General features: G+C 69.1%; 50 protein-coding genes and 1 pseudogene (1 of these 51 only partly in view). 15 read left to right on the top strand and 36 right to left on the bottom strand.

Going from position 1 to position 57,671, the window contains the following annotated elements:
• The 4 genes from DMP23_RS41550 to DMP23_RS41535 all read right to left on the bottom strand — a co-directional run.
• Positions 1-185: the start of an acetyl/propionyl/methylcrotonyl-CoA carboxylase subunit alpha gene (locus DMP23_RS41550; protein WP_337824214.1), read on the bottom strand. 1,801 nt of this gene lie to the left of the window's left edge; the window shows 185 of its 1,986 coding nt (coding positions 1-185); it begins with the start codon at positions 183-185; its stop codon lies off the left edge, out of view.
• Positions 186-190: 5 nt separating this feature from the next.
• Positions 191-1,804: a carboxyl transferase domain-containing protein gene (locus tag DMP23_RS41545; RefSeq protein ID WP_037817151.1), complete on the bottom strand. Its 1,614-nt coding sequence runs from the start codon at positions 1,802-1,804 to the stop codon at positions 191-193.
• A 689-nt stretch (positions 1,805-2,493) separates the two neighbouring features.
• Positions 2,494-2,991: a hypothetical protein gene (locus tag DMP23_RS41540; RefSeq protein WP_106961326.1), complete on the bottom strand. Its 498-nt coding sequence runs from the start codon at positions 2,989-2,991 to the stop codon at positions 2,494-2,496.
• 52 nt (positions 2,992-3,043) lie between these two features.
• Positions 3,044-3,634: an SACE_7040 family transcriptional regulator gene (locus DMP23_RS41535; protein ID WP_037817267.1), complete on the bottom strand. Its 591-nt coding sequence runs from the start codon at positions 3,632-3,634 to the stop codon at positions 3,044-3,046.
• A gap of 195 nt (positions 3,635-3,829) precedes the next feature.
• On the opposite strand from DMP23_RS41535, the pseudogene DMP23_RS41530 reads away from it, so the two are divergent.
• Positions 3,830-4,592 (top strand): annotated as a pseudogene (locus tag DMP23_RS41530) (SGNH/GDSL hydrolase family protein).
• A 60-nt stretch (positions 4,593-4,652) separates the two neighbouring features.
• Here the strand turns inward: DMP23_RS41530 and metX are convergent.
• Entirely contained in the window at positions 4,653-5,780 is a 1,128-nt protein-coding gene (metX, locus tag DMP23_RS41525; RefSeq protein WP_337824213.1) for a homoserine O-acetyltransferase MetX, read from the bottom strand.
• Positions 5,777-7,084: a bifunctional o-acetylhomoserine/o-acetylserine sulfhydrylase gene (locus tag DMP23_RS41520; protein WP_182890060.1), complete on the bottom strand. Its 1,308-nt coding sequence runs from the start codon at positions 7,082-7,084 to the stop codon at positions 5,777-5,779. Before DMP23_RS41520 ends, metX begins: the two co-directional genes overlap by 4 nt.
• A 169-nt stretch (positions 7,085-7,253) precedes the next feature.
• On the opposite strand from DMP23_RS41520, the gene DMP23_RS41515 reads away from it, so the two are divergent.
• Positions 7,254-7,742, top strand: a complete 489-nt coding sequence (locus tag DMP23_RS41515) for a hypothetical protein (RefSeq protein ID WP_238604365.1) — start codon at positions 7,254-7,256, stop codon at positions 7,740-7,742.
• A gap of 71 nt (positions 7,743-7,813) precedes the next feature.
• Positions 7,814-9,382: a PucR family transcriptional regulator gene (locus DMP23_RS41510; RefSeq protein WP_134668685.1), complete on the top strand. Its 1,569-nt coding sequence runs from the start codon at positions 7,814-7,816 to the stop codon at positions 9,380-9,382.
• Here DMP23_RS41510 and DMP23_RS41505 read toward each other — a convergent pair.
• Entirely contained in the window at positions 9,351-9,803 is a 453-nt protein-coding gene (locus tag DMP23_RS41505; protein ID WP_067576137.1) for a pyridoxamine 5'-phosphate oxidase family protein, read from the bottom strand. The genes DMP23_RS41510 and DMP23_RS41505 overlap by 32 nt on opposite strands.
• Entirely contained in the window at positions 9,800-10,741 is a 942-nt protein-coding gene (locus tag DMP23_RS41500) for a zinc-binding dehydrogenase (protein ID WP_337824212.1), read from the bottom strand. Before DMP23_RS41500 ends, DMP23_RS41505 begins: the two co-directional genes overlap by 4 nt.
• 191 nt (positions 10,742-10,932) lie before the next feature.
• Here DMP23_RS41500 and ald point away from each other — a divergent pair, with 191 nt between their 5' ends.
• Both ald and DMP23_RS41490 read left to right on the top strand, forming a co-directional pair.
• A complete protein-coding gene (gene ald / locus DMP23_RS41495) occupies positions 10,933-12,048 on the top strand; it encodes an alanine dehydrogenase (RefSeq protein WP_337824211.1) in 1,116 nt (371 codons plus the stop codon).
• A 550-nt stretch (positions 12,049-12,598) separates the two neighbouring features.
• Positions 12,599-16,315 (top strand): ABC transporter ATP-binding protein, encoded by a 3,717-nt coding sequence (locus tag DMP23_RS41490; protein WP_337824506.1) that lies wholly within the window; start codon positions 12,599-12,601, stop codon positions 16,313-16,315.
• Positions 16,316-16,528: 213 nt separating this feature from the next.
• Here the strand turns inward: DMP23_RS41490 and DMP23_RS41485 are convergent, their stop codons facing one another.
• From DMP23_RS41485 to DMP23_RS41455, 7 genes are all read right to left on the bottom strand, one after another.
• Positions 16,529-17,290, bottom strand: coding sequence for an ABC transporter permease (locus DMP23_RS41485; RefSeq protein WP_037817167.1), 762 nt, complete (start codon positions 17,288-17,290; stop codon positions 16,529-16,531).
• Positions 17,287-18,057, bottom strand: a complete 771-nt coding sequence (locus DMP23_RS41480; protein WP_337824210.1) for an ABC transporter ATP-binding protein — start codon at positions 18,055-18,057, stop codon at positions 17,287-17,289. The genes DMP23_RS41485 and DMP23_RS41480 overlap by 4 nt, the downstream gene beginning before the upstream one ends.
• The gene (locus tag DMP23_RS41475) at positions 18,054-18,437 is read right to left on the bottom strand and encodes a DUF1048 domain-containing protein (protein ID WP_037817170.1); all 384 of its coding nucleotides are present in this window, start codon (positions 18,435-18,437) and stop codon (positions 18,054-18,056) included. Before DMP23_RS41475 ends, DMP23_RS41480 begins: the two co-directional genes overlap by 4 nt.
• The gene (locus DMP23_RS41470) at positions 18,427-18,768 is read right to left on the bottom strand and encodes a PadR family transcriptional regulator (RefSeq protein ID WP_037817171.1); all 342 of its coding nucleotides are present in this window, start codon (positions 18,766-18,768) and stop codon (positions 18,427-18,429) included. The genes DMP23_RS41475 and DMP23_RS41470 overlap by 11 nt, the downstream gene beginning before the upstream one ends.
• Positions 18,769-18,843: 75 nt before the next feature.
• Complete coding sequence (locus tag DMP23_RS41465) at positions 18,844-19,434, bottom strand: hypothetical protein (protein ID WP_337824209.1); 591 nt, start codon at positions 19,432-19,434, stop codon at positions 18,844-18,846.
• 162 nt (positions 19,435-19,596) lie between these two features.
• Positions 19,597-19,869 (bottom strand): hypothetical protein, encoded by a 273-nt coding sequence (locus tag DMP23_RS41460; RefSeq protein ID WP_037817176.1) that lies wholly within the window; start codon positions 19,867-19,869, stop codon positions 19,597-19,599.
• Between the two features lie 329 nt (positions 19,870-20,198).
• The gene (locus tag DMP23_RS41455; protein ID WP_337824208.1) at positions 20,199-21,194 is read right to left on the bottom strand and encodes an acyltransferase domain-containing protein; all 996 of its coding nucleotides are present in this window, start codon (positions 21,192-21,194) and stop codon (positions 20,199-20,201) included.
• Positions 21,195-21,345: 151 nt separating this feature from the next.
• Here DMP23_RS41455 and DMP23_RS41450 point away from each other — a divergent pair, with 151 nt between their 5' ends.
• Positions 21,346-22,380, top strand: a complete 1,035-nt coding sequence (locus tag DMP23_RS41450; RefSeq protein ID WP_337824207.1) for a ketoacyl-ACP synthase III family protein — start codon at positions 21,346-21,348, stop codon at positions 22,378-22,380.
• Positions 22,381-22,437: 57 nt separating this feature from the next.
• Here DMP23_RS41450 and DMP23_RS41445 read toward each other — a convergent pair whose 3' ends face one another.
• Genes DMP23_RS41445 through DMP23_RS41420 form a run of 6 tightly spaced genes read right to left on the bottom strand, consistent with a single transcriptional unit; the run spans position 22,438 to position 28,810 of the window.
• Positions 22,438-23,211: a cyclase family protein gene (locus DMP23_RS41445; RefSeq protein ID WP_337824206.1), complete on the bottom strand. Its 774-nt coding sequence runs from the start codon at positions 23,209-23,211 to the stop codon at positions 22,438-22,440.
• A 16-nt stretch (positions 23,212-23,227) separates the two neighbouring features.
• On the bottom strand, positions 23,228-23,977 hold the full coding sequence (locus tag DMP23_RS41440; RefSeq protein ID WP_037817185.1) for an SDR family oxidoreductase: 750 nt from the start codon (positions 23,975-23,977) through the stop codon (positions 23,228-23,230).
• Positions 23,974-25,827 (bottom strand): AMP-binding protein, encoded by a 1,854-nt coding sequence (locus tag DMP23_RS41435; protein WP_337824205.1) that lies wholly within the window; start codon positions 25,825-25,827, stop codon positions 23,974-23,976. Before DMP23_RS41435 ends, DMP23_RS41440 begins: the two co-directional genes overlap by 4 nt.
• Positions 25,820-26,779, bottom strand: a complete 960-nt coding sequence (locus DMP23_RS41430; RefSeq protein WP_037817187.1) for an aromatase/cyclase — start codon at positions 26,777-26,779, stop codon at positions 25,820-25,822. Before DMP23_RS41430 ends, DMP23_RS41435 begins: the two co-directional genes overlap by 8 nt.
• A gap of 13 nt (positions 26,780-26,792) precedes the next feature.
• Positions 26,793-27,578, bottom strand: a complete 786-nt coding sequence (fabG, locus tag DMP23_RS41425; protein WP_043832838.1) for a 3-oxoacyl-ACP reductase FabG — start codon at positions 27,576-27,578, stop codon at positions 26,793-26,795.
• Entirely contained in the window at positions 27,575-28,810 is a 1,236-nt protein-coding gene (locus DMP23_RS41420) for an FAD-dependent monooxygenase (protein ID WP_337824204.1), read from the bottom strand. Before DMP23_RS41420 ends, fabG begins: the two co-directional genes overlap by 4 nt.
• A 159-nt stretch (positions 28,811-28,969) precedes the next feature.
• Between DMP23_RS41420 and DMP23_RS41415 the strand changes: the two genes are divergently transcribed.
• A complete protein-coding gene (locus DMP23_RS41415) occupies positions 28,970-29,431 on the top strand; it encodes a nuclear transport factor 2 family protein (RefSeq protein WP_037817196.1) in 462 nt (153 codons plus the stop codon).
• On the top strand, positions 29,428-29,850 hold the full coding sequence (locus tag DMP23_RS41410; protein ID WP_336157422.1) for a nuclear transport factor 2 family protein: 423 nt from the start codon (positions 29,428-29,430) through the stop codon (positions 29,848-29,850). Before DMP23_RS41415 ends, DMP23_RS41410 begins: the two co-directional genes overlap by 4 nt.
• Before the next feature lie 416 nt (positions 29,851-30,266).
• On the opposite strand, the gene DMP23_RS41405 is transcribed toward DMP23_RS41410, so the two are convergent.
• The gene (locus DMP23_RS41405) at positions 30,267-31,025 is read right to left on the bottom strand and encodes an SDR family oxidoreductase (RefSeq protein WP_043832846.1); all 759 of its coding nucleotides are present in this window, start codon (positions 31,023-31,025) and stop codon (positions 30,267-30,269) included.
• A 167-nt stretch (positions 31,026-31,192) separates the two neighbouring features.
• Here DMP23_RS41405 and DMP23_RS41400 point away from each other — a divergent pair, with 167 nt between their 5' ends.
• A complete protein-coding gene (locus DMP23_RS41400) occupies positions 31,193-32,215 on the top strand; it encodes a methyltransferase (RefSeq protein ID WP_337824203.1) in 1,023 nt (340 codons plus the stop codon).
• A 21-nt stretch (positions 32,216-32,236) separates the two neighbouring features.
• Here the strand turns inward: DMP23_RS41400 and DMP23_RS41395 are convergent, their stop codons facing one another.
• The 8 genes from DMP23_RS41395 to DMP23_RS41360 form a co-directional block, all read right to left on the bottom strand.
• Positions 32,237-33,766, bottom strand: a complete 1,530-nt coding sequence (locus DMP23_RS41395; RefSeq protein WP_051729292.1) for a DHA2 family efflux MFS transporter permease subunit — start codon at positions 33,764-33,766, stop codon at positions 32,237-32,239.
• Positions 33,767-33,801: 35 nt separating this feature from the next.
• On the bottom strand, positions 33,802-34,059 hold the full coding sequence (locus DMP23_RS41390) for an acyl carrier protein (protein WP_037817205.1): 258 nt from the start codon (positions 34,057-34,059) through the stop codon (positions 33,802-33,804).
• A 100-nt stretch (positions 34,060-34,159) separates the two neighbouring features.
• Positions 34,160-35,365, bottom strand: coding sequence for a ketosynthase chain-length factor (locus tag DMP23_RS41385; protein WP_337824202.1), 1,206 nt, complete (start codon positions 35,363-35,365; stop codon positions 34,160-34,162).
• On the bottom strand, positions 35,362-36,615 hold the full coding sequence (locus DMP23_RS41380) for a beta-ketoacyl-[acyl-carrier-protein] synthase family protein (protein WP_337824505.1): 1,254 nt from the start codon (positions 36,613-36,615) through the stop codon (positions 35,362-35,364). The genes DMP23_RS41385 and DMP23_RS41380 overlap by 4 nt, the downstream gene beginning before the upstream one ends.
• A gap of 203 nt (positions 36,616-36,818) precedes the next feature.
• Positions 36,819-38,882 (bottom strand): AfsR/SARP family transcriptional regulator, encoded by a 2,064-nt coding sequence (locus DMP23_RS41375; RefSeq protein ID WP_337824201.1) that lies wholly within the window; start codon positions 38,880-38,882, stop codon positions 36,819-36,821.
• Positions 38,883-39,028: 146 nt separating this feature from the next.
• Complete coding sequence (locus DMP23_RS41370) at positions 39,029-39,790, bottom strand: SDR family NAD(P)-dependent oxidoreductase (RefSeq protein WP_337824200.1); 762 nt, start codon at positions 39,788-39,790, stop codon at positions 39,029-39,031.
• Positions 39,791-39,869: 79 nt separating this feature from the next.
• Positions 39,870-41,420 (bottom strand): FAD-dependent oxidoreductase, encoded by a 1,551-nt coding sequence (locus DMP23_RS41365; RefSeq protein ID WP_337824199.1) that lies wholly within the window; start codon positions 41,418-41,420, stop codon positions 39,870-39,872.
• A complete protein-coding gene (locus tag DMP23_RS41360) occupies positions 41,417-42,439 on the bottom strand; it encodes a methyltransferase (protein ID WP_134728114.1) in 1,023 nt (340 codons plus the stop codon). The genes DMP23_RS41365 and DMP23_RS41360 overlap by 4 nt, the downstream gene beginning before the upstream one ends.
• Before the next feature lie 280 nt (positions 42,440-42,719).
• Here DMP23_RS41360 and DMP23_RS41355 point away from each other — a divergent pair, with 280 nt between their 5' ends.
• The gene (locus DMP23_RS41355; protein WP_337824198.1) at positions 42,720-44,219 is read left to right on the top strand and encodes an FAD-dependent monooxygenase; all 1,500 of its coding nucleotides are present in this window, start codon (positions 42,720-42,722) and stop codon (positions 44,217-44,219) included.
• A 241-nt stretch (positions 44,220-44,460) separates the two neighbouring features.
• Complete coding sequence (locus DMP23_RS41350; protein ID WP_078870629.1) at positions 44,461-48,144, top strand: multifunctional oxoglutarate decarboxylase/oxoglutarate dehydrogenase thiamine pyrophosphate-binding subunit/dihydrolipoyllysine-residue succinyltransferase subunit; 3,684 nt, start codon at positions 44,461-44,463, stop codon at positions 48,142-48,144.
• 139 nt (positions 48,145-48,283) lie between these two features.
• Here the strand turns inward: DMP23_RS41350 and DMP23_RS41345 are convergent, their stop codons facing one another.
• Positions 48,284-48,733, bottom strand: coding sequence for a nitroreductase family deazaflavin-dependent oxidoreductase (locus tag DMP23_RS41345; RefSeq protein ID WP_134728112.1), 450 nt, complete (start codon positions 48,731-48,733; stop codon positions 48,284-48,286).
• A gap of 149 nt (positions 48,734-48,882) precedes the next feature.
• On the opposite strand from DMP23_RS41345, the gene DMP23_RS41340 reads away from it, so the two are divergent.
• Positions 48,883-50,121, top strand: a complete 1,239-nt coding sequence (locus DMP23_RS41340) for an FAD-dependent oxidoreductase (protein ID WP_337824197.1) — start codon at positions 48,883-48,885, stop codon at positions 50,119-50,121.
• A 59-nt stretch (positions 50,122-50,180) separates the two neighbouring features.
• Positions 50,181-51,380, top strand: a complete 1,200-nt coding sequence (locus DMP23_RS41335) for an MFS transporter (protein WP_337824196.1) — start codon at positions 50,181-50,183, stop codon at positions 51,378-51,380.
• Here the strand turns inward: DMP23_RS41335 and DMP23_RS41330 are convergent.
• Positions 51,273-51,800, bottom strand: coding sequence for a WapI family immunity protein (locus tag DMP23_RS41330; protein ID WP_337824195.1), 528 nt, complete (start codon positions 51,798-51,800; stop codon positions 51,273-51,275). The two genes, DMP23_RS41335 and DMP23_RS41330, sit on opposite strands and share 108 nt — an antisense overlap.
• Positions 51,801-51,870: 70 nt before the next feature.
• Between DMP23_RS41330 and DMP23_RS41325 the strand changes: the two genes are divergently transcribed.
• Positions 51,871-52,398 carry a GNAT family N-acetyltransferase gene (locus DMP23_RS41325; protein ID WP_037817220.1) on the top strand — a complete coding sequence of 176 codons (528 nt, stop codon included), beginning with the start codon at positions 51,871-51,873 and terminating at the stop codon, positions 52,396-52,398.
• Positions 52,399-52,447: 49 nt separating this feature from the next.
• Here DMP23_RS41325 and DMP23_RS41320 read toward each other — a convergent pair whose 3' ends face one another.
• From DMP23_RS41320 to DMP23_RS41305, 4 genes are read right to left on the bottom strand one after another with little or no spacing between them, the layout of a single operon-like run.
• A complete protein-coding gene (locus DMP23_RS41320; protein ID WP_037817221.1) occupies positions 52,448-53,341 on the bottom strand; it encodes an ABC transporter substrate-binding protein in 894 nt (297 codons plus the stop codon).
• Positions 53,338-54,042, bottom strand: a complete 705-nt coding sequence (locus DMP23_RS41315) for an ABC transporter permease (protein WP_037817223.1) — start codon at positions 54,040-54,042, stop codon at positions 53,338-53,340. Before DMP23_RS41315 ends, DMP23_RS41320 begins: the two co-directional genes overlap by 4 nt.
• Entirely contained in the window at positions 54,039-54,731 is a 693-nt protein-coding gene (locus DMP23_RS41310) for an ABC transporter permease (RefSeq protein ID WP_134728109.1), read from the bottom strand. The genes DMP23_RS41315 and DMP23_RS41310 overlap by 4 nt, the downstream gene beginning before the upstream one ends.
• The gene (locus DMP23_RS41305) at positions 54,731-55,819 is read right to left on the bottom strand and encodes an ABC transporter ATP-binding protein (protein WP_037817227.1); all 1,089 of its coding nucleotides are present in this window, start codon (positions 55,817-55,819) and stop codon (positions 54,731-54,733) included. Before DMP23_RS41305 ends, DMP23_RS41310 begins: the two co-directional genes overlap by 1 nt.
• 97 nt (positions 55,820-55,916) lie before the next feature.
• Here DMP23_RS41305 and DMP23_RS41300 point away from each other — a divergent pair, with 97 nt between their 5' ends.
• On the top strand, positions 55,917-57,341 hold the full coding sequence (locus DMP23_RS41300) for a bis-aminopropyl spermidine synthase family protein (protein ID WP_337824194.1): 1,425 nt from the start codon (positions 55,917-55,919) through the stop codon (positions 57,339-57,341).
• Positions 57,342-57,671: the final 330 nt, after the last annotated feature.

Below are 57,671 nucleotides of genomic sequence, written 5' to 3'. Positions count from 1 at the left end.
GACAGGTAGCTCTTCGCCGCTTCGGCCGGGCCGAGGCGCACCGCGGTGTCGGCCTCGCGGACGTGCCGGGCGTCGGCGTCCGCGTCGCTGTACACCGCGACCGAACGGATCCCGAGCGCACGCAGCGACCGGATTACGCGAACCGCGATCTCTCCGCGGTTGGCGACCAGAACAGTCTCGAACACGCTCATCACATCCGGAAGACGCCGTAGTTGACCTCGGGCAAGGGAGCGTTGGCCGCGGCCGAAAGCGCGAGGCCGAGCACCGTGCGGGTGTCCGCCGGGTCGATCACGCCGTCGTCCCACAGCCGCGCAGTGGAGTAGTACGGGCTGCCCTGTTCCTCGTACTGTTCGCGGATCGGGTCCTTGAAGGTTTCTTCGTCCTCTGTGGACCATTCGCCGCCGCGGCCCTCGATGGCGTCGCGGCGCACCGTCGACAGCACCGAGGCCGCCTGCTCGCCGCCCATCACGGAAATCCGCGCGTTCGGCCACATCCACAGGAACCGCGGCGAATACGCCCGGCCGCACATGGAGTAGTTGCCCGCGCCGAAGGAGCCGCCGATGATCACGGTGAACTTCGGCACCCGCGCGCACGCCACCGCGGTGACCATTTTCGCGCCGTGCTTGGCGATGCCGCCCGCCTCGTACGCGCGGCCGACCATGAAGCCGGTGATGTTCTGCAGGAACACCAACGGGATCGAGCGCCGGTCGCACAGTTCGATGAAGTGCGCGCCCTTCATCGCGGACTCGGCGAACAGCACGCCGTTGTTCGCGATGATGCCGACCGGGTGGCCATGGATGTGCGCGAAGCCGGTGACGAGCGTCGAGCCGTATTCCTTCTTGAACTCCGCGAACCGGCTGCCGTCGACGACGCGGGCGATGACCTCGCGCACGTCGTACGGGGTGCGCGAATCGGTCGGCACCACGCCGTACAGTTCGCGTTCGTCCGCGGCGGGCGGCTCGATCGCCTTGACGTCCCACGGCCGCGGCGTGCGCGGGCCGAGCGTGGAAACGATGTCGCGGACGATGCGCAGCGCGTGCGCGTCGTCGTCCGCGAGGTGGTCGGTGACGCCGGACTGCCGCGAGTGCACGTCGCCGCCGCCCAGTTCCTCGGCTGTGACGACCTCGCCGGTCGCGGCCTTCACCAGCGGCGGGCCGCCGAGGAAAATGGTGCCCTGGTTGCGCACGATGACCGCTTCGTCGCTCATCGCCGGGACGTACGCGCCGCCGGCGGTGCACGAGCCGAGCACGGCGGCGATCTGCGGGATGCCGCGCGCGGACATGGTGGCCTGGTTGTAGAAGATCCGGCCGAAGTGCTCGCGGTCCGGGAAGACCTCGTCCTGGCGCGGGAGGAACGCGCCGCCCGAATCGACCAGGTAAATGCACGGCAAGTTGTTGTGCAGGGCGACTTCCTGCGCCCGCAGGTGCTTCTTCACCGTCATCGGGTAGTACGTGCCGCCCTTGACCGTGGCGTCGTTGGCGACGATCACGCATTCGCGGCCGGACACCCGCCCGATCCCGGTGATGATGCCCGCCGACGGGGCCTCGTCGTCGTACAGCCCGGTGGCCGCGAGCGGGGACAGCTCGAGGAACGGGGATCCCGGGTCCAGCAGCGCGTCCACCCGGTCGCGGGGCAGCAGCTTGCCGCGTTCCACATGGCGGGCGCGCGACTTCTCCGGCCCGCCGAGACGAGCGGCGGCGAGCCGCTTGTGCAGATCCTCGACCAATTCTCCGTGCGAAGTGACGCTGCGGGTGAAGGTGTCGCTGTTCGGATCCGCGGAACTGCGCAGTACCGGCGTGTCCATGGCTCTCCGTCGAGACGTTAGCGGTCGTTAACTCCGCCGGAGATGTTAGTGCTCGTTAACCGCCCTGTCCAGCCCAGCCCTCAGCACCCCGGTGTGACATTGGGTGCAGGTGGGGTACCCATTGAGGCTTTCTCGGTAGCGCGGTGTGCGGCGGGTTCGGGGTAGCGGTGCTTGCGAGGGTGCTGCGGCGCGCTGGGCGACTCCTCCCTCCGAGGTCCGTGAAGGGCTCCTTGAGGGAATCTGATTCCCTCAAGGAGCCCTTCACGGACCTCGCCACCACGCCCACCCGCTGCCGAAGGAACAAAACCCTCCACGAACGCGGTGCGCGAAGCCGCCCTCGGTCGATGAGCGCGGTTGTGCTGGCGTGGATGCCGCGAGGGGAACCCTCACGGCATTTGATTCAGTTGCCAGGGACTTATTACAAGCCGCGTGGCCTCAGTCGCGGACCGTCCACAAGAGACACCACCGCCACCGGAATGCCCGATTCGTCCCGGCATGACCGCGTCTTGAGGTCCGTGAGGGCCACCCTGAGGGAATCAGATTCCCTCAGGGTTCCCCTCACGGCCAGCACACCCGCGACCCAGGCCAGGCGGCACCGTCGACCTGAGCCTGCGCAGCGCCGTAACGACGCCGCACTCGGGAAACCCACTGTGGCGTTGCAGCGGACACGGACGGGCGAGACGAGACAGTCAGCCCGCGACGGCGTCCGAGATCCAGCCTGCCACCGGCAGATCCCGTTCGAGGCATTCGACCGACAGCCGGATCGTCCAGCGCAGTGCCTGCAGCAGGAGGCTGTCCACCTCGTTCGGCGCGGCGCTCGCCAGCGCGATCTCGACCTGTTCGCGCGCGGCGGCGGTGTTGCCGTGCACCTCGGCCAGCAGCGTGCGGACGGCGGTGCGGACCGGCGGGTCGGCCTGGTCGATCGAAACCTCTTCGCCCGCCTCGTCGAACACCTGCACCTTGACCGGGGCGGTGCCGCCGTCGCCGAGGGTCGACACCATGGCGCTGCACTCGCCGAAGAGCAGCAGCATCAGCTCTTTGGTTTCCTCGTCGCGTTCGCCCGGCTCCTGCGACGTGGGCGTGACCTCTTCCAGCGCCTCCGTGTCCTCGCCAAGGCTGATGGCGACGAGCGCGCGCTGCGCCTTCTCGACGAGCCGCTGCTCGCCTTCGCTCCGGTCCGCGGTCACGTGCCTATCAAACACCAGACCGGCGGTCGGCGGGATACCCCGGATCGCGGGCTCAGCCCGCCGCGGAAAGGGCGCCCAGCGCGAGCCGGCACAGCAGATCGGCGAGCGCCCCGTCACCGAGATGGCGGTTGTAGGGCGTCGAGTTGATCAAGCCGAACACGGCGTGTGCCGCCGAGCGCGCCTGGCGTTCGCCGAGGCCGGGCACAGCTTCGCGAATCGCCCGCACCCACACCTCGACGTACTGCCGCTGGAGCGCGCGCACCTGTTTCCGGTCACCGTCGGTGAGATTCGCGAGATTGCGCTCCTGCACGGTGATGAGCGCCGGATGGTCGAGCGCGAAGTCGACGTGGAACCGCACGAGCGCGGCCAGCAGCTCGTCCGGCGTGCCGCCCGCCGCGGCGCGCGCGGTGCCGCCTTCGAGCAGGAAGTGGCTGATCGAGTTCAGCATTTCCCCGAGGATCGCGTCCTTGCTGCGGAAATGCCGGTACAGCGCGGGACCGGAGATGCCGACGGCCGCGCCGATGTCGTCGATGCCGACGCCGTGGAAACCGTGGTGGGCGAACAGCTCGGCGGCGGCGGAGAGGATCTGTTCCCGTCTGTTCGGCTTCGCGCCGTTCACCAGTGGGAGGGAATTCGCCGGCATCCGCACATAGTAGGTCCCGTGGTTAGCGAGCGCTAACTTCCGGTCCTACTTCCTGCTTGAGCCAAGTGGACGCACCCGGATTTCAGGGGTGTCTCGTGGGGATTGCACCTGGTAAAGCTTTACCGCGTCAAGCTGTCACGACAGGAGTGACCTATGGCTGCAAACACCCGTCAACCATCACGACGCATCCTTCGGATGTGCGCGGCCCTGGGGGTCGCTCTCGCTGCCTCGCTCGGCTTCGCCACCGGTGCGAGCGCTGCGTCGCAAAACTACGTCGCGCTCGGCGACTCCTACTCCTCCGGAGTGGGCGCCGGGAGCTACGGAGATTCCGGCAGCTGCAAACGCAGTGCCAACGCGTACGGCCAGTTGTGGGCCAACGCCCACTCCGGCACCAATTTCACCTTCCTCGCCTGCTCGGGCGCGAAGACCGGCGACGTGCTGAACCAGATCAGCTCGATGCCGTCCAACGCCACCTTGATCACGCTCACCGTGGGCGGCAACGACGCCGGGTTCACCGACGTGATCAAGACGTGCACGCTCGGCAGCGACCAGACCTGCGTGGACCGGGTCAACACCGCCAAGACCTACGTCCAGAACACCCTTCCCGGGCTGCTGGACAAGGTGTACTCGGCGGCCAAGAGCAAGGCCCCTGGGGCGAAGCTGGTCGTGCTCTCGTATCCGCGCTTCTACACCGTGCCGGGTTCGTGCAACGTCGGGCTGAGCGACACGAAGCGGTCGGCGATCAACTCCGGGGCGGACACGCTGGCCTCGGTGCTGTCGTCGCGGGTTTCCGCCGCGGGCGGGAAGTTCGTGGACGTCCGGTCGGCGTTCGTCGGGCACAACATCTGCTCGGCGGCCAGCGACTACCTGCACAGCTTGACGTGGCCGGTGGACGAGTCGTACCACCCGACTGCCGCTGGGCAGCTACTACTCGCCGCTGACCTCGGCGATCGGCTGACGGTTCGCAAGACTGCGTGAAGGCCGCCTCGAGTTCGCTCGAGGCGGCCTTCACCGCGCCTCAGCCCAGCAGAGTCTTGACCAGCGCGGCGATCTGCTCGGTCTCGATCAGGAACGAATCGTGGCCGTACGGCGAGGTCAGCACCGTGGCCTCGCTGCCGACTCCCGCCGCGATCTCGTGCGACTGGTACGGCGGGTAAAGCCGGTCGCTGTCCACCGCCGCGACCACGGTGCGCGCGGTGACCCGGCCCAGCGCAGCGGCCACCCCGCCTCGGTCCCGACCGACGTCGTGGGTGTTCATCGATTCGGTGAGCACCACGTAGGAGCCCGCATCGAACCGGTGGGCGAGCTTGTCCGCGTGGTGGTCCAGATAGGACTCGACCGCGAACCGGCCGCCGGCCAGCGGATCCTCGCCCTGCTGCGGACGGTTTTCGAAACGTGTCTCCAGTTCGGGTTCGCAGCGGTAGGTGACGTGCGCGATCCGCCGGGCCACGCCCAGTCCGCGGTACGGGCCTTCGGCCGCGGTGTAGTAGTCGCCGCCGTGCCACGCGCGGTCGGCGCGGATCGCGTGCAGCTGAGGGGCGGCCCAGGCGATTTGCTCGGCGGACGCGCGAGCGGTCGAGGCGAGAACGAGCGCGGAGGCGACCCGATCGGGTTGACTTACGGCCCATTCGAGTGCGCGCATCCCGCCCATCGAACCGCCCGCGACGGCGGCCCAGCGGTCAATGCCGAGCGCGTCCGAGAGTTCCGCTTCGGCCTTGACCTGGTCCCGGACGGTCAAGACCGGGAATCGGCTGCCCCACGCCTTGCCGTCCGGAGCGGGCGAGGACGGACCTGTCGACCCCTGGCAGCCGCCGAGCACGTTGGGCGCGACGACGAACAGTTCGTCGGTGTCGAAAGCCTTGCCGGGACCGATCAGTCCGTCCCACCATCCGGGACTCGGATGTCCGGGTTCGGCAGGCCCGGCGACATGGCTGTCGCCGGTGAGAGCGTGCTCGACGAGGACCGCGTTGGACGCGTCGGAGTTGAGCGTTCCCCACGTTTCGTACGCGAGGGTGTAGCCGGGCAGGGTCGCACCGGCCTCCAGCGCGAGCGCGCCGGGACCGGTGAACCACTGCCGCCTGCCGGGTGGGTCGCCCGCCCGCCACGCGCCGGTGACGGGCGGAAGACTCGCGCCGGGATCCGTCACAGCGCCGCCTTGGCGGCCCGGAAGCCAGCCTCGAGATCGGCCTTCAGGTCCTCGATTCCTTCCAGCCCGACGGCGAGCCGCACGAGACCCGGCGTGACGCCCGCAGCGACCTGCTCCTCGGGGCCGAGCTGGCTGTGCGTGGTCGAAGCCGGGTGCACGATCAGGCTGCGCACGTCGCCGAGGTTCACCAGCTGGCTGTGCAGTTCGGTGCCGTCGACGAACTTCCGGCCCGCCTCGACCCCGCCGCGCAGCTCGAACGACAGCACCGCGCCGACGCCGCGCGGCAGGTACTTCTGCGCCGCCGCGTGGTACGGGCTCGACGGCAGCCCGGCGTAGTAGACCTTCTCGACCTCGTCGCGTTCTTCCAGCCATTCGGCGAGTGCCTGCGCGTTCGCGGAATGCCGCTCGACGCGCAGCGACAGCGTCTCGATGCCCTGCAGGATGAGGAAGCTGTTCAGCGGGGCGATCGCCGCGCCGGTGTCGCGCAGGATCTGCACGCGCGCCTTGGCCGCGAACGCGCCCGGGCCGAGCGCCTCCCAGTACTTGAGGCCGTGGTAGCTCGGGTCGGGCTCGTTGAAGCCGGGGAAGCGGGACGGATCCTTGCCGAAGTCGAACGTGCCGCCGTCGACCAGCACGCCGGCGACGGTCGTGCCGTGGCCGCCGAGGTACTTCGTCGCCGAGTGCACGACGATGTCGGCGCCGTGCTCGATCGGGCGGACCAGGTACGGCGTCGGCACGGTGTTGTCCACGACCAGCGGGACCCCGGCCTCGTGCGCGACGTCGGCGACCTTGCGGATGTCGAGGACGGCGCTGCTCGGGTTGGCCAGCGTCTCGGCGAAGAACAGCTTGGTGTTCGGCCGGACCGCGGCCCGCCACTGCTCGGCGTCGTCCTGGTCGTCGATGAAGGTGACCTCGATGCCGAGCTTCGGCAGCGTGTAGTGGAACAGGTTGTAGGTGCCGCCGTACAGCGACGGGCTGGTGACGAAGTGGTCGCCCGCGTTGGCCAGGGTCAGGATCGCCGCGGTGACCGCCGCCGAACCGGAAGCGAACGCGAGACCGGCGACGCCGCCTTCGAGGGTGGCGACGCGCTGCTCCAGGACGTCTTGGGTCGGGTTGTTGATGCGCGTGTAGATGTGGCCGGGCTCGGCGAGGCTGAACAGATCCGCCCCGTGCTGCGTGTCGCGGAAGACGTACGACGTGGTCTGGTAGATCGGCGTCGCGCGGGCTCCGGTGGCCGGATCGGGCGCCGCCCCCGCGTGGATCTGCTTGGTCTCGAAGGACCAGCTCGTGGTGTCTTCCGGCATCTGCTCGCTCCTAGCGGTCGGGATCGGGTCGGCTGGCGCGACGCTAACCAGGCCGGACGAAACGCCCAACAGCTCTCACGGGATGAGAGTCCTACGCACCCGGACGTAGGAACAAGTGCCGAGCGCTGACGGACGACGCGACGATGCGGTAACGCGCACGCTCAGGAGCATGGACTGGAGAATGCGGCCGTCGACCCGGAAGTGGTTCCTGTTCGGCCACGTCGTCACGTCGGTCGGCTGGATCGGAGCCGAGCTCGCGGTGCTGATCTGCAGCGTTCTCGCGATCGCCGGCTTCGATCCGGTGACCACGCGCAGCGCCAACGTCATCGCCGGGATCCTCGCCGGCGCGCTCTACTTCCCGGCCAGCCTGCTCGCACTGGCCACCGGTGTGGTGCTCGGCCTCGGCACGAAGTGGAAGCTGGTGCGCTACCACTGGGTGCTGTGGAAACTGGTGGCGACGCTGGCCCTCTTCGCCGGCGGCAACCTGCTGGTGGTCCCGTCTTTTGTCGAGCACGGCGAGCAGGCTTCGCGCGGGGAGATCGTCGGGGCGAGCGCGGTGTCGGGCACCGGGGCGATGAGCGTCGGGCTGACGTTGCTGCTGGGCGCGACACTGGTGTCGTACTTCAAGCCGTGGCCGAAGGTGTTTCGCGCTAACTAGTGCCGCGGGTGGCGAAACCGGTGCAGTCTTCTACCGTTCCAGCAAGAACGTCAGGAGCGCTGGAGGTAGCTGTGGTTTCGGTGCGCAGCGTCGTGGACCGGGTCGGTCCCACGCTGCTCCACGCGCTTCTCGTGCCCGAAGGCTGTCCGGCGGTCGGCGACGTGGTGATCGCCGAACCGGGCGCGGAGTCCGCCATCGCCGCCGGCGACCTGGTGCTGGGCGTCGCCACGATCGAGCAGGCGGACGCCGCGGCACTCGTCCGGGTGAGCGCCGGACGGGGTGCGGCAGCGGTGCTGCTGAAACCGCCTCTGGCGGCAAAACAGTCGGTGCGGCGCGCGGCGAAGTCGGCCGGGATCGCGTTGATCCAGGTGCACGCGGCGACGTCCTGGGCTCAGCTGGTCTGGCTGTTGCGCACGGTGCTGGACGCGCTCGCCGACGAATCCGAAGCGCTCGAAGAAGGCGGTGACCCCGGTTCCGGCGACCTCTTCCGGCTCGCCGACGCGGTGGCCGCGGTGGTCGACGCGTCGGTGACGATCGAGGACACCAACTCGCGCGTCCTCGCGTACTCCGCGCGGCAGGACCTCACCGACCCGGCGCGCGTCGCGACGATCATGGGCCGCCGCATCCCGGACGACGTACTGGCCCGGTTCCGCTCGCGCGGCGTGTTCCGCGAGCTTTCCCGCGGCAGGCAGACGATCTTCGTCCCGGCCCAGCGCGACGGCACCCTGCCGCGGCTGATCGTGCCGATCCGGATGGGCGGCGAACTGCTGGGCTCGATGTGGGCGGTCGTCCCCGGCCCGGTTTCCGAGGAACGCGCGGCGGCTTTCGCGGACGCGGCCCCGGTGGTCGCGCTGCACCTGCTGCGGCGACGCGCGCATACGGACGCCCAACGCCGCGCTTCCGCCGAATTGCTGCGCGCGGTCTTGGAAGGACAGGTCCCGCCGCGTCGAGTGGTCGCCGAACTGGACCTGTCCGACGAGCCGCACCGGGTCGTCGTCGTGGACGTCAGCGGTGGCGACAGCCGGGACGCCGAAGGACTGTTGCTGGCATTGCTGGAACGGATCTCGCAGGGTTTCGGACGCCGTCCGGTCGCGGCTGAACTCGGTGGGTTGCTGTACGTCGTGGTTCCAGACCGCCCCGGCGAGGGCGGCTGGCCGGAACTGCGGGAGGCGCTGCTCGCCCAACCCGCGTCCCGCCGAGGCGGCCTACCGCGCGCGGCTGCGGGCGCACCCGGCGATCCGACCGCGCTGGCCGCGTCGCGCGCCCAGGCGGACGAGGCGCTGGGTCTGCTGCGAGCCGGGCTGGTCGAGGGCCGCGTCGTGGCTTACGACGAGGCGTGGACCGCCCTGGTTCTGCACCGCGCCGCCGCCGGAGCAGCGGCGGCGCAGGTGTCGGAACTCGGCCCGCTCGGCGTGCTGCGCGCACACGACGACGCGAGTAATGCCGGGTACGTCGACACTCTTTACGAATGGCTCCGACACCCCGGCGACCCCCGCGCTGCTGCGGAACGGTTGCGCATTCACCCGAATACGTTGCGGTACCGGATGAAGCGGCTGCTGGAGCTTGTTCCGTTGAATCTTGATGATCCTGACGTACGGCTCGCGCTGCTTACCCAGCTGATCGCACTCCGCTGGAGCTGACCTGGTAGCTGAGGTCGTTGGCGCGCAACGATTCCGGCTCCATCCGGACCCACACCGTGCCGCGTTCCGCCGGATCGTCCAGCAGGTACGCGCGGAACCGCGGATCCCACGCGGACTCGTCCGGGCCCAGGTAGCGCACCAGTTTCCGGCGTCCGCGCGGCACGTCGAACGGTTCGAGGGCGGCTGACCCGCTCGCGATCACCTGACGCACCAAGCCGGTCGCGAGGTCGCAGACGTCCACCGTCACCGCGATCCGCGGCTCCTCGCGCACCCGAGCGGGCAGCCGCGACCACGGGCCGCTGAGGATCCAGAACGCCCTGTCCTCCCAGAGATACCAGGTGGGCCGGACGGTCGGACCAGCGGTGGCGACCCGTGCGGTCAGCGGCTGCGCGAGGAAACTGTCGACGTCGAAACCGGTCACGCGACCAGCAGCGTCTTCCCGATCGTGCCCCGAGATTCGATCGCCGCGTGCGCGTCAGCCGCCCGCTCCAGCGGGAACCGCTGCCCGATCACCGGCGTGAGCTGTCCGGACGCGGCGGCCGCCAGTGCCGATTCGGTGTAGCCGCGCATCTCCGCCGCGTCGCCGATCGACCGGATCAGTTTCACGCCGCGCGCGGCAGCGTCCTCTTCGGACACTTCGGTCCAGGAACCGCTTGCCAGACCGTAGATCGCCATCCGCCCGCCGGGCCGCACCAGTCCGAACGCCGCGGTGCCGACCGCGCCTCCCACGCCGTCGAACACCACGTCCACCTCCCCGGCCGCCGCGGTCCACTGCGGATCGGTGTAGTCGACCGCAAGGTCCGCGCCCAATTCCCGGGCGCGGGCAAGCTTTTCCGCCCCGCGCGCCGCCGCCACGACCTCCGCGCCCGCGGCCTTCGCCAGCTGCACCAAGAGACTGCCGACCCCTCCGGCGGCAGCCTCGACGAGCACCCGTTCCCCCGGTGCCACCGCGGTCGCGTGCACCAGTCCGGTCGCCGTGCGGCCGTCGGCCAGCAGCGCGACGGCCGCGTCGAGGCTCAGCGCGTGCGGCACTGGGAACACCAACGCCGCGTCCACGACCACGCGCTGCGCGTAACCGCCGCTGCCGCCGGTCGACGTCACCACGCGTTTTCCGACCAGAGCCGGGTCGACGCCCTCCCCGGCCCGGCTGATCACACCCCCGACGCCGTTGCCGGGCACCATCGGAAGCGTGCTGCCGAACGGCCCCGTCCCCGTCGCCCGGAACTGCGTTTCCACGAAGGTGACGTTGGCGAACGCCACCTCGATCAGCACCTGTCCCGGCCCGGGAGCCGGATCGGGGGCCTCCCCCGCCTGCAGCACCGCCGGCCCGCCGAACTCCCGCAGCCACACCGCTCGCATGTAAGCCCTTCCTCGAGGTCTCCGCCGGGTGCCAGCCAACTACCTCGAGTGCGGTCGAGGTCAAGTGCGTTGTCCTGGGAGCACTATTGGCCCGGCGCAAGACTGTGGCGGCGGGATGATGACACCGCCGTCCGGGTAGATCACCGTGAGTGGCAACACCTTCGACAGAACCGCCGCCAGGAGGCAAGACAGTGCGCATCGCCGTTCCCCGTGAGATCAAGAAGCACGAGTACCGGGTCGCGTTGACCCCGGCAGGCGTGCACGAACTGGTCGGTCGCGGGCACGACGTCTTCGTCGAGACGGGTGCCGGGACCGGGTCGTCCATCACGGACGAGGAGTACGTCGCCGCGGGCGCGAAGGTGCTCGCCACCGCGGACGAGACGTGGGCCGAGGGCGAGCTCGTGCTGAAGGTCAAGGAGCCGATCGCCGAGGAGTACCCGCGCCTGCGCAAGGATCTGGTGCTGTTCACCTACCTGCACATCGCCGCGGACCGTCCGCTGACCGACGCGCTGCTGGCCGCGGGCACCACCGCGATCGCTTACGAGACGGTGCAGAAGCCGAACGGCGCGCTGCCGCTGCTGGCCCCGATGTCCGAGGTCGCGGGCCGGCTGGCCCCGCAGGTCGGCGCCTACGCCCTGATGAAGCCGAGCGGCGGCCGCGGCGTCCTGCCCGGCGGCATCCCCGGCGTGCACCCGGCGCGCGTGGTCGTCATCGGCGGCGGCGTGGCGGGTCTGAACGCCGCTCGGGTCGCCCTTGGCCTCGGTTCCGACGTGGAGATCCTGGACACGAACGTCGACCGTCTCCGCCAGATCGACAACGACTTCGGCGGCCGCATCCGCACCGTCACCTCGAACCGCCTGTCGGTGGAAGAGTCGGTCCTGGAAGCGGACATGGTCATCGGCGCGGTCCTGGTCCCGGGCGCGAAGGCCCCGAAGCTGGTCTCCAACGACCTGGTCTCCCGCATGAAGCCGGGCAGCGTTCTGGTGGACATCGCCATCGACCAGGGCGGCTGCTTCGCCGACTCGCGCCCGACCACGCACGACGACCCGACCTACACGGTCCACAACTCGGTCTTCTACTGCGTGGCGAACATGCCAGGCGCGGTCCCGCGCACGAGCACCTACGGCCTGACCAACGTCACCCTGCCCTACGCCGTGCAACTGGCAGACAAGGGCTGGAAAGCCGCCCTCTCCGCCGACCCGGCCCTGGCCCTGGGCCTCAACACCAACGCCGGCGCCCTGACGAACGCCCCAGTAGCCACCGCCCACGGCCTCCCCCACACCCCCGTGGAAACCGCCCTGGCGTAACCAGCCACCACAAAGCGGCGAGGGCCAAAGGCCCTCGCCGCTTCCGTTATGCCCCAACGCCTTTATGTTCCACCCAACCCCCCACCCAACCGCCGCCGAACGCACCGTGGGGGTCCGGGGGGCTCGGCCCCCCGGGTAATACGACGCCCCTTCCCGGCGAAGCGCCGCCAGGCGCGAGCAGGGAAGGGGAAGAAGGGGCGACCCGCTCAACCAGCCTGGGGGTCACTGGGAGCGGGTCGCCGGGTACTAGCTTAAAGAACATTGGGCGGGAGCGCTCGTTCGGGGGTGGATTTGGCCGGGGTTCTTCCCCGTGACCAGGTGAACGTTCAACCTTTCACCTGTGCCGCCCGGACCAGGGTTTCCCTGCTCCGCAGGGCTTCCAGGGTCCGGCGGAACCCGCTGGCGTGCCGTTCGTCACCTCTGTCCGGCGGAGCGTCGGTTGTGCCCGTTTGGTCCGGGCCGGCGGCTTGCTCGGGAATAAATTGTCGGTGCCGCTCCCTAACCTTGTGATGTGACCACCACTGCGACGCCTGCGCGTCAAGACCGTCCGATCGTTGAGACGGCGCCCCGACCGGTCGGCTGGGTGCGCCGGTTGTCCACTGCCTGCTGGGAGCACCGCGGCGTTGTCGTGCTCGCGATGACGGCGGCGGTGCTGAGCGTCGGGGTGCAGGCGGCGAGTCCGTTGCTGGTGCGGTCGGCGGTGGACGACGCGGTGGCCGGGCATACGGCGCAGCTGGCCGGGCTCGCGGTGGGGCTGGTGGCGTTGCAGGTCGTCGCGTTCGGGTCGGCGTTCCTGCGCCGGTACGTGGGCGGGCGGCTGGCGCTGGACGTGCAGCACGATCTGCGGAACCGGGTGTTCGGCGCGGTCTCGCGGCTGGACGGCGGGAAGCAGGACGCGTTGCGCACCGGGCAGGTGGTGTCGCGCGCGATTTCGGATCTGCAGCTGGTCACCGGGTTGCTGATGCAGGTTCCGCTGTCGGCGGGGTCGGTGATTTTCGCGGTGCTGTCGCTGGGCGCGATGTTGTGGATGTCGCCGCTGCTCACGCTCATCGCGCTGGTGGTCGCGCCCGCGGTCGGGATCGTCGTGGCGTTGAGCAGGCGGCGGTTGTTCCCGGCGACCTGGTCGGCGCAGCAGCGCGCGGCGGATGTCGCGCAGCATGTCGAGGAAACCGTCACCGGCGTGCGTGTGGTGAAGGGGTTCGGGCAGGAGGCACGCGAGGTCGCTCGGCTGGAGCGCACGGCACGGAAGCTGTTCGCGGAGCGGTTGCGCGCGGCGAAGCTGTCCGCGTTGCCGACGGCGACCACGTCGGCACTGCCTGCCGCGGGTCAGGTCGCGGTGCTGGCGATCGGCGGCGTGCTGGCGTTGAACGGGCAGATCAGTCTCGGCACGTTCCTCGCGTTCGCCACGTATCTCGCGGCGTTGATCGGCCCGGCGCGGTTCCTGTCCGGGCTGGTCGTGCAGGCGCAGCTCACGCGGGCGGGCGCGGAGCGGGTGTACGAGCTGATCGACGCGCAGCCGGAGGTCGCCGACAGCCCCGACGCGCGGCCGTTGCCGCCCGGCACGCTGGGCGTCGAGCTGAACGACGTGAAGTTCGGCTACACGCGCAGCGACCCGGTGCTCGACGGGCTCACGCTCGAAGCCCGCCCCGGCGAAACGCTCGCGCTGGTGGGCACGGCGGGGTCCGGCAAGTCCACGATTTCCATGCTGCTGCCCCGGTTTTACGACGTGCACTCGGGTTCGGTGCGGGTCGGCGGGCTGGATGTGCGCGACGTGCCGTTGAAGGACCTGCGGCAGGCGATCGGCGTGGTCTTCGAGGAAGCGTTCCTGTTCTCCACCTCGGTGCGGGACAACATCGCGTACGGCCGCCCGGACGCGAGCGACGAGGAGGTCTTCGCGGCCGCCCGCGCGGCGGAGGCGGACGAGTTCATCCGCGCGCTGCCGGACGGCTACGCCACCGAGGTGGGCGAGCGCGGCCTCACGCTGTCCGGCGGGCAGCGGCAACGGCTCGGGCTGGCGCGCGCTCTGCTCACTGACCCGCGAGTGCTGATCCTGGACGACGCGACGTCGGCGATCGACACCGTCACCGAAGCCGCGATCCACGACACGCTGCGCGCGGTCACCGCCGAACGCACCACGTTGCTCATCGCGCACCGCCGGTCGACGCTGCAGTTGGCGGACCGGATCGCGGTGATGGATCAGGGCCGGGTGGTCGACGTCGGCACCGAGGAGGAGCTGCTGGCGCGGTGCGCGCTGTTCCGCGAACTGGTCGCCGGGCCGGGCGACGACGTTGAAAAACCGCACCGCTGCGACAACCTCGAGCCAGGCTCGGACGGCACCACGGCAGTGCTGTGGCCGGAGGACGAGCGCGACGAGGTCGATGCTCTCGCCGAGGCCGCGCAGTCCCGCGGCGGCGTGCCCGGCGGCGGCACCGGATTCGCGGGCAGCGGCGGCGCCGACGTACCGCCGACCCCCGAGCTGCTGGAAGGCGTCCGCAGGCTGCCTCCGGCCACCGACCGGCCGCGACTGTCCGATGTGGACGTCACGGCCCCGGATCCCGGCTTCAAGCTGTCCCGGATCCTGCGTCCGGTGCGGTGGCCGCTCATCGGCGTGATCGGGCTGGTCGCGGCCGACGCGCTGGCCTCGCTCGCACTGCCCGCGCTGTATCAGCGCGGGGTCGACCACGGCGTCCTGCCCGGCGTGGCGAGCGTTGTGTGGCTGCTGGCCGGGATCGGCGCGCTCGTGGTGGCAGCCGACTGGTTCGTGGTGCGCTGGCAAACCCGGCTCACCGCCCGCGTCGGCGAGACGGTGCTCTACTCGCTGCGCGTGCGGAGCTACGCACACCTGCAACGGCTCGGGCTGGACTACTACGAGCGCGAGCTGTCCGGGAAGATCATGACCCGGATGACCACGGACGTCGACGCGTTGTCGACGTTCCTGCAAACCGGCCTCGCCACCGCGGTCGTCAGCGCGCTCACCTTGGTGGGCATCACAGTCGCGCTGCTGGTCACCGATGCCGCGCTCGCCGTCTATGCGCTGGCCATGCTGCCGATCCTGCTCGTAGCCACGCTGATCTTCCGGCGGGTCGCCTCGCGTGCGTACAGCGAGGCGCGCGAGAAGGTGAGCGTCGTCAACGCGGACATGCAGGAGAACGTCAGCGGTCTGCGCGTCGCCCAGGCGTACACGCGCGAAGAGCGTTCGGCGGAGGTGTTCGCATCGCGCAGTGACGACTACCGCCGGTCGCGGCTGCGGGCGCAGCGGTACATCGCGACGTACTTCCCGCTCGTTTCGCTGATGTCGGATCTGGCAACCACCACGGTGCTGGTCGTCGGCGCCCACCGCGTCGCAGGCGGCACGCTCGAAGCCGGTGTGCTGCTCGGATTCTTGCTGTACCTGCAGCAATTCTTCTCGCCGATCCAGCAACTGTCGTCGGTGTTCGACGGCTACCAGCAGGCCCGCGTCGGCCTGAGCCGCATCGGCGACCTGCTGCGCACCCCCACGTCGGTGCCGCCTGCCGAGAACCCGGTCGAACTGCCCGCACACCTGTCCGGCGAAGTACGGTTCAAGGACGTCGATTTCTCGTACACCGGCGCGGAAAAGCCCGCGCTGGAGAACCTGACACTGGACGTCGCGGCAGGCGAAACCGTCGCACTGGTCGGCGCGACCGGCGCGGGCAAGTCCACCGCGGTGAAGCTCGTCGCGCGCTACTACGACGCCACCGGCGGCGCGGTGTTGATCGACGGCGTCGACGTCCGCGAGTACGACCTGCCCGCACTGCGCGCCCGGATGGGCGTGGTGCCGCAGGAAGCACACCTGTTCTCCGGCACCGTCTCGGACAACGTGCGGTACGGCCGTCCCGAAGCCACCGACGCGGAAGTCGAGGCCGCCGTGCGCGCGGTCGGCGCCTTGGACGGAGTAGCCGCACTCCCCGCCGGTTTCCGGCAACCAGTAGGCGAACGCGGCCGCTCCCTGTCCGCCGGACAGCGGCAACTCGTCGCACTGGCCCGAGCCGAACTGGTCAACCCGGACGTGCTTCTGCTGGACGAAGCCACCGCCGCCCTGGACCCAGCCACCGAAGCCACGGTCCTCCGCGCCACCGAACACCTGGCCCGTCGCCGCACCACCTTCGTGGTCGCGCACCGCCTGGCAACCGCCGCGAAGGCCGACCGGATCGTGGTGCTCGACCACGGCCGCATCGTCGAACAGGGCACCCACCCCGAACTGGTCGCCGCAGGAGGCCACTACGCACGACTGTGGGCTTTGGGGTGAGCAGGAAGATCTTGCAGCGATAGAGCACTGAGGCTCGGCCGGGTGGCCGGTGCTGCGCGTCGCCACAGCGAGCCGCCCGCAACGACGGACCTCCGCAGCGCCGCGCACCCGCCACTTACCGAAAACCCTCGCGACCCGGCCACCGTCCGGCACCAGGCAATGCGCGCCGAACCGTCCACGCCCGGGCGGTGGCAACCACCCGCGCCAGCGTGATCAAGAAATCTTGCGCCGATAAATCACGTTGGCAACGAAATACGCCACCACCAAAATCCCCACACACCACGCCAGCGCGATCCAGATCCCGCCGCCCACCGGGCGCTCCGCGAACAGGTCGCGGATCGTGTTGACGATCGACGTCACCGGCTGGTGTTCGGCGAACGCGCGCACCGGGCCGGGCATGGTGGCGGTTGGTACGAAGGCCGAGCTGACGAACGGCAGGAAGATGAGCGGGTACGAGAAGGCGCTCGCGCCGTCCGCGGATTTAGCGGTCAGGCCGGGGATCACCGCGATCCAGGTCAGGGCCAGGGTGAACAGCACCAGAATCCCGAGCACCGCGAGCCACGCCAGTGGTCCCGCGCTGGTGCGGAATCCCATCGCGAACGCCACGAGCACCACGACGGCGACCGAGATCAGGTTCGCGATCACCGAGGTGAGCACGTGTGCCCACAGCACCGCCGAGCGCGCGATCGGCATGGACTGGAAGCGTTCGAAGATGCCGCCCTTCAGGTCCAGGAAAAGCCGGAACGCGGTGTAGGCGATCCCCGAGGCGATGGTGATCAGGAGGATGCCGGGCAGCAGGTAGGTCACGTACGACTCCGAGCCGGCGTTGATCGCGCCGCCGAGGACGTAGGTGAAGAGCAGCAGCATCGCGATCGGCGTGATCGTCGTCGTGATGATCGTGTCCAGGCTGCGGGTGATGTGCCGCAGCGACCGTCCTAACAGGACCGAACTGTCCGCGATGAAGTGGCCGCTCATTGCCCGTCCCCCTTGTTTCCGGTGCCGACCAGGGAAAAGAAGACGTCTTCCAGCGTCGGCTGCTTCTCGACGTACTCGACCTTCGCCGGCGGAAGCAGCCGCTTGAGCTCTTCCAGCGTGCCGTTCACGAGCACCCGCCCCTCGTGCAGGATCGCGATCCGGTCGGCGAGGTGTTCGGCCTCTTCCAGGTATTGCGTGGTGAGCAGCACCGTCGCGCCCTGCTCCGCGAGTTCTTCGACCGCGCGCCAGACGTCGTTGCGCGCCTGCGGATCGAGGCCCGTCGTCGGCTCGTCCAAAAAGATGACCTGCGGGTCCCCGATCAGGCTCATCGCGATGTCAAGGCGACGGCGCATGCCACCGGAGTACGTCGACACCTTGCGCGAACCGGCCTCAGTCAACGCGAATCTCCGCAACAACACGTCCGCGATCTCGCCCGCGTTCTTGAGGTGCCGCAGCTTCGCCACCAGGACCAGATTCTCGCGCCCAGTAAGGATTTCATCGACGGCCGCGAACTGCCCGGTGAGACTGATCGACTCGCGGACATCCTCACCCTGGCTCGCCACCGCGAACCCGTTGACCTCCGCCTCCCCCGCGTCCGCCTCGAGCAAGGTCGACAGAATCCGCACGACCGTCGTCTTGCCCGCGCCGTTCGACCCGAGCAACGCGAAAATACTGCCGCGCGCCACCTCGAAATCGACGCCGCGCAACACTTCCAGCTTGCCGTACGACTTCCGCAACCCCCGCACTCGTATCGCCGGCGCCGTCATACCGCACCGCCGACCGCGCGGTCGATGGATTCGGTCAGCCGCGTCCGTTCGCGGGAAATCCAGTTCCCCTCGGGATAACTCCGGAGAAACTCCTCCGCGAACTCGACCGGCTCGTCACCGACAATGCCCCGGACCGTCGTCCCGTTCGCCGCACTCTGCTCGAACAGGTCGATGAGATCGTCCAGCATCCGGAGATGACTCTCCGCCGTCCCCGGCCCGAAGTACTGCAGATACCGGTGCAACGCCTTGATCGCCGCCCGGTAATCCGGCGGCAGCTCCTCGACGCGCGCCTTGTACCGCCGGTACCGCTTCTTGTCCTCCAGCGGACCGGTGACCACTTCCAGATAATGCAGATACCTGCTTTTTCCGTCATTCCCCATGATCGATCCCCTCCTTGCGCAGCTGTTCGAGCCGGTCCGAGAGAAACCGCCAGTTCCGCCAGAACTCGTCGAGGCTCGCCCGCCCCGGAGCGTTCAGCGTGTAAACCTTGCGCGGCGGTCCCTTCTCGGACGGCACTTTCTCGACGTCGACGAGCCCGCGCTGCTCGATCCGCACGAGCAGCGCGTAAACGGTGCCCTCGGCGATATCGGTGAATCCCCGCTCGCGCAGCCACGAGGTGATCTCGTACCCGTAAGCGGGCCGCCCGGCAAGAATCGCGAGGACGATGCCCTCCAAGGTCCCCTTGAGCATCTCCGTCGCCTGCTTGCCCATCGAACGCCCTTCAGCTAGTCAGTGTTGCTGAGTACCGGTAGATAGTAACACTGACTAGCGGCGGCGGGGAGGGGCTCAACCGCTTGGCTCCGCCTCCTTGATCCGTTCGACCAGCTCGTCGCGGTACTCCCGCACCGCCTCGAACTCCGGTTCGTCGCCGGTCGCCCGCTTCAACGCGCCTTCCAGGATCTTCAGGCCCTGACGCGCGTCGCCGCGCGCATCCGCCTGCCGCGCGGCGTTTTCCAAGGCTTTCGCAAGCGTGGTCCGCGCTTCGGGTTCTTTGCCGACCTTGTGGATCCGGATCCAATTGCCGCCCGGATCGACGACGGTGAACCCGGTGTACCGGTCGTTGCGCAGCCGCGGCCGGGTCATCCGCGGGATGCCGGAGACGAGCAGTTTTCCGTGCACGGAACGCATTCCCGCCGCGAAAGACTCGAACAGCTCGCCGATGTCCGGCACGATGACCAGGCACGTGCTGTACGACTGGGCCGGGTCGTAGCCGTCCATGCCGAAGAAGTGCAGATTGATGTCTTCCCGCCGCAGCGCGACATGCGGGTTCGGCCGCGTCTGCCGATAGGTGATCTCGAAGCCGAGCATGTCGTAGAACGACGCGATCTCGTCGATGGACGGACAGGGCAGGAGCGGAATGGTCAATTCGTTCGCCACTGCCCGAACCTAAGGCCGGATCCGCCGAAACGACACGGAGCTATTTGCTCATGCGAACAGCGGGCGTGTCCGGCCGAGTCGCGCTGTCGGCGGCGAGCGATCCGCACCTGTCGCGGTCTCGGTAGCGTGCGCGCCGGGGGAAATCCGTGCAGCTGCCCAGGTTCAGGGCAGTTCGCGCCAGCGGAGGTCGCCCCAGCCGGCTGAGGTGACGTCGGCCAGTTCGGCCCAGCGGGTCGTTCCGGGGCGGACGTGCGTGTCCGAGCCGATGGACCACTCCGGCGCTTCCGGTTCGACGTGCTCGAACTCTTCAATGCCGGACGGGGTTCGCCACACCGCGGTGCAGGAATCGCACATGAGCACGACCTTGCCGTGTTCGGTGACAAGCGGGCGGATCAAACCCTGGTCCCAGAACGACGGACATTCGACCAGCCACATCGCGTCACCACCGCCTCGCGCCTCGGAAATCGCTGCGGCCGGGTGAGGCCGCAGCCTTTCGACAGCACAACACCGGTCAATGAACGAGTCGCTACGCAGATCTCAACTCAGCCGTAACACGGGCGGACGTCCTTGCACCGTATCGCCCAGGTGAGTGGTGCAGCCGTGCGAGACCGACTGCCCAGCCGCCCGCAAACCCGCCGCGGCTCATCCGGCGAACTGTGGCCGGAGCCGACGAAGGGGCTGGCCCCGCCGAGGGCAATCACGGGCGGGAGCGGAGCGGCACCGTCACGCGATCCGCAGCCGTCCGCCTCGCTAGACGGCCACCATCACCCGCAGTTCCCCGCCACCTCCAGCGCCTCTCGGCAAGCCGCCACCGCAGCAAGGTCCGCGTCCGGGCCGCCAGCTCGCGCGGGCAGCATCGCCAGCACCGAAGCCTCCTTCGCCCGCACCAACGGATGGAGGCGCGCCGCCTTGGCCAGCAACTGCGACGGTCCCGTCTCCACCAGCACCCGTCGTCCCTCAACAGGGAGCGGCGACTCCGGCCCCAGCAGCGTGCCGACGGCGGGCCAGAACCGCACCGGTTCTACGGGGTGGGAGGCCCAGTAAGCAGGGTCCGTCGCCTCCGCATCGGTGAGCACGCGGCCGGTATAGCCCGACACCATCGGGATCTTCGGCGGCGAGGGCTGCGCGGCCTCGACCGACGGGAGGCATCGGGCAGCGGCTTCGGCCAACGAGGGGCTGTGGAAGGCGGACGTCGCGGGGACCGGCAGGCACATCCGCCCATCGGCGCGCAGCTTCTCCGCCGCCTCCGCCAACGGTGCTTCCGGGCCGGAGAGGATCAGCTGGCGGGGCGCGTTGATCGCGCCGATCACGACGTCATCGGTCAGGACCGGGGCGACGTCCTCGACGGTCGCGGCTACGGCGAGCATTCCGCCCGCGGGAGCGGACGCCAGTTCCTGCACCCGCTGCCACATCAACTCGGCGGCGGCGGGGACTTCGAAGACACCGGCAAGGGTCGCGGCGGCTACCTCGCCGACGCTGTGACCCAGCAAGGCGGCCGGTTGCACGCCCCAGGAAAGGATCATCCGGCCCAGGGCATGGCCGACGGTGAACAGCAGGATTTGCGAGCGGGTGACGTGGTCGAGGGGAACAGCAGGCGCGTCGGTCAGCCAGTCGGCGCGGATGGCGGGGCCGTCGGGGCCCAGCGCGGCGAAGACTTCGTCCACCGCGTCGGTGAAGACGTCGTCGTGCCCGTACAGGCCGGCGGCCATCCGGACGTGCTGCGAGCCTTGGCCCGGGAACAGCAGTGCGACCTCGGTCATCACCCGAAACTCCTTCCGCCCGAAACCCCGGTGGCACCGGAAACAAACCGGATCGTGCGGCACGGCGGTCGACGGCGGCTCGACCCCTGCTGGACCGCCAGGTCGAGTCCGTTCCCACAGGCTGTCGAGAGCCCGCGGGAAGGGTGGCGGCATGAGATTCGACGGGCTGTACCTCGCCGGGCTCGGAAGCTGGCTGCCACCGGCGACGACGACCGCCGAAGCGGTGCGGAGCGGGCAATGCTCGGCCGAGACGGCGCGCAAAAGCGAGATGGAATCGGTCCTCGTCGCGCCTGACGGGATCGCGCCGCCGGAGATGGCGGCCCGGGCCGCGCGAGTCGCCTTGGCGCGATCGGGGGTGGCGCGCGGCGACATCGCGGTGTTGCTGCACGCGACGTTGTTCCATCAGGGCTACGACTTGTGGTCGCCTGCCGCGTACGTGCAGCGGGCAGCGGTCGGCGGGACCTGTCCGGCGATCGAGGTGCGGCAGGTTTCCAACGGCGGCATGGCCGCACTCGACCTCGCGGCCAGTTACCTTCTCGCGGACCCGGCGCGACAAGCAGCGTTGATCACCGCGGCGGATCGCTTTGACGGGCCCGATTTCGACCGCTGGCACAGCGATCCGGGCACGGCGTACGCCGACGGCGGGACGGCGATGGTGCTGTCCCGCGTGGGTGGATTCGCGCGGTTGCGCAGCCTGGCGGTGGTGAGCGGGCCGGAGCTGGAAGGCATGCACCGTGCGGGGGCGGCGTTCGGTGAAGTCGAGATGAGCAATCGGCAGCTGGTCGACCTGGACGCGCACAAACGATCATACGTGTCCGAGGCCGGAATGTCACAGACCCTCGCGGCCATTCTCGACGGGCAGCGCGAGGCGTTGAAACGCGCACTGAGCGACGCCGAACTGGAACTGTCCGATGTGGACCGTCTCGTGCTGCCGCATTTCGGGCGGCGACGGCTGGTGTCGAACTACCTGCGGCACATGGACGTTCCCCTCGAACGAACCACATGGGACTTCGACAGCAAGATCGGCCACCTCGGCGCGGGCGACCACATCGTCAGCCTGGAAAACCTCGTGCGCACCGGTGGCTTGCAACCGGGCCAGACCTGCCTGTTGATGGGCGTCGGCGCGGGATTCTCCTGGAGCAGCGCGGTGATCGAACTGCTGGAGAAACCCGAATGGGCTGACTAAGGCACAAGGAAAGGCCCCGCGAGAGGAGGAGTCGCGGGGCCTTTTCTCGTGCGGAAGCTACTCGACGATAGCGACCGCGCGAGCCCATCCGGCACCGGCGCCGGCCAGTTTCACCGGAAAGCACGACAGCGTGAAACCGTGCGCCCGCGGCAGTTCGGCCAGGTTCGCCAGGCGTTCGATCTGGCAGTACTCCCGGTCGCGGCCGCGCATGTGCGCCGGCCACAGCACCGACTTGTCGCCGGTCCGCTGGTAGGTCTCGATGATGTGCGTGAACGGCGCGTCGAGGCTGAACGCGTCCGTGCCGATCACGCGGACCCCGAAGTCCAGCAGCAGGTCCAGCCCGGACTGGTCGAGGCCGACGAACTCGGTGAAGTACTTCGGCGTGCCCGCGTGCTGGTCGGCTCCGGTGTGGAGCAGGACGATGTCCAGTTCCTTCGGCCGATAGTCCACTCGGGACAGTTCGGCCCGCACGTCGTCCGCGGTGATGACGCCCGGCGCGCGGCCGGTGAAGTCCAGGACCACGGCGGGGCGGTGGAACCAGTCGACCGGCATCTGGTCGATCGTGCGCGGGGCCGAACCGTACGACGTGGCGTCGCCGTAGTGCGCCGGCGCGTCGATGTGCGTGCCGGTGTGCGTGGTCAGCGACACCGTGTCGTTGGTGAGGAATTCGGCGTCCCGCAGCACTTCCGGGTCGAGGTCCATGCCGAAGTGCTCGCGCATTTCCGACACCAGGTGCTTGGCCCCGTCCTGGGCCGACATGGTGACCAGCGACAGCGGCTCGGGCTCCCAGCCTTCCGGATCGATCGGGGAGGACAGGTCAATCAGCTGCAACGGAGTTCTCCTTACGTCAAGACCGCAGGCTGAGCCCGCCGTCGGCGGTGATCACCTGGCCGTGGATCCAGCTCGCTTCCGGTGCGCTCAGCAGCGCGACGACATCGGCGACGTCGGCGGGCGTGCTCAGCCGGCCGGCGGGCGTACGCGCCGCCAGCACCTGCACCATCTCGGGCTGGGTGGTCTCATCGCCCTTGTCCAGCTTCGCGGTCGTCACTGCGTTGACCGTGATGCCGCGCGGAGCCAGCTCGACCGCCAGGTAGCGCACCAGCGATTCGAGCGCGGCCTTCGCGACGCCCAGCGCGACGTAACGCGGGATGACCCGCTGCGCACCGGAGCTGGAGACCGCGAGCACTCGACCGCCAGGCGCAAGGTGTTCGAGAAGCGCGGGCACCAAGCGCAGCAACGGATCCAGTGCGGTGGCGACATCGGTATGCAGGTCGGCAACCGACGCTCCGGCAGCGGGCATCGGATGCCACGACGCGGCGTTGTGCACCAGGACATCCAGCCCGCGACCAGCCGCCGAGACAGCTGCGGCGAGCTGTGCCGCACCGTCCTCAGTGGACGGATCGGCGCGGATCAGGGAAGCCGAACCGGGCAGCCCTTCGAGGCTCGCGAGGGCGGCTTTGGCGGCTTCGTCGTCGTGTGCGTAGTCGAGCAGCACATGCGCGCCGCTCGCGCAGAACTTGCGGGCGATGGCCAGCCCCAGCCCCTTGGTGGCGCCGACCACCAGGACGCTGCGGCCGGCCAGACCGAGATCGCTCACGCCGACGCCTCGGAGACCGTCGAGTACAGGTCCGCCTCGACGTCGACCAGCTCGACGAACTTCTTCACGTGCGCCTGGAATTCCGGGCTGGTCACGACGGCCTTGTGCGCGTTCGCGTCGACCCACTGGCCGATGTTCAGATACACCTTGGGATCGCGCAGCGACCGCACCATCTGGTAGGCGACGAAGCCGGGCTGCTCGGCCATGTACTGCGCGTGCTCGGTGAAGACCTTCTCGAACTCTTCCGGCTCGCCCTTGACGGTGAACTTGCTGATGAACGTGACCACGGTATCGGCTCCTAGCAGTGCGGTTCCGGGATTCTGGCTGCCGCGCACGGAGGACAGCGCCTCGCGCAGCTCGCGGCGGACGAGCTTGCCGTTGGGCGAACGCGGGATCGCCCTGGTCAGCTCGACGTGCTCGAGGTGCTTGTAATACGGCTGGGCGGCGTTGAACTCCGCGGCGATCTCGCCCGCGCGCGGCACCCACTCGTCGCCGGCCGGGACGACCAGCGCGGCCGCCACCGCGCCGGCGAACTCGTCGGGCTGATCGACCACCGCGCAGTCCGCCACGCCGGGGTGGCGCAGCAGCTCGGCCTCGATTTCGGTGGGCGAGACCAGCCAGTTGTCGCGTTTGAAGACGTCCTTGATGCGGTCGACCAGGAACAGGTACCCGTCCTCGTCCAGGCAGCCGACGTCGCCGGTCGGCAGCCAGCCGTCCGCGCCGATGCCGTCGCCGTCCGGGCGGCCGAGGTAGCCGCGCATCACCTGCGGGCCGCGCACCTCGACTTCACCGCGCTCGCCGACCGGCAGCGGCTCCCGAGTCGTCAAGTCGACAACGCGCACCTCAGTGTCGCGCACGACCTGGCCGACCGAACCCGGACGCGGTGCCGCCGGGCCGTCGGAGAGGACCAGCGGAGCGGTTTCGGCGAGGCCGTAACCCTGCACGACTGGGATGCCGAACTGCGCGCGGAGGGTTTCCGCGTGCACCGGGGACAACGCCGAACCACCGGACAGGATGACCTCGCAGCCGGGCAGTTTCAGGTCCGCCAGTCGCGGGTCGGTGGCGAGCCGGGCCAGGCGGAACGGCATCGAGTAGTAGTGCGTCACCCCCGCCGCGAGACCGATCGTGGCCACCGGATCCGGCACCAGGCAGAGCACCTGGGTGGCTCCGGCGATCAGCGCGGAGTTCAGGTGCATCGGGTGGTAGCTGGGCAGGTGGTTGAACGTCACCGACGTTCCGGTCACCCCGTGCGCCTCGGCGACCTGCACCGCGTTGACCGCGATGTTGCGGTGCGTGAGCCGCACGCCCTTCGACTGCCCGGTGGTGCCGCTGGTGAAGTGGATGCAGGCGACTGCGTCCGGCTCCAGTTCCGTTAAAGCGCCGATCGGACCAGCCGCCAGTGCGGCGACCGAATTAGCGCGATCCGCATTCCCGAAGCACAGCAGGTGTTCCGGTGTCGCGGAGGCACGAGCGACCGCTGCGGTCATCGAATCGTTCAGCACCGCGGCCGCGGCGGAAGACTCGGTCAGCACCCGGCCGAGGTCGCCTTCCCGCAGCAGCGGGCTCAACGGCAGCACGACGTTTCCGCTGCGCAAAGTGCCGTAGTAGGCGATCGCGAACTCCGGGTGCAGCACCGACGACATCGCGACGACCGAACCGGCCGACCCGATCCGATCCGCCAGCGCGGCAGCGAACCCGGACGCGGCCCGGTCGAGTTCAGCGAACGTCAGGGCCGTCTCGCCGAGCCGGACCGCGACCTGGTTCGGGCTGTTCTCCGCGAGGATGCGCAGCGCGTCCGGCAGCAGCGGCGTGTCGAGCAGCGACGCGACCGGGAGGACACCGTCAGCCATCGGCGCGTTCCTCCGCCCAGGCCTTCGCGAGGTTCAGCGTCGCGGTGCTGTTGGTGCCCAACGCGTTGCGCACGAACGCCTTGGCGTCCTCGACCGTCTTGCCTTCGCCGAGGATCTTCTCCACCGCGTCACGCTTGATCACCACGGTGTGCTCGGACGTCGCCCGCACCCCGCCGCCAGGCTGCGGCACAATCGTCCACAGTCCGTTGTGGACGGTCATCAGCGCGGGCAGCACCTGCTGCTTGTACGCGATGGCGTGCTCGTCGTCGAAGCACACGCGCACCGACTTCGTGGTGTGCACGGCGCCGGTCGCGGTCTTGGTGTCCATCTCCATGACCTGCAGACCCGGGGTTTCCTCGGTCAGGTCGAGTCGCTGGACGTGCGGCAGCCGCTCCGGCCACAGGTCCGACCGGTAGAGGAACTCGTAGACCGCCGCCGCATCAGCGTCGATGTCGACGCTGTCCGCGAACACCGTGGTGAGTTCTTCGGTCTCGGCGAGGCCTTCCGCGATGCCGCGGAGGTTCTCCAGCTCGTGCTCGCTGTTGCGGTCGACCGCCTTGCTCACCCACTCGACGTTCTCCGGCAGGTCCCGCACCGCGCTGAACGCGTGCTCCAGGACGACGGTGCACGAGTCCGGCCCGCCGGGCTGGATGTTCCACGCCCCGGTCATCGACGCGACCGGATGCTGCGAAACCTCCTGGCGGAAGTCGATGCGCAGGCCGTCCTCGTCGAGGTCGCGCCGCGAGGTCCAGGTCTTGGGCTCGTCGTTCGCGGTGGCCCACAACCGGATTCGCTCGGTGGTGCCGTCGCGTTCGAGCTGGCGTGCGTGGACCGTCGGCCCGAAGTAGACCGGCCAGCGGGTCACGTCGGCGAGCAGCGCGTACACGGCCGAGGCGGGCGCGGCGACGTCGATCTTGTGTTCGGTCTCGTAGATCCGGAGTGGTGCAGCCACGTGCTCGGTCCTCTCAGTAGTTGCCAAGCCCGCCGCAGACGTTGATCGCCTGCCCGGTCATGGACGCCGCGGTGTCGGTGACGAGGTAGCCGACGAGTCCCGCCACCTCCTCCGGAGTGGAGTACCGGCCGAGCGGGATCTTCGCGGTGAACTTCTCCAGCACGGCTTCCTCGGTCGTGTTCCACGCCGCCGCGTACCGGCCGCGGATCGCCTGTGCCATCGGGGTTTCCACGTAACCGGGGCACACCGCGTTGACCGTGACGCCGGTCTTGCCCAGTTCGAACCCGAGCGCCTTGGTGAAGCCGACGACGCCGTGCTTGGACGCCGAATACGGTGCGCCGAGCACCACGCCCTGTTTGCCGGCGGTGGACGCGATGTTGATGACCCGGCCCTTGTCCTTGGCCAGCATGCCGCCCTTGGTGAGCACCTCGCGGGTCATCAGGAACACGCTGTTGAGGTTCGTGTTGATCACGTCGAACCACAGCTCGTCCGGGATCTCCGCGGTCTGCCCGCCGCCGCTGCGGCCGGCGTTGTTGACCAGGACGTCGATCGGGCCGTACCGGTCGACCGCGGCCGCGACCAGCGCCTGGATGTCGTCCTTCTCCCGGACGTCGCAGGTGCTGCCGTCCACGTCCAGTCCCTCGGCACGCAGGTCGCGCACCGTGTCGTCGACGGATCCCTGGGTGCGGGCGCAGAAGTACACCTGGTAGCCCTGCTGCGCCAGCGATCGGGTCACCGCGAGCCCGATCCCGCTGGTGCCGCCGGTGACCAGCGCTACGCCCCGGCTCTGTTCGGTCATCGTGTCCCTCCTGGGTTGCTCGGCGCGCGGAACAGGTCCGCGCGCACGTCGCGCGGGCGAGCTCCGAACGCGACGAGATTGAGGATCTTGCGGAAGATCGGGGTGTGCGGCAGCAGCTTCGCGAGCACCGGCCGCACCGCGTCGACGATCCGGCCGGAGGACAGCATTCCCTTGTTCTGCCTCGACTGGAGCGTGAAGACGGTGTCCACCGCCGCGCGTCGCTCGGCCTCGAAGCCGGCGAGCGCGGCGGGCCGGTTGTCTTTCGCGGCCACGGCGGCGACGAGTTCGGGGTGCAGCGCGACGGCGTCCGCGATGGCCAGGTTGATACCCTGCGCGCCGATCGGGCTGTGCGTGTGCGCCGCGTCGCCGATGAGCACGAGTCCCGGCCGGACCCATTCCCGCGCACGGCCGGAAAACACGTCCAGCGGCGACAGTTCGGACAGCGCGGTCACTTGCTCGCGGATCAGGTCCGCGTGCTGCGGGACCGCGGCGACCAGATGCTCCCGGATGTGCTCGATGCCCTTGGCGGCCACCGTTTTGTAGCTGCCCTTCGCCAGCGTCCAGCCGATCTGGACGCGGTCCGGGTAGGAATCGTGCACCAGCACCGGATCGGCGGCCGTGCGGTGGATGCGGACCGCGCTGGTGCGCCGCTCCGGGGCGACCAGTTTGAACCACACGACGTCGTGCTCGAACTTCTCGAACTTGTCGTAGCCGATCCCAGCGAGCGAACGAGTCTTCGAGTACCGGCCGTCCGCGGCGACCACCCAGCGAGCGCGTACCTCCGTCTCGCCTTCGCCGGAACCGCAGCGGATCCCGGTCACCGCGCCGTTCTCCTCCAGCAACGCCCGGGTCGAGCAGCCGCTGAGCAGACGGAAGCCCGGCGTCGCCTTGCATTCGTCGAGCAGCCGCTCCAGCAGGAGCCGCTGCGGCAGGCTGAGCAAATGGTCGTACGGCGCGGGAAGCGTCGTGTAGTCGATGTCCAGCAGCGTGCGTTCCCCTTGCACCAGCTGGAAACTGCGCATCGGGTAACCGCCGATGCCGTCGAGGACGCCGAGCTGGTCAAGCGTGCGCAGCGCACCGGGCTGGATGATCTCGCCGCGGTACTCGCGGTCCAGCGACGCGCTGCGCTCCGCGACGACGACGTCCACTCCCGACCGGGCGAGCAGCAGCGCCAGCACCAGACCCGCCGGTCCGCCGCCGGACACGCACACGTCCGCTTCGATCTCGCGCACTCGATCCCTCCCGCTGTCGCACCGCCTCGGGCCACCCTCCAGCGGTCCGGTCCAAAACGGCTCGACGCACAGTCGGCCGTCCCCCGCGAGTGGTCCACGAGGGGACTTTGAGCCGGCCGCGCGACTGTCGGACGACACGCGGCCGACGAGGAGGAAACGGTGGCGACAACCGCGCACCCGCGGGTGGGAATGGAGCTGTACCACCAGGTGCAGGCCTTTTACGCCAAGCAGATGCAGCTGATGGACGACGGCGACGTGGAACCGTGGGCGGAAACGTTCACCGCGGACGCCACGATCGCGAACAACGCGAATCCCGCACCGGCTACCGGGCGGGAGTTGATCCTGAAGGTGGCTCGGAAGCTAGCCGCCGACGTTGTTTCGCGAGGGGTTCAGCATCGGCATTGGACTGGGATGCTGGTGGTGACCGAGGACAGTGCGGATCAGGTGCGGACGCAGTTGTACGCGATGGTCGCCGAGATTCCCGCCGGGGGCGAAGCCCGGTTGTGGCGTTCGACGTTTTGCCGGGACACGCTGGTTCGCGGGGCTGACGGGTGGCAGGTCGCCCGGCGTGTGGTGACTCATGACGATATTCAGGATTCTCGAGCGGAGGAGCAGGCGTGACTGTGTCGGGCGAGTTGTATCAGGAGATTCAGCAGTACTACGCGTGGCAGATGCAGTTGCTTGACCAGGCTCGTACTGATGAGTGGGCGGAGACTTTTACCGAGGACGGGGTTTTCGCGGCTAATGCCGCGCCGGAGCCGGTTAAGGGGCGGGCGGCTATTGCGGCGGCTTCGGCGGCTACGCATCGGCAGCTGGCTGAGGTGCATGAGTTGAGGCGGCATTGGTTGGGGATGTTGACGGTTTCCCCTGGGGCGTCCGAGGATGAGCTGCATACTCGGTGTTATGCGTTGATTATTGCTACGCGTAAGGGTGGGGAGCCTCGGATTCACTGCAGTACGTTGTGTGAGGATCAGTTGGTGCGGGTCGGCGACACCTGGCAGGTTAAGTATCGTGCAGTGTCGCGGGATGACATTCGTTAGAGGGCGGCCTTCGGCCGAAAAGAGAGTTGCGTTGGGGCACCCCGAAGCCCGAGTGTGACTACGCGCGGAGAGGCTTGTCAAGGCTGGAAAGAGTACCTTGACAAGCCTCTCCGCGCGTGTTTTTGGCTTCGTATCGGGGTGCGGGGGGTGTGGGTGCCCCGGCTGCTGCGTAGGTTGGTGCGGTTTGGTGGGTGGCTGCCTTGGCTCGGCTGATCGTGCTTGTCGCGGGTGCCAGGCGAGCGCCCCAATGTGGCATTGGGTGCATGCGATGCACCCAATGTGGCGTTCGGTGCGTCCGACGCAACCAATGCCACATTGGGGCACGCCGGAGGCGGCTAGCGGGCTGGTCGTGAGGGGAACCCTGAGGGAATCAGAGTCAATGAAGGTGGCCCTCACGGACTTCTCGGCAGTGGGAGCTAGCGGGTCATGTCTGAGCCGCCGTTTACGGAGACTACTGTGCCTGCGATGTAGCCTGCGTCCTTGCTGGTGAAGAAGGCGACCAAGGCGGCTACGTCTTCTGGTTCTGCTGCGCGGCCTGCTGGGATTCGCTTTTCGAAGGCGGAGAACCAGTCTGGCGGGGCTTCGCCTACGGCGTCGGTACGGGTTAGGCCTGGGGAGACTACGTTCGCCACTACGCCGTTCGGGGCGCCTTCTCGGGCGGCGAACTTCGCGTACGAGATCAGGGCCGATTTTGCCGCTGCGTGTGCTACCACGTCCGCGCCTACTGGGCCCTTGCTCGCTTCTGCGGCCAGGTAGACGATGCGGCCGTAGCCCTGGTCCTTCATCAGTTGCCACACCGCGCGGGTGGGGTGGAAGGCTGCTGCCAGCTCGTCGTTCACCTTGGTGGAGAACGTTTCCCACGGGATTTCCGCGACCGAGCCCTGGGCCAGTCCGACGTTCGCGTTGCAGACCAGTGCGTCTACGCGGCCGTAGGCTTCGACCGTCGCGGTCACCAATGCTTGCGCGCCCTCCTCGTTGCGGACGTCGGCTCCTACTGCGATTGCTTCGCCGCCGGCTGTCGTGATGGCTTCTACCGCTTCTTCGGCGGCCTCTTTGGACGTCAGGTAGTTGATCACCACCCGGTCGCCTCGTGCGGCCAGCCGTTCCGCGATGCCGCGGCCGATTCCGCGTGCCGCGCCGGTTACCACCGCGACGCGGCGTACCTGGTCTTCCACCCGCTGCTCCTCGGTTTCGGGCTCCCGGGCTTCTCCGCGAGCCGTTTCTGCCAATGTATCGGCTGAAACCGTTGCCGCGACACCGCCTTCAGAGATCTTCGAGAACCTTTTGAACGGCGGCAGCGAGCATCGGTCGACTACCCGAAACGGCTGAGGAGACGACCCGGATGTCCGACGATTCCGCGCGCGCGAAAACGCCGCAGCTCGAGCTGATGAATCTCATCATCGGCGACTGGAAAGCCCGCGCCGTCTACACGGCCGCCGAGCTCGGCTGGCCCGACCGGCTCGCCGACGGGCCCCGTACGGCCGCTCAGGTGGCGGCCGACTCGGGCACCGATCCCGTTGCCACCCAACGGTTCCTGCAGTACCTGACCGCACTGGGCGTGTTCCGCGAGAAGGACGGCTCGTTCTCCCTCACCGAACTCGGCGAACTGTTGCGCAGCGACCGGGAAGACTCCCTGCGGCCGTACACGCTCATCGCGGGCTCCGAATTCCATCGTGCCTGGACCGACATCGCCTCCGCCGTACGAACCGGACAAAATGCGTTTGAAGGCGCATTTCAGTCTAGCTTCTTCGAGTACCTCTCCGCAAACCCCGAACGCGGAAAGCTTTTCGACCGCGCGATGGCGGGCAACACGGCATTGTTCGACGCGCTGCCCGGCGCCTACGACTTCGGTGCGCACCAGCGATTCGTCGACGTCGGCGGCGGCAGCGGCGAACTGGCGCTCCGGCTGCTCGCCGCGCACGAACAACTCCACGGCACGGTCTACGACGCTGAACAATCCGCGGAGGCCGCGAAAAAGGCCATCGCGGACGCGGGCCTCACGGAACGCTGCGAGGTGGCGTCCGGGAATTTCCTGGAGTCCGTTCCCGAAGGCGGCGACCTCTATCTGCTCGCTCGAGTGCTGGTGAACTGGCCGGACGAGGACTGTGCGCGGATCCTGGCGAACTGCGCGGCGGCAGCGGCTCCGGGGGCTCGGTTGCTGCTGGTGGAACGGGTGTCCGGACCGGGCGTGGACAACGCACTGCTGCTGTCCCACGACACCCTGATGTACGTGCTCTTCGGCGGGGGCGGGATCCGTTCCACCGCGGAAGTGACCCGGCTGCTCGAGGAAGCCGGGTTCGCGCTGGACGCGATCACTCCGCTGCCGCAGGAGTTCTCGCTGATCTCCGCCACCCGCCGAAGCTGAGAGCTCAGGCCCGGGAACGCGTCAGGAAACCTCAGCCGTCCGTCGTTCCCGGGCCGGCACCACCACGAGAACCACGATCGCCGCCAGCACCGCGGCACCGGCGGCAGCGAGGGCCGTCGTGCGCATCGCGACCGAGAACGCGTCCGCGCCCGCGGCGAACAAGTCAGTGCCCTGGTTGCCGCCCAGGCCCGCTGCGGCGGCCTTCGTCGCTTCGATCGAATCGCCAGCCGCGGCGCGGGACTGCTCCGGCAGCACCGACAACGCGGGCTCAACCCCGTTGCGGTACACGACAGTCAGCAGCGACCCCAGCACGGCGATGCCGATCGCGCCGCCGATGCTGCGGCCCATGTTCGTCAGCGCCGAACCGACCCCGGCACGCTCGCGCGGGACCGCCGACATGATCGTGGTGGTCGCGGGCGGCATCACGTTGGCCATCGCCAAACCGACCAGGAAGTCGGCGACGAACACCGGCCACAACGGGCTGTTCTGGTCCAGCAGCGCGAAAATCGCCACGCCGACAGCCAGCAGCAGCAAGCCGCCGACCAGCACGTTCTTGGTGCCGAACTTCGCCGACAGCGTCGCCGAGCGCGGCGAGAACACGGCCAGGGCCAGCGCCAGCGGCAGAATCGCCAAGCCGGTCATCAGCGGGCTCACGCCGAGCACGCTCTGCAGGTAGAAGATCAGGAAGAACGGCACGCCGAAGTTCACGAAGAACGCGAGCGACACCGCGCTGGTCGCACCCGCGACCCGGCGGTCCGACACGAGCCGCAGATCCAGCGCTGGAGCCGCGGACCGCAGTTCCACCAGGACGAACACGACCAGCAGCACCACGCCGAGCACCAGCGGGACGTACACCCGCGGATCGGCGATCGTGGCCAGGTTGCCCGCCTGGATGATCCCGTAGACGAGCGCGGTGCTCCAGGCGACCGAGAGCACCACGCCGGGCACGTCGAGCTTGCGCGCGGTCGAAGTGGACTCCGGGACCATCAGCACGGTCAGCACGATCGCGGCGAGCACGATCGGGCCGTTCACCAGGAAAATCGAACCCCACCAAGCGAACTGGATGAGGAAGCCGCCGAGCACCGGGGCCACCACGGCCGCGATGCCCGCGGCGGACACCCAGTACCCGATGGCGCGCGGGCGTTCCTTGTCGCCGAACACGTGCGAGATGGTCGCGAGCGTGGTCGGCGGGATCGCCGCGCCGCCCGCGCCCATCACGACGCGCCACAGCACCAGTTCGCCGGGCGAGTGCGCGAACGCCGCCAGCACGCTGGAAACGCCGAACACCACGAGCCCGATCAGGAGCACCTTCCGGTGCCCGAGCCGGTCCCCCAGCACGCCCCACGCCAGCAGCAAACCGGCGTACACGAGCGTGAACCCGTTGACCACCCACTGCAGCTGGTCCGCGGACGCGCCGAGCCCGTCGACCGGATCGGCGAGCGCACGGAAGGCGATCGTCACGATCGTCGCGTCCAGCACGGTGAGCAGAAAGGACGTCAGCAGCACCGCGAGGATCGCCCAGCGGCGCGGGTTCAGGGCAGGCTCGGACACCTGTCCTCCTTCGGAAGGCTTTGGCGGAATTCCCCTTACACCGCGGAACCGAGCCTGCTGTTCACCAGTTCGACCAGAGCGCGCGGCGTGTCGATGTCGACCACCGTTTCGTCCGGCAGCTCGACTCCGTAGTCGCGCTGGAGCATACTCGCGGTCTCCATCAGCGCGAGCGAGTCATAGCCCAATTCGGCGAAGGGAATGTCGCGCGCGTCGGTGGTTTGTGCCATTTCGTCGCTCTCTCCGGCGCAACGGCGGATGATCTCCATCAGATCCTCGTAGGTCAGCTCGCGCATGATCGCTCCTCCTGCCGCGCGAATGCGGCTGTCAGTGGGTTCTTCTTGCTGGACAAGGCTTTGCGGTTCGGCCGTTCGGGTGATCTTGAAAAGTCTTCCCTCACACTCCGCGCAACACGAGCGCGGCGTTGTGGCCGCCGATGCCGCGGGCGAGGACGACCGCGGCCCGCACCGGCGTTTCCCGCGCGGCACCGGTGACCAGGTCGATCCCGTGCTCCGGCACCGGATCCGAGACGTTCGGCGTCGGCGGCACCACGCCGTGCCGGATCGCCAGCGCCGCGCACGCGACGTCCAGCCCGGCCCCGCCCGCGGCCAACCGGCCGACCCCGGCTTTTGGCGCGGTGACCGGGACACCGCGTTCGCCGAACACCGCGCTGACCGCCTCGGCTTCTTCACGGTCGAGCACGAGATCCCCGGCCGCGTCGGCAAAAACGACGTCGACCTCGGCGGCGGAAATGCCCGCGTCCGTCAGGGCGAGTTCGATCGCCCGCCGCAGTCCCGGCGGACGCCCGCTGCCCGGTTTCGGGTCGAAAGTGGACGCGTATCCGGCAATCTCGGCGTACGGCGGCTGCCGGTCCCGCGCCGAGTCCGCCGGTTCCAGCACGAGCACCGCGCCGCCCTCGCCGGGCACGTACCCGGCGGCGGACCGATCGAACGGCAGATAAGCCTTCGCCGGTTCGCTGCTCGTGCTGAGCCGTCCGGAGGTCAGCATCGCCGCCCAGCCCCACGGGCACAGTGCGCTGTCGATGCCGCCGGTCAGCGCGACCGCGGTCCCGGAACGCACCGCGCGCCGGGCCTTTCCGATCGCGTCCAGCCCGCCGGCTTGTTCGGACACCACCACCGCACCCGGCCCGCGCATGCCGTGCCGGATGGAGATCTGCCCGGTGTTGACCGCGTAGAACCACGCGAACGACTGGTACGCGCTGACGTACTTGCCGCCCTTGCTCCACATGTTCTGCAGTTCGCGCTGCCCGAACTCGTAGCCGCCCGCCGAACTGGCGGTGATCACCGCGAGGTCGAACCCGTCGTGCGCCTCCGGGTCGACGCCGGCGTCGGCCAGCGCCCATTCCGCGCCCACGAGCGACATCCGTGTGGAATGGTCGGTCTGCGGCAGCAACCGGCTGGGCAGGATGCCTTTCGCGCTGAACCCGGCGACCTCGCCGGCGAGCGTGCTGGGGTAACTCGAAGCGTCGAACCGGGTCACCGGGCCGATTCCGCTGGCCCCTTCGAGGGTGGCTTCCCAGAACTGCTTGACCCCGCTTCCGGTCGGCGCGAGCACGCCGAGCCCGGTGATCACCGCGTTCATGCCGGACCGCCGACGTTGCTGGTGAGCACCATGGCGCTCTGGAACCCGCCGAACCCGCTGCCGACCGTCAGCACCGTGTCCACCACGGCTTCTCGTGCCACCAAAGGAATGTAGTCCAAGTCGAGCTCCGGGTCGGGTTCGTTGAGGTTGGCCGTCGGCGGCAGCAGCCCGTCGCGCATGGCGAGCAGGCTGGCGGCGATCTCGATCGAGCCGATCGCGCCGAGCGAATGCCCGACCATCGACTTGATCGAGCTCACCGGGACGCGATAAGCGTGTTCTCCCAGCGAATTCTTGAACGCCTGCGTCTCGTGCCGGTCGTTCTGCTTCGTGCCCGAACCGTGCGCGTTGACGTAGCCGATCGCTTCCGGCGTCACCCGCGCCTGGCCCATCGCCTGCCGGATCGCCTCGGTCATTTCCACGCCGTCCGCCCGCAACCCGGTCATGTGGTAGGCGTTGCACCGCGTGGCGAACCCGGCGATCTCGCCGTAGATCCGAGCCCCGCGGGCGAGCGCCCGGCCCAGTTCCTCCACCACGAACACCGCCGCGCCCTCGCCGAGCACGAACCCGTTGCGGGTGTTGTCGAACGGACGCGACGCCGTCGCCGCCTCGTCATTGCGCGGCGAGGTCGCCTTGATCGCGTCGAAGCACGCCACGGTGATCGGCGAGATCGGCGCGTCCGAACCGCCCGCGAGGACGACGTCCGCGCTGCCCTCGGCGATCAGGTCCCGCGCGTGGCCCACCGAGTCCAATCCGGACGTGCACCCGGTCGAGATGACCTGCACCGATCCTTCCGCGCCCGCTTCCCAGGCCACTTCCTTGGCCATCGAACTCGGCACGAACTGGTCGAACAGATGCGGCACCGCGTAGTCCGCGTCGACCTCCCACTTCCGGCCGCCGTCGCTCACCACGACGTACTCGCGTTCGAGGCTCATCGTGGCTCCGACCGCGCTGCCGATCGAAACCCCGGTCCGGTACGGGTCCACATCGGACGGTGCGAGCCCCGCGTCGGCCAGCGCCTCCCGCGTGCACGCCACCGCGAACTGGGCCACCCGGTCCATCCGCCGCACCTGCTGCGGACCGAGCCCCGCCGCCTCCGGATCGAAATCGCATTCGGCGGCGATCCGCGAGCGGAACTGGGAGGCGTCGAAGAACGACACCGGCCGGGTGGCGGTCCGCCCGCCCGACACCATGTCCCAGAACGGTTCGCGTCCCGGTTTCCCCGGCGCCACAACGCCTATCCCGGTGATCACCGCCCGCCGCGGACCTCCGCCGCCGTGCCGCGCCGGCACTCCCGCTGCCCCGGGGTGCCCCGCACTCGTACTCACTCCGTCTGCACCTGCCCTTCGCGCTCCGAGCGCCCGACGTCGCTGTTGTCGAGTCTGGGCCCGGGGTGTCCAAGACGGATCGAAGCGGGGTCGAACGCGCTCCAGCCGGATTCGACCCCGCCTCGTTCTCAGCCGGTGGCGACCGCGGCCTCGCGTGCTGCGGGCTCGGCTTCCCTCGCCAGCCAACGGCCGGCGAACGACGGGAGCCGGGGAACGCAGTAGACCGCGTCCGCCGTGGACGGCCGCAGAACGTCTACATTGGACTCCGCGTCGTGGTACCGGTGCGGTCCCGAACCGCCGCGTTCGCCGATTTCCTCGGCCAGCCCGGCGGATTCGAGGTCCTCGAGCACTTCGCGCACCAGTTCTCCAGGGCGGCCGAGGAGCTTGACCGCGTCCGGCACGGTGAACTCGTCGATGCTCGCCAGCTGCCGGAACGCTTCCTGCGCCGGACCGCACAGCGTCCGGTAACTCGCCCGGACGCTCGCGTCGACCGTGCCTTCCCCGCACGGCAACCGAAGCACCGCACCGGGATCGCGGGACAGCCGGTCGTGCATCCGGCGCAACGACCAGGCCGGCCGGTAGGCCAGGTACCCGCCGACCGCCGCGACGGCCAGCGGCAGCCTGCCGCACATCCGCACCAGCGCGCTGGCGCAGTCGAGGTCCTCCAGCATCCGCCGCCGCCCGATGAACTGGCCGAGCAGCTCCAGCGATTCGTTGACCGTCAGCGGCGGCAGATTGACCGGCGCGACCACGCCGCGCAGGTACAGCCGCCGCCTGCTCGCGACCAGCAGCAAACTGCCGGAACCGCTGGGGCGCAACAGATCCACTTCGGAAGACCGGGCGGCGTCGTCCACGACGACCAGCAGCCGCCGGGTGGCGGTGTAGTCGCGGTAGACGTTCACCAACTCCGACATCGAGGGCGACGGCGACAGCGGAACGCCGCACGCGCGCAGGCAGCCGGCGAGCACGTCGGCCATCGTCTCCTCGCCGCGGTGCACCGGCGTCAGCGACACGAAGATCTGCCCGTCCGGGAACGTCGCGCGGACCCGGTGCGCGACGTGCACAAGCAGCGCGGTCTTGCCCGCCCCCGGCCCGCCGGTGATCTCCACGACCGTGCTGCCGCCGGTGAGCTTGGTGCGCGCGGCGGAACACCGCCGCACCAGCTCGCGGATCTCCTCGTCCCGGCCGACGAAGTCGGGCACGTCGGACGGGAGGTGATTCGGCCCCAGCACCTCCGGCGCCGCGGGCCGCAGCGGGACCAGATCACCCTCCGCATCGGCACGCACGACGGAAACCACTTCGACGACACTGCTCTCAGTCACGGTGTCGTTGTCGTCGATACTCCGGACGGCTACTTCCGCAGTGCGCTCATTTTGCGTGGTCTGCCCGGTTTGCCCATTGTCTAGACCAGTTGTGGCTTCACTCACACTGGCGCCGCGCGGGGCCGGAAGGGTGAGCGCGGGATCGTCCACCAGGATCTGCTGGTGCACCGAACGCAGGGTCGCCGACGGTTCGATGCCCAGCTGCGCGATGAAATCGCTGCGCACCCGGTGGTAGACGTCGAGCGCCTCGACCCGGCGGCCGCAGCGGTAGAGCGCGACCATCAGCTTCGCCGAGTACGCCTCGTGCGTCGGATTCGCCTTGACCACCCCGGCGAGCTCGTCGACCACGCGCCGGTGCCTGCCCAGCGCCAGTTCGGCCTCGAACCGCAGGTCAAGCGCCGCCTTGCGGCTCTCCTCCAGCTGAGTCGCCCGCGCGGCGAGGGTCGGGCCGAGCGGGAGATCGGAGAGCGCGGCCCCGCGCCACAGCGCGAGCGCCTGTCTGGCCAGCTCGGCACAGGCTTCGAGATCACCGGCGTCGTGCCGGTCCCGAGCCTGGTCGAGCAGCGCCGAAAAGCGCACCGCGTCGACCACGTCCGCCCGCGGCACCTGCAGTTCATAACCGTGCGGGCGCGTCAGCAGCACTGTCGCTCCGTCCTCGGCCGAACCGGCCAGGCGCAGCGATTTGCGCAGCTGGTAGACGTAGGTCTGCAACGTCGTGGCCGCGCTCGCCGGAGGGTTGTTCTCCCACAGCTCCTCGACGAACTGCTCGAAGTGCACTGCCCGGTTGGCGTTCAGTGCGAGCATGGCCAGCACCGTGCGGAGCTTCGGCGCGGACGGCGTCTTGCCCACTCCGTCCGCGCGTACGGCCAACGGTCCCAATATTGCGATCTGCATCCGACCCCCAGATACCTGCCGAAAGAGCACGCCAGGCAGCTGCCCGCGTGCTTCGCTTTCCCCCAGTGAGACGCCAGCGACGCTAGCAGAGAAACGGCTTCCTGATCCCGGGCGGGAAAAACTTAACGTCCGCCTGATACTTCTGCGAACTGTCCGTTCGTATTGCCGTTGGCGGCCGAACACAGGAACACTGCGAGTTGTGCGACATCACCCGGACAGCTCAATCGGCCACTGGGCGTGATGGCTCGCTCGCGCTCCAGCATCTCGGCCGGAACCTGTTGCGCAACACGGGGAGTGACGGTCAGGCCAGGAAGAATGGTGTTGACCAGCACTCCGTCACGGCCGACGTCCCAGGCGAGGCTCGTGGCGAAACCGTGCAATGCGGACTTCACCGCCCCATAAGCCTCGCGGCCCGGCTTGCCCGCGGTCGCCGCGCGCGACGAGATAAATGCGATCCGTCCCCATTTTTTCGCGCGCATACCGGGCAGCACCTTCGCCACTGTGTGGAACACCGGCGCGATATTCACATTGATGAACGAAGCGCAATCCTCCGTAGGTAGTTCTTCGAACAATTTTCCCGGCTTGCGCAGCGCGCCGGGACTGATCGCATTCGCGACCAGCACGTCCACCGGGCCCCAGTGCCGCTCCACGGTCTCGACCGCCGCGTCCACGCTGGCCAGTTCGGTCAGGTCGTAGTGCACGGCCAGCCCGCGGTCCGGCCCGCACTCGCGCGCGACCTCCTCGGCCGCCTCGCGGTTGGCCCGGTAGGTCACCGCGACCTTGGCCCCTTCCGCGGCGAACGTACGCGCGAGTTCGGCCCCGATCCCGCCGCTGCCGCCGGTCACCAGCACGACCTTGCCGGTCAGCCCCAGATCCACCTTCACTCCAGTTTCCTCAGGTCCGTGAAGGACTCCTTGAGGGAATCATGTTCCCTCAAGGAGTCCTTCACGGACGTTCCGCTCCTCAGGCAGAGATGTGCGCGTGCCGCAAGACGGCGCGCACGACAGCGGCGGACATCCGGTCGCCGCGGTCGGCCACGTAGCCGTCCGGGCGCGTCAGGATCCAGCCCGTCGCCGAAAGGCCGAGCGACCGCCGCAACGCGCCGTCGGCGTCCGGCAGGTCCCCGCCCGGGCCCGCCACCTGCGGTACCAGCCAGCCGCCCACGGACGGCAGTTCGGCTCGCTCCGCGTCCGGGCCGAGCACCAGCGTCCAGCCCGGTTCGCGCAACTGCGCCAGCAACGCCTGCCACGCCGGGGTTTCCGCGTCCGCACCGGCGACGACCGACAGCCGCTCGCCCGGTCGCGGTCCAGGCCCGGCCGCCGCGGGACCGTCGCCATAGGAAAGGCCCAGTGCGGACATTCCGCCCATGATCTTGCGTTCCAGCTTGCCACGCAGCGCCGAAACGTTGCGCATCACACCGAACGCCACCGGCAACACCGCGGCGACGTAGGGATTTTTCAGCTGTACCAGGAAAGTCGCCTTCTTCGTGGTACGCAGCAACTCCGCGCCCACCGGCACGCGCTCGCGCGAGTAGCTGTCGAGCAACTGCTCGTCGGCGTGCCCGTCGATCACCATCGCCAGCTTCCACGCGAGGTTGTACGCGTCCTGGACGCCGGTGTTCATCCCCTGACCGGACGCCGGGCTGTGCACGTGCGCGGCGTCGCCAGCGACCAGACAGCGGCCGGACCGCATCGACGGCACCATCCGCTGCTGGATGGAGAACACCGAAACCCACGACGGCGGGGAAACCACGGTCGGCACCCCGGTCGCCGCGGACACCTTCTCCGAGAACCGCCGCGCGACCGCCGCGTCGTCGCCCGAGCCGGAGTACTCGACATCCCGGGTGTCGAGCAGCCGCCATTTGCCCTCGTCCGGGAACGGCACCATCATCACCGAACCGCCCGGGGTCCGGATCAGATGAATACTGTCGCGCGGCAACGCGGTGTCCGCCTGCGCGTCGGCGATCAGCCAGGTCTCCGACGAGTTGCCTTCGAGCTTCAGCCCCAGCTTCTTGCGCACCGCGCTGTGCCCGCCGTCGCAGCCGACCAGCCAGTCCGCCGAGGTTTCCTCGATCTCGCCGTCGCGTTCGAGCCGCACCCGGACGCCGTCTCCGGTATCGGTGAAGTCGGCCAGCGCGACGCCCCATTCGACCTCGACGCCCTGCTTGGCCAGCGCGGTCCGCAGCACCTCCTCCGTGATGACCTGGTCGACCATCAACGTGAACGGCAGGCGCGTCGGCAACCGCGAGTAGTCCGCCCGGAGACCGACCATTCGCTTGCCGCGCATGTGAATCGTGAACGCGCGCACCTGCTGTCCGCGCGGCAGCAGGTCGTCGAGCACGCCCATCTGGTCGTAGATCTCCAGCGAACGCGGATGCGTCGCCAGCGCCCGGCTGGTCACCGCCGGACCGGCGGCTCGGTCCACGATCCGCACCCGCACGCCGCGCCGGGCCAGTTCGTGCGCCGCGGTCAGCCCGACCGGCCCGGCGCCGACCACCAGGGCTTGCGCACTCACGGTTTCACCGCGACCACAACGGTGTCGTTGCCCTTCGGCAGAGTGGTGGCGGCGCGGAATTCCAACCCGGCCTCGGCCAGCCACTCGCGCAGCTGCGGCACGGTGTACTCGGAACCGCCGTCGGTGATCAGTCCGACGTTGATGCTGCCGACCAGGCTGCGCAGATCCGGGTTCTCGGCGTCGAGGATCTGGTCGTACACCACGACCGCGCCCCCGCTCGGCACCGCGTTTTTGGCCCGCACCAACAGCTCCACGCGCCGCTGCGGGTCCCAGTCGTGCAGCACGTGGCCGAACACGACGACGTCGGTCTCCGGCAGCGGCGTCTCGAAGAAGTCGCCGGGATGGAACGTGACCCGGTCCGCGACGCCCAGTTCCGCCATCAGCTCGTCGAAGTGCGGTTCGATCGGCGGCAGCTCGAACACGCCGCCCTGCAGATGCGGGTGCGCGAGGCACAACTGCGCCGCTACGTTGCCGCGCGCGCCGCCGACGTCGACGAAGCTCTTGTACTCCGACCAGTCCACGTGCTCGGCCAGCTGCGGCGCGACCAACGCGTTGTTCGCGTCCATGTGCACCAGGAAAGCCTTGGCACGCACCGGATCCTCATACAGCTTGGCGAACGCGCCGTGCCCGCCGATGTCCGCTTTCGGCTCGCCGTCGCGCAGCGCCTCGGACAGCTTGCCCCACATCGCGTAGTGCCGCTGCGACGTCGTGCGGACCCGCGCGCCGAGGTAGCCGCCGCCGGACGCGCCCGGCACGAGCACCTCCGCGGCCGCAGGCGCGTTGCTGAACTTCTCGCCGTCGCGCTCCAGCAGGCCGAGCGCGGCCAGCGCCTGGACGAAATCGCCGGTGAACCGCTGGTGCAGACCGAGTTCCCGGCGGATCTCATCGATCGTCCGCGGCGCGTCCGCCAGCAACTCGAACACTCCCAGCTCGACCGCGCTGTGCAGGATCTTCGACTGGGTGAACAGCATGTTGAGGCGGCCGATCGCCTGCGCGTCCACGGTGGTGTGGGCAGTCATCCCGGGTCGTACCTGCCTTCCGTTTTTGTGCTCCGCGCGCACGACAGCCGCGGAAACCTTCGTGTGCGGCGATGCTTCCGGCCGGGTCTCGAAGGCCCCTCAACACGCTCTCGACCTCCGCCGACGCCCCGCTCAGGCCGTCCCGGAGACCGTCCAAGACCGCTCGGCTAGCGCTGAATCCCCAGCACAGCGCGTATAGCCGCGGACCCGCGCGGTGCTCCAGGCTTGTCCTTGCTGACAACAGGGTGAGCACAGGCACGGACACATGGGGAGCACCGGGATGGATGTCGAGTACGACGTGGTGATCGTGGGCGGCGGCCCGGTCGGGCTGATGCTCGCGAGCGAACTCGGGCTGCGGCCGGGGCGGGTGCTGGTGCTGGAGCGGCTCGCCGAGCCGAGCGGGCAGTCCCGTGCGCTCGGCCTGCACTCGCGCACCGTCGAGGTGCTCGACCAGCGCGGCCTGCTGCCCCGCTTCAGCGAGGGCGCGCCGGTGTGGCCGAAGGGGCACTTCGCCGGCATGCGGCTGCTCGACCTCAGCAAGCTCAACGGGCGCCACACGTACGCGCTGATGGTGCCGCAGTCGCGCACCGAGGCGATCCTCGAAGAACGCGCGCGGGAACTGGACGTCGAGATCCGCCGCGGGCACCGGCTCACCGAACTGGAGAACGGGCCCGACGCGGTGGTCGCCACCGTGACCGGCCCGGACGGCGAGTACCGGATCCGCTCCCGCTACCTCGTCGGCTGCGACGGCGGCAGCAGCCTGGTCCGCAAACTGGCCGGCATCGACTTCCCCGGCACCGCCTCCAACATCGACGCGATGCTCGCCGACGTCCACCTCGACCAGGTGCCTGACGGCCCGCACCTGGCCCGCTGCAAGGGCGGCGTGTTCGGCACGGTCCCGCTCGGCGGCGACCTCTACCGCGTGGTGTCGGTCGAGTTCCGTCCGCCGACCGCGCACCGCGACGACCCGGTCGAACTGGAGGAACTCGCCGCTTCGGTCAAGCGGGTCACCGACCAGGAACTCCCGATGCGCGACCCGGTGTGGCTCTCGCGCTTCGGCGACGCGACCCGGCAGGCCGCGCAGTACCGCAAGGGCCGGGTCATGCTCGCCGGCGACGCGGCGCACGTGCACTTCCCGGCGGGCGGACAGGGCCTCAACACCGGCATCCAGGACGTGGTGAACCTCGGCTGGAAGCTCGCCGCGGTCGTCAACGGCAGCCCGGACCGGCTGCTCGACACCTACCACGACGAACGCCACCCGGTCGGCGCGCGCGTCTGCTTCAACACCCAGGCCCAGCTCGCCCTGATGGACCCGCGCCCGGAGATCGGCCCGCTGCGCGAGCTGTTCGGGACGCTGATGGAGTTCGACGAGGTCAACCGCTACCTCGCGGAGATGATCACCGCGCTCGACGTGCGCTACCCGACCTTCCCCGCCTCGGACCACCCGCTGGCCGGGACACGGGTGCCGGAGTGGTCGATCGTCGCGGACGGCGCCGCGACGACCACGATGAAGCTCCTGCACTCCGGCCGCGGCGTGCTCGTCGACCTCACCGACGGCCCCGCTGTCGCCCGCACCGCCGCGCCGTGGCTCGACCGGCTCGACCTCGTGTCCGGCACCCCGTGCACCAGCGACGTCCCCGCCGCCTTCCTGCTCCGCCCGGACGGGCACGTCGCCTGGCTCGCCGAAAGCCCGGACACCGATCCCGCCGATCTGCGCGAAGCCCTGCGCGCGTGGTTCGGACCAGCACCGGTGCGTTCGCTGCCCGCCGCGGCGGGCTGACGCGAGGGCCGGCGCTGTGTCCGGGATCACCCCAAACCGGCCGAGGTGACGGCATTCGGCCCTTGCGACGCGTACGGTGGGCCCTGCTGTCTGTCAGGCTGGGCCTCTCAACCGATCCAGACAATGACCTGTCTCACGAGCGTCCAGGTGGCGTGTTTCGGGCCACCGGCAGGGGACTAGCCTGGCGGTCAGCAGATGCTTGTGATATCGGATCGAGAATGGATAGAGGCGAGAGCCAGCCGTGGCCAGCAGCAGTCCCGCATCGCAGTTCGGTGCCAATGAGTGGCTCGTCGAAGAAATGTACGAGCGGTTTCTCGCGGACCCCCAGTCGGTAGACGCCGCCTGGCACGATTTCTTCGCCGACTACAAGCCCACTCCGGGCGGCAACGGCACCCAGGCGGAAGGGAACGGGGAAGCCAAGGCGGCCCCCGCCGCCAAGCCCGCCGCCCCCGCCGCGAAGGCCCCGGCGGCTCCGGCCGCCAAGGCAGCGCCCGCCCCGGCGGCCAAGGCCCCGGCCAAGCCCGCCCCGGCCGCGAAGCCCGCGGCTTCCGCGCCCGCCAAGTCCGCTCCGGCGAAGGACGCCGAGCCGGAGTCCAAGCAGCTGCGCGGCGCCGCGGCGGCGATCGCCAAGAACATGGACGCCTCGCTTTCCGTGCCCACCGCGACCAGCGTGCGCGCGGTCCCGGCGAAGCTGATGGCGGACAACCGCATCGTCATCAACAACCACCTCAAGCGCACCCGCGGCGGCAAGATCTCCTTCACGCACCTCATCGGCTACGCCATGGTGCGGGCGCTGAAGGACTTCCCGAACATGAACCGGCACTACAAGCTGATCGACGGGAAGCCGTTCGCGATCACGCCGGAGCACGTCAACTTCGGGCTTGCCATCGACATGAAGGGCAAGGACGACTCCCGCACTCTCGTCGTGGCCTCCATCAAGGCCACCGAGAACATGACCTTCATGCAGTTCTGGCAGGCCTACGAGGAGATCGTCAAGAAGGCCCGCACGAACAAGCTCACCGCGGACGACTTCGCGGGCACCACCATCTCGCTCACCAACCCGGGCGGCATCGGCACGAACCACTCGGTGCCGCGGCTGCAGGCGGGTCAGGGCGCGATCATCGGCGTCGGCGCGATGCAGTACCCGGCGTCGTTCGAGGGCACCAGCGAGAAGACCCTCGTCGACCTCGCGGTCAGCAAGATCATGACGCTGACCTCGACGTACGACCACCGCATCATCCAGGGCGCGGAGTCCGGCGAGTTCCTGAAGCGCATTCACGAACTGCTGCTCGGCGAGGACGGCTTCTACGACGACGTCTTCACCAGCCTGCGGCTGCCGTACGAGCCGATCCGCTGGGTCGCCGACATCCCGGACGGCCCGGTCGACAAGACCGCGCGCGTCATGGAGCTGATCGAGGCGTTCCGGATGCGCGGCCACCTGATGGCCGACACCGACCCGCTGAACTACCGCCAGCGCAGCCACCACGACCTCGACGTGCTCAGCCACGGCCTGACCCTGTGGGACCTGGACCGCGAGTTCGCCGTCGGCGACTTCTCCAGCCGCGAGCGGATGAAGCTGCGCGACATCCTCGGCGTGCTGCGCGACTCCTACTGCCGCACGGTCGGCGTGGAGTACACGCACATCCTCGACCCCGAGGAGCGGCGCTGGATCCAGGAGCGCGTCGAGGTCCGGCACAGCAAGCCGGAGCCGTCCGCGCAGAAGTACATCCTGTCGAAGCTCAACGCTGCCGAGGCGTTCGAGACCTTCCTCCAGACCAAGTACGTCGGCCAGCGGCGGTTCTCGCTGGAAGGCGGCGAGACCCTGGTCCCGCTGCTGGACACGGTGCTCGACAAGGCCGCCGAGGCCGAGCTCGACGAGGTCGTCATCGGCATGCCGCACCGCGGCCGGCTGAACGTGCTGGCGAACATCGTCGGCAAGCCGATCAGCCAGATCTTCCAGGAGTTCGAGGGCAACCTCGACCCGGGCCAGGCGCACGGCTCCGGCGACGTGAAGTACCACCTCGGCGCCGAGGGCAAGTACTTCCGGATGTTCGGCGACGGGGAGACCCGGGTCTCGCTGGCGTCCAACCCGTCGCACCTGGAGACCGTCGACCCGGTCCTCGAGGGCATCGTCCGCGCCAAGCAGGACGTCCTCGACAAGGGCGGCGAGGGCTACACCGTGCTGCCGGTCCTGATGCACGGCGACGCGGCCTTCGCGGGCCAGGGCGTCGTGGCCGAGACCCTGAACCTGGCGCTGCTGCGCGGCTACCGCACCGGCGGCACCGTGCACGTGGTCGTCAACAACCAGGTCGGCTTCACCACCGCGCCGGAGCACTCGCGGTCGAGCCAGTACGCCACGGACGTCGCGAAGATGATCGGCGCGCCGGTCTTCCACGTGAACGGCGACGACCCCGAGGCCGCGCACTGGGTCGCGAAGCTGGCGGTCGACTACCGCCAGGCGTTCCACAAGGACGTCGTGATCGACCTGATCTGCTACCGCCGCCGCGGCCACAACGAGGGCGACGACCCCTCGATGACGCAGCCGGCGATGTACGACATCATCGACACGAAGCGTTCGGTCCGGAAGATCTACACCGAATCGCTGATCGGCCGGGGCGACATCTCCGTCGAAGAGGCCGAGGCCGCGCTGCGCGACTTCTCCAGCCAGCTCGAGCACGTCTTCAACGAGGTGCGCGAACTCGAGAAGCACCCGGCGAAGGCGAGCCCGTCGGTCGAGGGCGAGCAGCAGATCCCGGCGAAGGTCACCACCGCCGTGTCGCGCGAGGTCGTCGAGAAGATCGGCGACGCGTTCGTCAACCTGCCCGAGGGCTTCACCCCGCACCCGCGGGTCAAGCCGGTCATGGAGCGCAGGCACAAGATGTCGCGCGAGGGCGGCGTCGACTGGGCGTTCGGCGAACTGCTGGCGTTCGGGTCGCTGGCGCTGGAAGGCCGTCTCGTGCGGCTGTCCGGCCAGGACTCCCGGCGCGGCACGTTCACCCAGCGGCACTCGGTGTTCATCGACCGCAAGAACGGCCAGGAGTACTCGCCGCTGCAGCACCTGGCCGACGGCCAGGGCCGCGTGATGATCTACGACTCGGCGCTGTCGGAGTACGCGGCCGTCGGCTTCGAGTACGGCTACTCGGTGGCGAACTCCGAGGCGCTGGTGATGTGGGAAGCGCAGTTCGGCGACTTCGTCAACGGCGCGCAGACCGTGATCGACGAGTACATCTCCTCCGGCGAGGCCAAGTGGGGCCAGCGCTCGGACGTCGTGCTGCTGCTGCCGCACGGCCACGAGGGCCAGGGCCCGGACCACACGTCCGGCCGGATCGAGCGGTTCCTGTCGCTGTGCGCGGAAGCGTCGATGACCGTCGCGGTGCCGTCCACCCCGGCGAACTACTTCCACCTGCTGCGCCGGCACGCCCTCGACGGCATCCAGCGTCCGCTGATCGTCTTCACCCCGAAGTCGATGCTGCGCAACAAGGCGGCGACGTCGACGGTCGAGGACTTCACCGGCCAGAGCCGCTTCATGTCGGTGATCGACGACGCCACGCAGGACCCGGCGAAGGTCCGCAAGGTGCTGCTCACCTCGGGCAAGCTCTACTGGGAGCTGGTGGCCGAGCGCGAGAAGCGCGGCGCGGACGACGTCGCGATCGTGCGGATCGAGCAGTACTACCCGCTGCCGAAGAAGAAGCTGCTGGCCGCGGTGGAGCGCTACTCGAACGCCAGCCAGATCGCGTGGGTCCAGGAGGAGCCGGAAAACCAGGGCGCGTGGCCGTTCTTCGGCCTCAACCTGCCCCGGAAGTTCCCGGAGTTCTTCACCGGCCTCGACGTGGTGGCGCGCCGCCCGATGGCCGCCCCGTCGGCGGGTTCGTCGAAGGTGCACGACGTCGAGCAGAAGGCGCTGATCGCCAAGGCGTTCGACTGATCCTCAGTTACGCAGAAGGCCGCCGCGGGACTCGTTCCCGCGGCGGCCTTCGCCGTTTCCTGGGCCTGGCGAGTTCTAACCGGCATCGCCACTCACGACTGCGACCCGACTGCCTCCGCCCACCCGGCCTTCGCCGTCCTCAGATCGTTTCCACCCGAAAAACCGCGATCCTCCCCGCAGCAGCCGCCACCCCGTCCGGCGTCGGCGACTCCGCCAGCCCCGTCGTGACGTAACGTCGCCCCACGCTCGGCGGCCCGTCCGCGACCACCTCTCGCAGCACCGGCCCCCGCTCCGCGACCGGCAGCTCCGCGAACCGCACCCGTCGCGATCGCCGTCCCCGCGACAACGTGCCCTCCCCCGCCGCGCGGACGTTCGCCACCCACGCCGCCTTCGGGAACGCCTGGATCAGGTACTCCCCGCCCTGGACTTTCAATACCGCCAACGGAAACGTCCGCGGCTCGCCGCTGCGCCGCCCGGGGACGGTGAGCAGTTCCATCGGCCCGAACGCGAGCCCCGCGCGCTGCAGGGCGGTGATGACCCGGTTGATCGTGTTGACCTTGCGCCGGTATCCGGCTGCCTTCGTGTCCATGCCCCGAGCGTACGCCAACTTGTATGAGTTTCATACTTTCTGATCTTCATAGATATACCTTGCGGGTATGCCCGGGGTGCCGGATAGGCAGTGGCGACGTCACCGCCGGACCCAGTTCACTGGGTGCCAAACACCCGAGGAGGGCTGGAGTGCACTACGACGTCGTCGTAGTCGGAGGCGGTGCTGGGGGTATCGCCTCCGCTGCCGGGGCGGCGCGCACCGGGGCGCGGGTGCTGCTGGTCGAGCAGTACCCGTACCTTGGCGGCGCGGCGACGATCAGTTCCGTGCTGACCCTCTGCGGTTTCTTCGACCAGACCGGCCAGCAGGTCGTCGCGGGCGTCGGCGAGGAGGTGCTGCGGCGGCTGCGGCGCCGGGGCGCCTACGAAGAGAAGACGATGGGCTGGACCGGCAACAAGATCGTCTTGCTCGACCTGGAAACCACCAAACTGGTGTACGACGAGCTGGCCGCCGACGCCGGCGTGGACGTCCTCCTGCACACCAAGCTCATCGGCGCGCGGCGGACGCACGGCATCGTCACCGAGGTCGAACTGCACCACCGCGGCGGCCGGGAACGGGTCACCGCCGGCGCGTTCGTCGACGCCAGCGGCGACGGCGCACTCCTGGCCGCCGCCGGAGCCGCCGTCCGCGTCGCCCCGCTGCGCGACCGGCAAACCAGCACGCTCGTCTGCCGGTTCTCCGGTGTCTCCGAAGACGCGGACCTCTCGCGCGAGGGCCTGCGCGCCGCCGTCGCCGCGTACCAACGGGAAACCGGCGTCCAGCTGCCCCGCGACTACGGCATCGCCGTGCACCTTCCGTTGACCCGCAACGTAATCGCCCTCCTGGTGGATGAACAAACCGACGTCCTGGACGCCGCCTCGCTGAGCCGCGACGAAGCCAACGCGCGACGCCAGGCATGGCAATACCTGGACGCCCTGCGCAAACACCTCGCCGGCTGGTCGTCAGCGCGCCTCGAAGAAACCGGTCCCCAGCTAGGCATCCGCGAAGGCCGCCACCTGGTCGGCCGCGAACAGCTCACCGGCCGCGACGTCCTGACCGCCCGCAAACGCCCCGACGTGTCCATCGGCCGCTGCGGCTGGCCGATCGAAGACCACGCGGGCCCCGGCGTCACCCGCTACGAACCGATCGCCGACCGAGGCTGGTACGACCTCCCCTACGGCGCGATCTGCTCCGCCGACACCGCGAACCTCTGGGCAGCCGGCCGCCTGACCAGCTCCGACGACGACGCGTACGCCTCCGTCCGCGTCATGGGCACCGCCTTCGCGACCGGCCACGCCGCGGGGATCGCCGCCGCCCAGTACGTCGGCGGCCGAGCCCACGACGTCCGGGCGATCCGGGCCGAGTTGCACCGTCAGGATGCCTTGGCTTGACCCGCGACCGCCGGTAACGGGAACCTTCCCTGATCATCCGTCAGGTCGAAGGAGGCCCCATGCCGAGCCGCTATCGCTGGGTCGTCCTGCTGCTCTGCTGGGCTGTGTTCACGATGACCTCGGTGGACCGGTCGACCTGGGGCCCCGCGTCCTCGGCGGTCAGCGATTCGCTCGGCGTCCCGCTGGCCGCGCTCGGGATCTTCGCCACCTGCCACTACATCGGCTACGTCATCTCCAACACCGCCGGCGGCTTCCTCTCCGACTGGCTCGGCAGCCGCGCGATCCTGGGCATCAGCTCCTTCGTCGCAGGCGCGCTCATGGTGGGGTTCGGCTCGACCACGTCCATCGCCTGGGGCCTGGTCCTGCAAGCTCTGCTGGGCCTGTTCGCGGGAGTCGACTTCTCCGCCGGACTGAAGCTGATCACCACCTGGTTCCGCCCGGAGGAGCACGGACTCGCGAGCGGCATCTTCATGACCGCGACCTCGCTGGGCACAGTCGTAGCCAACGCGGTCGTGCCCACGCTCGTGAAAACCAGCGGCTGGCCAGTGTCGTACCACCTCTTCGGCGGCGTCACCGTCGTACTCGGCCTGCTGTGCCTGGTCTTCATCCGCAACGGCAACGTCGCCACGTCCACCCGCCGCGGTTTGCCGGACCCCCGCCCGCTCTTCCGCAACCGCGACCTGCTGCTGCTGGGCTTAGCCGGTTTCGGCGGCCTGTGGGGCACCTACGGTTTCGTCACGTGGTCCAACACGCTGATGATCCGCGGCGAACACATCGACCCCGTACGGGCCGGTGTAGTCCTGGTCATCTTCTCCGGCACAGCGGTAGTGATCAAACCGCTGATCGGCTGGCTCACCGACAAAGTCGGCCTGGGCAGGCGAATCCCCATCATCGCCGTCCTCATCCTGTTCGGTGGCGCTCTGCTCGTCTTCGGCTCTCTGAGCAGTTACAGCGCTTTCCTAGTGGTAGCCCCGATTCTCGGCATCGGCGCGTACGCCTACAGCCCGCTGACCGCTGCCATGATCCCCGCGTTGACCGGTGTCCGCCTAGCCGGTTCCGCCGCTGGCGCGGTGAACGCCTTCTGGCAACTGGGCAGCGTCATCGTGCCCGCCGTCGTCGGCCCGGTCTTCCACGCGACCGGCTCGTTCTATTCAGCGTTCCTTACCCTGGCCGCCGGACCGCTCGTGGGAGCCGCGGTCCTCCTCTTCATGCGAGACGACCGCCCGGCCCGGATCGCTCCCCAAACCGTCACGGCCTAGCACCGGAAACTCCGCCTCGATCGACGCCAACCCGTCGATGATCACCGGCAGATCAGACTGATCAAGCTCGCCGATCCGAAACGACAGCCGGTTCCCCCGCCCGTCGGTCGCGGTTCCCTCGACCTCAACCCTCCCGGATTTGGCGACGGTGACCGTCAGATCGAGCCACTCCTCCATCGACGTCAGCCGAGCGACCCCGCCGAAGTCGGCATACGCCTTCGCCAGCTGCTCCCGGAAACTCCGCAACTCCTCGGCCCGCAACCCAGCGGGCACCCGCGCGGAAAACCCGCCGACCACCAGGTCAACCGGGCTGAAAAGCCAGTTGCCGTCCCAGAAATCGACCGCCCCCGCATGCATCCGCCCCAGCACGTCGATCACCAGCCGATCGCCGTGCGCCGCCCCTATCGCCACCTCGCTCATCACCCCCCACTCTAATGCGGCCCGCCAAAATGAATTTCCTCTCCAGCCGCCGCTCAGGGAAACTGGGCGCATGCAGATCCGCCAGTCGACCGCCGCCGACGCACCAGCGATCCATGCTGTGCACACCGCCGCGTTCCGCGTCCACAATCCCGATGTCACCGGCGAAATGCCGGAAGCGAAACTAGTCACCGAACTCACCGCCGACGGCGATCTGCTCCCCGCCCTCTCGCTAGTCGCCGTCCGCGACGGAGAAGTCATCGGCCACGCCTGCTCCAGCCCAGGTCGCCTAGGCGACGACCCAAACTCCGCCATCGGCTTCGGCCCGCTAGGCGTCCACCCGGACCGCCACCGCGGCGGCGCAGGCTCCGCTTTGGTCCACGCAACGATCGGCGCCGCCAACGCACTCGGCTACCGCCTGATCGTGCTGTTGGGCGACCCAGGCTATTACTCCCGCTTCGGCTTCGTCATGGCCGAAAAGCTCGGCGTGACCCCGCCGGTACCGGAATGGGCCCCGCATTTTCAGGCGCTGCCGCTGGCCGCGTACACCCCGGAAAACCGCGGCGCGTTCCGCTACGCGGCGGCTTTCGACCGGCTCTGAGGCGGTAGCGCTCGTGAGTGGCGAATCCGGTTAGAACCGGCAACGCCACTCACGAGGCCGCCAACCCGTTCCGCCGCAAGAACTCCTCAGCGATATCCTTAGCGTTCCGCTTCTCATCCGTGTACTGCACGTTCAGCTCAGTCAACTGCTCCGTAGTCAACGCCGCCGAAACCCGGTTCAGCGCAGCCGTTTCAGCGGCATTCAACGTCCCCCGCGACACCAGCGGCACGATGTTCTGCGCCGGGAACATGTGCTTGTCGTCCTCCAGCGGCACGAACCCATTGGACGCGATAGTCGCCGACGTGCTGAACAAGTCCGCCACTTGCACCTCACCCGACTTCAACGCCGCCACCGTCACCGGCCCGCCGGTATCCGTCGTGCGGATTTCCTTGAACTCGCACCCGTACAGCTGCTTGATCCGGTCCTTCCACCGGCTGCTCCACTGCCCCGGCCCGCCCATCACCAGGTCCTTGCAGCGCGGTCCCAGATCAGAAAAGGTCTTCACCCCGGTGGCCGCGAGTTCCTTGCCCACCACGAGCAAATCCTTGTCCTGCGCGGGCGACTGGTCGAGAACCTCGAACCCGCCCGGGATTTTCTGCTTCAGCTGTGCGTAAACATCTTCCGACGTCGTCGCCGGAGTGTTCTTGTCGAAATACCGCAGCAGGTTCCCGGAGTAATCCGGCACCACGGACAAAGACTTGTCCTGCAACGCTTTCACCACGACCTCGCGGCTGCCGACCGGCGGTCGCACCGTCACGTTGTGCGCGCCGACATTCCGCAAGGCCCCGGCATAAATCTGGGCCAGCAAGGAACTTTCCCCGACATCCGACGCGCCGATGATGATGTCGCCGGTACTGCCGCCCTCACCGCCGCCGGACAGCGGGTTTCCGCACGCCGACGCCAGCAGCGCCAGCCCGGCCACCAGGATCCCCCACCGTTTCACGCTGCTCCTCCCGCGGCCGCTGCCCGGCCGGACGCTGCTTGCGCGGCCAGCCGGACTCCCTTGGGCACTAACGCTCGCTGTGCGGCGGCGAGCAGCAGGTCGACCACGATCGCCAGCAACGCGGTGAGAATCGCGCCCGCGACGACCTCGGTGTAGTCCAAAATGGCCAGTCCGTCGAGCAGGAACCGGCCGAGGCCGCCGAGCCCGACGTACGCGGCTACCGCGGCCGTCGCGATCAGCTGCAGGACCGCGTTGCGGATTCCGCCCAGTACCAACGGAAGCGCGATCGGCACCTCGACTTGCCACAGTCGTTGCCAGCCGGTCATCCCGATGCCTTGCGCGGCGTCGACGACATCGTGCTCGGCCGCCTGCAGGCCGGCGTACGTGCCCGCCAGCACCGGCGGGATCGCCAGCACCACCAGGCCGATGATGGTCGCGGTGGTGCTTTCGGTGAAGAGCAGGAACAGGAACGTCACGAGCCCGAGCGTCGGGAGCGCGCGGATCGCATTGCCCACCCCGACCAGCACGACGCCGCCGCGGCCGGTGTGGCCGACGAACAGTCCAATCGGGATCGCGATCACCAACGCGATGACCAGCGCCAGCGCGATGTAGCCGACGTGCTGGGCGAGCCGGGCGAGAATGCCGCCCGTGCCCTGCCAGTTCGCGGCGGTGGTGAACCAGGTGAAGACGTCGCCGATCATCCCGCCACCTCCGCGGCCGGCGCGCGACCCGCTCTCTCCCAAGGCGTCAACAGATTGCGCAGCAACACCAGCAGCAGGTCGACGATCAATGCGAGCAGCATCGTCAGCACGATCCCGACCACGATCGGCGAGAAGTACTCCCGCTGGAACCCGTCGGTGAACAGCACGCCGAGCGCCCCGGTCCCGATCAGCGCACCGACGCTCACCAGGCTGATATTGCTCACCGACGCCACCCGAACCCCCGCCGCGAGCACCGGCACCGCGAGCGGCAGTTCGACGCTGAAGAACCGGCGCGGCCCGCGATATCCGATCGCCGTGGCAGCCGCGACGATGTGCGGCGGCACGGCTTCCAGCGCGTCGAGCACCGGACGCACCAGCAGCGCGGTGGTGTAGATAGTCAGCGCGACGATCACGTTGACGCTGTCGAGAATCTTCGTCCCGATAATCCCGGGAATCACCACAAAAAGCGCCAGCGACGGAATCGTGTACAGCAGATTCCCCACCACCAGCAGCACACTGCGCGCGGGCCGCCAGCGATGCCCGAGCCAGCCGAGCAGGATCGCCAGCACGATGCCCGCGACCAGCGGCACCAGCGCGAGATAGATGTTCTCGAGCAGATTGGCGAGGATTTCGCCGCGGTTGTTGGAGCTCGACAGATACCGGCCGAGTTCGCCGAAGAAGTCGCCCATCAGGACGCCTGCGGGGAGGCCTCGATTACATCCAAGACCTGGTGCGCGACCACCGTCCCGAGCACGCGATTCTCGTCGTCCACCACGACGCCGAGACTGGCCGGCGACGACAGCGCCGCGTCGAGCGCCCCGCGGATCGGCGTGCCCTGCACGTACAGCGATCCGCCTGCCACGAGGTCGGTTTCCGCCAACGGGCCGTCCACTGTGGAGCCGGGCGGAAGCCAGCCGCGCGGCTGCTTCTCGTCGTTCACCGCGAGCAGCCAGCCCTCCGACGGGCCGTCGATCTTGCTGCCGAGCTCGATCGTCCGAGCCGGCGAAACCTCGACGCCGCTCGCCGGAAGGAACGAAAGCCCGCGATACCCGCGGTCCCGGCCGACGAACGACGCGACGAAGTCATCCACCGGATGCCGCAGCACCTCGGCCGGTGTCCCGTACTGCGCGAGCTTCCCGCCGACGCGCATCACCGCGACCTTGTCGCCGAGCCGCACCGCCTCGTCGATGTCGTGCGTGACGAACACGATTGTCTTGCCCAGCTGGGATTGCAGCCGCAGCAGCTCGTCCTGCAGCCCTTCGCGGACCACCGGGTCGACCGCGGAGAAGGGCTCGTCCATCAGCAGCACCGGCGAATCGGCGGCGAGCGCACGAGCCACGCCGACGCGCTGCTGCTGCCCGCCGGACAGCTGCGCCGGATACCGCTTCCCGAGTTCCGTCGGCAGGCCGACGGTCTCGAGCAACTCGGCCGCCCTGGCGCGCGCCTTGCGTTTGTCCCATCCGGACAGCAGCGGCACGGTCGCGATGTTGTCGAGCACTGTCCGGTGTGGAAAGAGCCCGGCGTGCTGGATCACGTAGCCGATGCCGCGGCGCAGCACCGCCGGATCGCCTTCGCTGACGTCCTTGCCGTCCAGCAGCACCGCGCCGGAGGTGGGCTCGACCATCCGGTTGATCATCCGCAGCGAGGTCGTCTTGCCGCACCCGGACGGACCGACGAACACCGTGATCGTGCCGTCTTCCACGGTGAGCGAGAGGCCGTCGACCGCGACCGTGCCGTCCGGATAGCGCTTGACGACGTCTCGGAATTCGATGGTCACAGACTTCTCCCCACGTCCTGGTGCAGAGTCCGACGGTAGCCCACTCGCGCGGCCTTGGCAGCCTGTCCCGCAGCGTGGCCGACTACCCTCGGACCCCGTGACCGCCCTAGACGACGTCCTCGCCGCACATGGCGCCGCCGTCCGCCCGCTCTACGAAGTGCTCACCCTGCTCCGCAGCGGCTCGTACGAACTGGCCGACCTAGTGCGGCTCACCGCCGCCCCGCGCCGAAGCGTCGAAGACCTTCTCGCAGCGCTGGAACCGGACCTGGAACGCTCCCCCGCAGGCGTCCGCATCGCCCCGTCCGCACGCGCCACCTACGCGTCGTACTCCCTGCCGCCCCTGCCCGACCCCCTCGACGCCGCGGTCGCCGCCCAACCGGCCCTGCTCACCATGCTGGCCGAACGAATCGCCGCCGTCCCACCCCCGCTCGCGGCTCTGGACCACGTGCAAGCGACCCCGGAGACCGTGCTGCGCCGCGCGTTGTGGCTGAACTCCCGCTACGACCTCCGCCGCAGCAAGGTGCTCTTCCTCGGCGACCACGATCTGACGTCGCTAGCCGTGCGCGCGGTGTGCCCGGAAGCCGAACTGTCCGTAGTGGACCTGGACGAACGCGTCCTGTCCTACCTGGACACCACCGGCGAACGCACCATCGCCACCGCCCACGCCGACCTGCGCGTCGGCCTGCCTCCCGCCCTGACCGGCAAAGCAGACCTGGTCTTCAGCGACCCGCCCTACACACCGGAAGGCATGGGCCTCTTCGCCGCCCGCGCAGTGCAAGCCTTGCGCGAACCCACCGAAGGCCGAATCCTCCTGGCCTACGGCTACAGCCCGCGCCACCCCGCGCTAGGCGCGCAAGTGCAGCGCTCCCTCGCCACCCTGGGCCTGACCTACGAGGCGATTCTCCCGGACTTCAACCGCTACACCGGCGCCCAAGCAATCGGCAGCGCGGCAGACTTGTACGTCTGCCAGCCGACCGCGAAGGCGAAGAAATCGTTCGCCCGCAAGGGAAGCTCCGCCATCTACACGCATGGCCCGCAATCAGTCGAATCAGCCGGCACCAAACCGGGCCTCCTGGCGGCCGCCCGAGAAATCGCCTCCGAAGGCGGCCTGGCCCTGGAAACGCGCCCCGTCGGCTGGGCGACGTCCGGCCCAGAAGGCGATGCCGTCGCGATGGACCTCACCGCCGACCCAGGCCCCTGGCTACTGCGCACCCTGCTGGGCACGAACGCCCGACGCCTGGCGCTGCTGCTGCCGAACAATCACCCCGACCTGGCGGACGCAGCCGCCCAAGCCGCACTGACCGCACTGGTCGCGGACAAGTACCGCCTCCGCCTGCTCCGCAGCACCCCCGACAACCGCCACGCGATCGTCGCCGCAGACCTGGTCGACCACCCGTCCGAACTGCTGACCCGCGCCCACGCGAGGCTGGCAAATGCCGCACTGAACGTCCCAGAGGATTTGGCGGACCTACGCCTGGTGGACGTCCCCCGACACCGCCTAGCGGAGCTGCTCCCCGGCTGACCACTCCGCCGCTGCTGGGCGGCCAGGTTGAAGCAGCTGGAGCGGCCAGATTGAAGACCCAGTAGCGGCCAGATTGCAGTCAACCTAGCGGCCAGATTGACGGCAGTGCAGCGGCCAGACTGCGCTCTCTGCCCCCTGACCAGCGCAATCGCTTCTCGCTCGCCGCCCCGGGCTCGCGCGCGATCACTGCTCCCGGCAATAGGTCGTGAGGGCCACCCTTATTGACTCTGATTCCCTCAGGGTTCCCCTCACGACCGTCGGCGGGCCGTGAGGGGCTCCTTCAGAGACCTAGATTCCCTCAAGGAGCCCTTCACGGACCACCGCCCGCCC

Source organism: Amycolatopsis sp. A1MSW2902 (assembly GCF_017312175.1).
GTDB lineage: Bacteria > Actinomycetota > Actinomycetes > Mycobacteriales > Pseudonocardiaceae > Amycolatopsis > Amycolatopsis nivea.
This window is presented reverse-complemented; position numbering and strand designations above follow the sequence as displayed.

Excerpts from the sequence above, each read along its gene's own strand:
- DMP23_RS41385 (WP_337824202.1), bottom strand. The coding sequence starts at position 35,365 with ATGAACGCGGTGATCACCGGGCTCGGCGTGCTCGCGCCGACCGGAAGC.
- DMP23_RS41345 (WP_134728112.1), bottom strand. The coding sequence starts at position 48,733 with ATGGACACGAAGGCAGCCGGATACCGGCGCAAGGTCAACACGATCAAC.
- DMP23_RS41515 (WP_238604365.1), top strand. The coding sequence starts at position 7,254 with ATGGACTGGAGAATGCGGCCGTCGACCCGGAAGTGGTTCCTGTTCGGC.
- DMP23_RS41390 (WP_037817205.1), bottom strand. The coding sequence starts at position 34,059 with ATGCGCGAGCTGACCTACGAGGATCTGATGGAGATCATCCGCCGTTGC.
- DMP23_RS41355 (WP_337824198.1), top strand. The coding sequence starts at position 42,720 with ATGGATGTCGAGTACGACGTGGTGATCGTGGGCGGCGGCCCGGTCGGG.
- DMP23_RS41460 (WP_037817176.1), bottom strand. The coding sequence starts at position 19,869 with ATGTGGCTGGTCGAATGTCCGTCGTTCTGGGACCAGGGTTTGATCCGC.
- DMP23_RS41500 (WP_337824212.1), bottom strand. The coding sequence starts at position 10,741 with ATGCGAGCGGTGTGGCTGCGGGAGTTCGGCGGGCCGGCGGTGCTGCAG.
- DMP23_RS41470 (WP_037817171.1), bottom strand. The coding sequence starts at position 18,768 with ATGGGCAAGCAGGCGACGGAGATGCTCAAGGGGACCTTGGAGGGCATC.
- DMP23_RS41315 (WP_037817223.1), bottom strand. The coding sequence starts at position 54,042 with ATGATCGGCGACGTCTTCACCTGGTTCACCACCGCCGCGAACTGGCAG.
- DMP23_RS41485 (WP_037817167.1), bottom strand. The coding sequence starts at position 17,290 with ATGAGCGGCCACTTCATCGCGGACAGTTCGGTCCTGTTAGGACGGTCG.
- DMP23_RS41545 (WP_037817151.1), bottom strand. The coding sequence starts at position 1,804 with ATGGACACGCCGGTACTGCGCAGTTCCGCGGATCCGAACAGCGACACC.
- DMP23_RS41335 (WP_337824196.1), top strand. The coding sequence starts at position 50,181 with ATGCCGAGCCGCTATCGCTGGGTCGTCCTGCTGCTCTGCTGGGCTGTG.
- DMP23_RS41325 (WP_037817220.1), top strand. The coding sequence starts at position 51,871 with ATGCAGATCCGCCAGTCGACCGCCGCCGACGCACCAGCGATCCATGCT.
- DMP23_RS41435 (WP_337824205.1), bottom strand. The coding sequence starts at position 25,827 with ATGGCTGACGGTGTCCTCCCGGTCGCGTCGCTGCTCGACACGCCGCTG.
- DMP23_RS41535 (WP_037817267.1), bottom strand. The coding sequence starts at position 3,634 with ATGCCGGCGAATTCCCTCCCACTGGTGAACGGCGCGAAGCCGAACAGA.
- DMP23_RS41520 (WP_182890060.1), bottom strand. The coding sequence starts at position 7,084 with ATGCCGGAAGACACCACGAGCTGGTCCTTCGAGACCAAGCAGATCCAC.
- DMP23_RS41330 (WP_337824195.1), bottom strand. The coding sequence starts at position 51,800 with ATGAGCGAGGTGGCGATAGGGGCGGCGCACGGCGATCGGCTGGTGATC.
- DMP23_RS41450 (WP_337824207.1), top strand. The coding sequence starts at position 21,346 with ATGAGATTCGACGGGCTGTACCTCGCCGGGCTCGGAAGCTGGCTGCCA.
- DMP23_RS41360 (WP_134728114.1), bottom strand. The coding sequence starts at position 42,439 with ATGACTGCCCACACCACCGTGGACGCGCAGGCGATCGGCCGCCTCAAC.
- fabG (WP_043832838.1), bottom strand. The coding sequence starts at position 27,578 with ATGACCGAACAGAGCCGGGGCGTAGCGCTGGTCACCGGCGGCACCAGC.
- DMP23_RS41455 (WP_337824208.1), bottom strand. The coding sequence starts at position 21,194 with ATGACCGAGGTCGCACTGCTGTTCCCGGGCCAAGGCTCGCAGCACGTC.
- DMP23_RS41480 (WP_337824210.1), bottom strand. The coding sequence starts at position 18,057 with ATGACGGCGCCGGCGATACGAGTGCGGGGGTTGCGGAAGTCGTACGGC.
- DMP23_RS41310 (WP_134728109.1), bottom strand. The coding sequence starts at position 54,731 with ATGGGCGACTTCTTCGGCGAACTCGGCCGGTATCTGTCGAGCTCCAAC.
- DMP23_RS41400 (WP_337824203.1), top strand. The coding sequence starts at position 31,193 with ATGTCCGACGATTCCGCGCGCGCGAAAACGCCGCAGCTCGAGCTGATG.
- DMP23_RS41475 (WP_037817170.1), bottom strand. The coding sequence starts at position 18,437 with ATGGGGAATGACGGAAAAAGCAGGTATCTGCATTATCTGGAAGTGGTC.